Source organism: Streptomyces sp. TAA204 (assembly GCF_000424965.1).
This window is the reverse complement of record NZ_AUKW01000019.1, coordinates 57,672-113,515: the sequence shown is the minus strand read 5'-3', so window position 1 is coordinate 113,515 and position 55,844 is coordinate 57,672. Positions and strand designations below refer to the sequence as shown.

At 73.5% G+C, this 55,844-nt stretch carries 52 protein-coding genes and 2 pseudogenes (2 of these 54 cut by a window edge); 27 read left to right on the top strand and 27 right to left on the bottom strand.

The annotated features are described in order from the left end of the window. A protein-coding gene (locus H343_RS0120825; RefSeq protein WP_028432730.1) for a lysophospholipid acyltransferase family protein crosses the window boundary here: on the top strand, window positions 1-447 show its 3' portion. It extends 297 nt beyond the left edge of the window; only the last 447 of its 744 coding nucleotides appear in the window; the start codon falls outside the window, past its left edge; its stop codon occupies window positions 445-447. Between the two features lie 201 nt (window positions 448-648). Here the strand turns inward: H343_RS0120825 and H343_RS0120820 are convergent, their stop codons facing one another. The 7 genes from H343_RS0120820 to H343_RS0120790 form a co-directional block, all read right to left on the bottom strand. Beyond that, on the bottom strand, window positions 649-2,307 hold the full coding sequence (locus H343_RS0120820; protein ID WP_028432729.1) for an alpha/beta hydrolase: 1,659 nt from the start codon (window positions 2,305-2,307) through the stop codon (window positions 649-651). 114 nt (window positions 2,308-2,421) lie between these two features. After that, window positions 2,422-3,228: an urease accessory protein UreD gene (locus H343_RS0120815; RefSeq protein WP_037904498.1), complete on the bottom strand. Its 807-nt coding sequence runs from the start codon at window positions 3,226-3,228 to the stop codon at window positions 2,422-2,424. Continuing rightward, the gene (gene ureG / locus H343_RS0120810; RefSeq protein WP_028432727.1) at window positions 3,198-3,899 is read right to left on the bottom strand and encodes an urease accessory protein UreG; all 702 of its coding nucleotides are present in this window, start codon (window positions 3,897-3,899) and stop codon (window positions 3,198-3,200) included. The genes H343_RS0120815 and ureG overlap by 31 nt, the downstream gene beginning before the upstream one ends. A 24-nt stretch (window positions 3,900-3,923) precedes the next feature. Next, the gene (locus H343_RS0120805; RefSeq protein ID WP_028432726.1) at window positions 3,924-4,607 is read right to left on the bottom strand and encodes an urease accessory UreF family protein; all 684 of its coding nucleotides are present in this window, start codon (window positions 4,605-4,607) and stop codon (window positions 3,924-3,926) included. 31 nt (window positions 4,608-4,638) lie between these two features. Then, window positions 4,639-6,354: an urease subunit alpha gene (locus H343_RS0120800; RefSeq protein ID WP_028432725.1), complete on the bottom strand. Its 1,716-nt coding sequence runs from the start codon at window positions 6,352-6,354 to the stop codon at window positions 4,639-4,641. Further along, complete coding sequence (locus tag H343_RS0120795) at window positions 6,347-6,658, bottom strand: urease subunit beta (protein ID WP_028432724.1); 312 nt, start codon at window positions 6,656-6,658, stop codon at window positions 6,347-6,349. Before H343_RS0120795 ends, H343_RS0120800 begins: the two co-directional genes overlap by 8 nt. Before the next feature lie 70 nt (window positions 6,659-6,728). Then, window positions 6,729-7,031: an urease subunit gamma gene (locus H343_RS0120790; protein WP_028432723.1), complete on the bottom strand. Its 303-nt coding sequence runs from the start codon at window positions 7,029-7,031 to the stop codon at window positions 6,729-6,731. Between the two features lie 426 nt (window positions 7,032-7,457). Here H343_RS0120790 and H343_RS0120785 point away from each other — a divergent pair, with 426 nt between their 5' ends. After that, window positions 7,458-8,408, top strand: coding sequence for a M28 family peptidase (locus H343_RS0120785; RefSeq protein ID WP_486586989.1), 951 nt, complete (start codon window positions 7,458-7,460; stop codon window positions 8,406-8,408). A 60-nt stretch (window positions 8,409-8,468) separates the two neighbouring features. On the opposite strand, the gene H343_RS0120780 is transcribed toward H343_RS0120785, so the two are convergent. After that, window positions 8,469-8,777, bottom strand: a complete 309-nt coding sequence (locus H343_RS0120780) for a type II toxin-antitoxin system Phd/YefM family antitoxin (protein ID WP_028432721.1) — start codon at window positions 8,775-8,777, stop codon at window positions 8,469-8,471. Window positions 8,778-8,859: 82 nt separating this feature from the next. Between H343_RS0120780 and H343_RS0120775 the strand changes: the two genes are divergently transcribed. Together H343_RS0120775 and H343_RS0120770 are read left to right on the top strand one after the other, a co-directional pair. Continuing rightward, window positions 8,860-9,498, top strand: coding sequence for an ATP-dependent Clp protease proteolytic subunit (locus tag H343_RS0120775; RefSeq protein ID WP_028432720.1), 639 nt, complete (start codon window positions 8,860-8,862; stop codon window positions 9,496-9,498). A 6-nt stretch (window positions 9,499-9,504) separates the two neighbouring features. After that, complete coding sequence (locus H343_RS0120770; protein ID WP_028432719.1) at window positions 9,505-9,819, top strand: hypothetical protein; 315 nt, start codon at window positions 9,505-9,507, stop codon at window positions 9,817-9,819. A gap of 73 nt (window positions 9,820-9,892) precedes the next feature. On the opposite strand, the gene H343_RS31855 is transcribed toward H343_RS0120770, so the two are convergent. Then, window positions 9,893-11,122 (bottom strand): 8-amino-7-oxononanoate synthase, encoded by a 1,230-nt coding sequence (locus tag H343_RS31855; RefSeq protein ID WP_051265635.1) that lies wholly within the window; start codon window positions 11,120-11,122, stop codon window positions 9,893-9,895. 254 nt (window positions 11,123-11,376) lie between these two features. Between H343_RS31855 and bioB the strand changes: the two genes are divergently transcribed. The 4 genes from bioB (at window position 11,377) to H343_RS0120745 (ending at window position 15,278) form a co-directional block, all read left to right on the top strand. Next, a complete protein-coding gene (bioB, locus tag H343_RS31850; protein WP_078505957.1) occupies window positions 11,377-12,441 on the top strand; it encodes a biotin synthase BioB in 1,065 nt (354 codons plus the stop codon). Beyond that, the gene (locus H343_RS0120755; protein WP_028432718.1) at window positions 12,434-13,759 is read left to right on the top strand and encodes an adenosylmethionine--8-amino-7-oxononanoate transaminase; all 1,326 of its coding nucleotides are present in this window, start codon (window positions 12,434-12,436) and stop codon (window positions 13,757-13,759) included. Before bioB ends, H343_RS0120755 begins: the two co-directional genes overlap by 8 nt. A 5-nt stretch (window positions 13,760-13,764) precedes the next feature. Further along, a complete protein-coding gene (gene bioD, locus H343_RS0120750) occupies window positions 13,765-14,469 on the top strand; it encodes a dethiobiotin synthase (RefSeq protein ID WP_037904537.1) in 705 nt (234 codons plus the stop codon). Between the two features lie 107 nt (window positions 14,470-14,576). Next, window positions 14,577-15,278, top strand: a complete 702-nt coding sequence (locus H343_RS0120745) for a class I SAM-dependent methyltransferase (protein ID WP_051265633.1) — start codon at window positions 14,577-14,579, stop codon at window positions 15,276-15,278. Between the two features lie 60 nt (window positions 15,279-15,338). Here the strand turns inward: H343_RS0120745 and H343_RS0120740 are convergent, their stop codons facing one another. After that, window positions 15,339-15,710, bottom strand: a complete 372-nt coding sequence (locus H343_RS0120740; RefSeq protein WP_028432715.1) for a hypothetical protein — start codon at window positions 15,708-15,710, stop codon at window positions 15,339-15,341. Further along, entirely contained in the window at window positions 15,707-15,952 is a 246-nt protein-coding gene (locus H343_RS0120735; protein ID WP_028432714.1) for a toxin-antitoxin system antitoxin component, read from the bottom strand. The genes H343_RS0120740 and H343_RS0120735 overlap by 4 nt, the downstream gene beginning before the upstream one ends. A gap of 176 nt (window positions 15,953-16,128) precedes the next feature. Between H343_RS0120735 and H343_RS0120730 the strand changes: the two genes are divergently transcribed. From H343_RS0120730 to mug, 6 genes are all read left to right on the top strand, one after another. Next, a complete protein-coding gene (locus H343_RS0120730) occupies window positions 16,129-16,551 on the top strand; it encodes a GNAT family N-acetyltransferase (protein ID WP_028432713.1) in 423 nt (140 codons plus the stop codon). A 212-nt stretch (window positions 16,552-16,763) separates the two neighbouring features. After that, complete coding sequence (locus H343_RS0120725) at window positions 16,764-18,110, top strand: hemolysin family protein (RefSeq protein WP_028432712.1); 1,347 nt, start codon at window positions 16,764-16,766, stop codon at window positions 18,108-18,110. Further along, window positions 18,107-19,135, top strand: a complete 1,029-nt coding sequence (locus H343_RS0120720; protein WP_028432711.1) for a hemolysin family protein — start codon at window positions 18,107-18,109, stop codon at window positions 19,133-19,135. Before H343_RS0120725 ends, H343_RS0120720 begins: the two co-directional genes overlap by 4 nt. 43 nt (window positions 19,136-19,178) lie before the next feature. Beyond that, a complete protein-coding gene (locus H343_RS0120715; RefSeq protein WP_078505972.1) occupies window positions 19,179-20,036 on the top strand; it encodes an SGNH/GDSL hydrolase family protein in 858 nt (285 codons plus the stop codon). Between the two features lie 208 nt (window positions 20,037-20,244). Continuing rightward, window positions 20,245-21,675, top strand: coding sequence for an adenylosuccinate lyase (gene purB / locus H343_RS0120710; protein ID WP_028432709.1), 1,431 nt, complete (start codon window positions 20,245-20,247; stop codon window positions 21,673-21,675). Beyond that, window positions 21,672-22,244 carry a G/U mismatch-specific DNA glycosylase gene (gene mug / locus H343_RS0120705; RefSeq protein WP_078505956.1) on the top strand — a complete coding sequence of 191 codons (573 nt, stop codon included), beginning with the start codon at window positions 21,672-21,674 and terminating at the stop codon, window positions 22,242-22,244. Before purB ends, mug begins: the two co-directional genes overlap by 4 nt. A gap of 5 nt (window positions 22,245-22,249) precedes the next feature. On the opposite strand, the gene H343_RS0120700 is transcribed toward mug, so the two are convergent. Beyond that, on the bottom strand, window positions 22,250-22,693 hold the full coding sequence (locus H343_RS0120700; RefSeq protein ID WP_028432707.1) for a hypothetical protein: 444 nt from the start codon (window positions 22,691-22,693) through the stop codon (window positions 22,250-22,252). A gap of 222 nt (window positions 22,694-22,915) precedes the next feature. On the opposite strand from H343_RS0120700, the gene H343_RS0120695 reads away from it, so the two are divergent. Next, window positions 22,916-24,076 carry an ROK family protein gene (locus H343_RS0120695; RefSeq protein WP_028432706.1) on the top strand — a complete coding sequence of 387 codons (1,161 nt, stop codon included), beginning with the start codon at window positions 22,916-22,918 and terminating at the stop codon, window positions 24,074-24,076. Window positions 24,077-24,165: 89 nt separating this feature from the next. On the opposite strand, the pseudogene H343_RS31845 reads toward H343_RS0120695, so the two are convergent. Then, window positions 24,166-24,876 (bottom strand): annotated as a pseudogene (locus H343_RS31845) (GntR family transcriptional regulator); the annotation flags it as partial. A 201-nt stretch (window positions 24,877-25,077) separates the two neighbouring features. On the opposite strand from H343_RS31845, the gene H343_RS0120685 reads away from it, so the two are divergent. Then, on the top strand, window positions 25,078-25,833 hold the full coding sequence (locus H343_RS0120685; RefSeq protein ID WP_037904495.1) for an SDR family oxidoreductase: 756 nt from the start codon (window positions 25,078-25,080) through the stop codon (window positions 25,831-25,833). A 39-nt stretch (window positions 25,834-25,872) separates the two neighbouring features. Here the strand turns inward: H343_RS0120685 and H343_RS0120680 are convergent, their stop codons facing one another. Next, complete coding sequence (locus H343_RS0120680) at window positions 25,873-26,703, bottom strand: RNA polymerase sigma-70 factor (RefSeq protein ID WP_051265654.1); 831 nt, start codon at window positions 26,701-26,703, stop codon at window positions 25,873-25,875. Between the two features lie 232 nt (window positions 26,704-26,935). Between H343_RS0120680 and H343_RS0120675 the strand changes: the two genes are divergently transcribed. Continuing rightward, complete coding sequence (locus H343_RS0120675) at window positions 26,936-27,808, top strand: alpha/beta fold hydrolase (RefSeq protein ID WP_028432703.1); 873 nt, start codon at window positions 26,936-26,938, stop codon at window positions 27,806-27,808. 33 nt (window positions 27,809-27,841) lie between these two features. On the opposite strand, the gene H343_RS0120670 is transcribed toward H343_RS0120675, so the two are convergent. The 4 genes from H343_RS0120670 to H343_RS31840 form a co-directional block, all read right to left on the bottom strand. After that, complete coding sequence (locus H343_RS0120670) at window positions 27,842-28,873, bottom strand: glutathione S-transferase C-terminal domain-containing protein (protein ID WP_028432702.1); 1,032 nt, start codon at window positions 28,871-28,873, stop codon at window positions 27,842-27,844. Between the two features lie 133 nt (window positions 28,874-29,006). Further along, on the bottom strand, window positions 29,007-30,533 hold the full coding sequence (locus H343_RS0120665; RefSeq protein WP_028432701.1) for an amino acid permease: 1,527 nt from the start codon (window positions 30,531-30,533) through the stop codon (window positions 29,007-29,009). Between the two features lie 68 nt (window positions 30,534-30,601). Further along, window positions 30,602-31,621: a hypothetical protein gene (locus tag H343_RS0120660; RefSeq protein ID WP_028432700.1), complete on the bottom strand. Its 1,020-nt coding sequence runs from the start codon at window positions 31,619-31,621 to the stop codon at window positions 30,602-30,604. 430 nt (window positions 31,622-32,051) lie between these two features. Next, the gene (locus tag H343_RS31840; RefSeq protein WP_051265631.1) at window positions 32,052-35,249 is read right to left on the bottom strand and encodes a hypothetical protein; all 3,198 of its coding nucleotides are present in this window, start codon (window positions 35,247-35,249) and stop codon (window positions 32,052-32,054) included. A gap of 410 nt (window positions 35,250-35,659) precedes the next feature. Here H343_RS31840 and H343_RS0120650 point away from each other — a divergent pair, with 410 nt between their 5' ends. From H343_RS0120650 to H343_RS31830, 3 genes are all read left to right on the top strand, one after another. Further along, window positions 35,660-37,264: an alkaline phosphatase D family protein gene (locus H343_RS0120650; protein WP_051265629.1), complete on the top strand. Its 1,605-nt coding sequence runs from the start codon at window positions 35,660-35,662 to the stop codon at window positions 37,262-37,264. A 4-nt stretch (window positions 37,265-37,268) separates the two neighbouring features. Continuing rightward, entirely contained in the window at window positions 37,269-37,847 is a 579-nt protein-coding gene (locus H343_RS31835; protein ID WP_078505953.1) for a DUF1990 domain-containing protein, read from the top strand. Between the two features lie 256 nt (window positions 37,848-38,103). Next, window positions 38,104-39,303 (top strand): GNAT family N-acetyltransferase, encoded by a 1,200-nt coding sequence (locus H343_RS31830; RefSeq protein WP_486586988.1) that lies wholly within the window; start codon window positions 38,104-38,106, stop codon window positions 39,301-39,303. Here H343_RS31830 and H343_RS31825 read toward each other — a convergent pair. Then, the gene (locus tag H343_RS31825) at window positions 39,233-40,465 is read right to left on the bottom strand and encodes a PLP-dependent transferase (protein WP_037904493.1); all 1,233 of its coding nucleotides are present in this window, start codon (window positions 40,463-40,465) and stop codon (window positions 39,233-39,235) included. The genes H343_RS31830 and H343_RS31825 overlap by 71 nt on opposite strands. Window positions 40,466-40,525: 60 nt before the next feature. Between H343_RS31825 and H343_RS0120630 the strand changes: the two genes are divergently transcribed. Both H343_RS0120630 and H343_RS0120625 read left to right on the top strand, forming a co-directional pair. Continuing rightward, window positions 40,526-41,002, top strand: coding sequence for an Lrp/AsnC family transcriptional regulator (locus H343_RS0120630; RefSeq protein WP_028432698.1), 477 nt, complete (start codon window positions 40,526-40,528; stop codon window positions 41,000-41,002). 32 nt (window positions 41,003-41,034) lie between these two features. Beyond that, window positions 41,035-42,738, top strand: a complete 1,704-nt coding sequence (locus tag H343_RS0120625) for a DUF885 domain-containing protein (RefSeq protein WP_028432697.1) — start codon at window positions 41,035-41,037, stop codon at window positions 42,736-42,738. Window positions 42,739-42,805: 67 nt separating this feature from the next. On the opposite strand, the gene H343_RS0120620 is transcribed toward H343_RS0120625, so the two are convergent. From H343_RS0120620 to H343_RS0120600, 5 genes are all read right to left on the bottom strand, one after another. Then, on the bottom strand, window positions 42,806-45,949 hold the full coding sequence (locus tag H343_RS0120620) for an AAA family ATPase (protein ID WP_028432696.1): 3,144 nt from the start codon (window positions 45,947-45,949) through the stop codon (window positions 42,806-42,808). Beyond that, window positions 45,946-47,184: an exonuclease SbcCD subunit D gene (locus tag H343_RS31820; RefSeq protein ID WP_078505952.1), complete on the bottom strand. Its 1,239-nt coding sequence runs from the start codon at window positions 47,182-47,184 to the stop codon at window positions 45,946-45,948. Before H343_RS31820 ends, H343_RS0120620 begins: the two co-directional genes overlap by 4 nt. Before the next feature lie 245 nt (window positions 47,185-47,429). Beyond that, window positions 47,430-48,224 (bottom strand): SDR family oxidoreductase, encoded by a 795-nt coding sequence (locus H343_RS0120610; protein ID WP_028432695.1) that lies wholly within the window; start codon window positions 48,222-48,224, stop codon window positions 47,430-47,432. A 181-nt stretch (window positions 48,225-48,405) separates the two neighbouring features. Further along, entirely contained in the window at window positions 48,406-49,875 is a 1,470-nt protein-coding gene (locus H343_RS0120605) for an MFS transporter (RefSeq protein WP_051265652.1), read from the bottom strand. A 147-nt stretch (window positions 49,876-50,022) separates the two neighbouring features. After that, window positions 50,023-50,649 (bottom strand): YigZ family protein, encoded by a 627-nt coding sequence (locus tag H343_RS0120600; protein ID WP_028432693.1) that lies wholly within the window; start codon window positions 50,647-50,649, stop codon window positions 50,023-50,025. Window positions 50,650-50,729: 80 nt separating this feature from the next. Here H343_RS0120600 and H343_RS0120595 point away from each other — a divergent pair, with 80 nt between their 5' ends. Together H343_RS0120595 and H343_RS0120590 are read left to right on the top strand one after the other, a co-directional pair. Next, on the top strand, window positions 50,730-51,137 hold the full coding sequence (locus H343_RS0120595; RefSeq protein ID WP_028432692.1) for a CoA-binding protein: 408 nt from the start codon (window positions 50,730-50,732) through the stop codon (window positions 51,135-51,137). Window positions 51,138-51,231: 94 nt separating this feature from the next. Then, a complete protein-coding gene (locus H343_RS0120590) occupies window positions 51,232-51,669 on the top strand; it encodes a GNAT family N-acetyltransferase (protein WP_078505968.1) in 438 nt (145 codons plus the stop codon). 81 nt (window positions 51,670-51,750) lie between these two features. Here the strand turns inward: H343_RS0120590 and H343_RS0120585 are convergent, their stop codons facing one another. Continuing rightward, complete coding sequence (locus H343_RS0120585; protein WP_028432690.1) at window positions 51,751-52,302, bottom strand: YbaK/EbsC family protein; 552 nt, start codon at window positions 52,300-52,302, stop codon at window positions 51,751-51,753. A 41-nt stretch (window positions 52,303-52,343) separates the two neighbouring features. After that, a complete protein-coding gene (locus H343_RS0120580) occupies window positions 52,344-52,916 on the bottom strand; it encodes an XRE family transcriptional regulator (protein WP_028432689.1) in 573 nt (190 codons plus the stop codon). 98 nt (window positions 52,917-53,014) lie between these two features. Here H343_RS0120580 and H343_RS0120575 point away from each other — a divergent pair, with 98 nt between their 5' ends. Beyond that, window positions 53,015-53,887 (top strand): DMT family transporter, encoded by an 873-nt coding sequence (locus H343_RS0120575; protein WP_028432688.1) that lies wholly within the window; start codon window positions 53,015-53,017, stop codon window positions 53,885-53,887. A 34-nt stretch (window positions 53,888-53,921) separates the two neighbouring features. On the opposite strand, the gene H343_RS31815 is transcribed toward H343_RS0120575, so the two are convergent. Then, the gene (locus H343_RS31815; RefSeq protein ID WP_037904491.1) at window positions 53,922-54,698 is read right to left on the bottom strand and encodes an acyltransferase; all 777 of its coding nucleotides are present in this window, start codon (window positions 54,696-54,698) and stop codon (window positions 53,922-53,924) included. 82 nt (window positions 54,699-54,780) lie between these two features. On the opposite strand from H343_RS31815, the gene H343_RS0120565 reads away from it, so the two are divergent. After that, entirely contained in the window at window positions 54,781-55,320 is a 540-nt protein-coding gene (locus H343_RS0120565; protein WP_028432687.1) for a gamma carbonic anhydrase family protein, read from the top strand. A gap of 123 nt (window positions 55,321-55,443) precedes the next feature. After that, window positions 55,444-55,844: pseudogene (locus tag H343_RS31810) on the top strand (transposase) (it continues 366 nt past the right edge of the window).

The following is a 55,844-nucleotide window of genomic DNA, read 5'->3' as shown; positions in this document are numbered from 1 at the left end:
GCGATCGACGAGGGGCTGGGCGTGCTCCGCAAGGACGAACTGCTGGGCATCTACCCGGAAGGCACGCGCTCGCACGACGGACGGCTCTACAAGGGCCGGGTCGGGGTCGCGTCGATGGCGCTGCAGGGCAGGGTGAGGGTGATTCCCTGCGCGATGGTGGGGACGTTCGAACTGCAGCCGCCCGGGCGGAAGATGCCCAGGTTCGGCCGGGTGACGATCCGGTTCGGCGAGCCGCTGGACTTCTCGCGCTACGCCGGGATGGAGAGCGAGCGCACGGTGCTGCGGGCCGTCACCGACGAGATCATTCGCGAGATCATGCGGCTGTCCGGCCAGGAGTACGTCGACCTGTACGCACCCGAGGCGAAGGCCCAGCAGGCCAGGGAAGCCAAGGAGGCCAAGGAGCGCGGGCGTACGCGGGGCAGGCGCGAGGGCAGCAGCAAGACCTGAGCCGGCACAAGGGCCCGCGCACGGACGCCGGCCCGTGTGCGGGGCCCGTCCGCCGGCCCGTGTGCGGGGCCCGTCGCAACGGCCGGACGGGGCAGCGGACCGAGGGCCCGGACGCGCGCCGTGCGCCGCACACCGGCCACCGGAGACGAGCGGGGGACGGCCGGGATCCGGCCGTCCCCCGCCTGCTGCCGTATGTGCCCGTCAGCGGCGCACGGCGCGCGGAAGAGCGGGCAGCTCCGCGGACTTGGCCCCGGCCGTGCCGCCGGCCGCCGCCTGCCCCTCGGGCACCGGCGCGCTGTGCGGGCCGCACGTCGCGTCCTTCCCGCCGACCGTGCCCTTCAGTAGGTAGGCGTCGACGCGCTTGTTGATGCAGGGGTTCTCGACGTTGGTGATGCCGTGCGAGCCCGCGTCCCTCTCGGTGATCAGGCGGGAGCCCTTGAGCCGCTTGTGCAGCTCCACGGCGCCGCCGTAGGGGGTCGCCGCGTCGCGTTCGGCCTGCATGAGCAGGACCGGCGGCAGGCCCTTGCCCGGGGCGACCTCCAGTGCCTCCTGCTGCCTGACGGGCCAGGTGGCGCACGGGAGGTTCAGCCAGGCGTTGGACCAGGTCAGGAACGGGTGCTTCTCGTGCAGTTCCGTGTTGTCCCTGTCCCAGGTCCTCCAACTGGCGGGCCACTCGGCGTCGTTGCACTCGACGGCCGTGTAGACGGCGTTGCCGTTCTCGGAGTCCGCGTTTCCCGCGGTGTCGGACATGTCGGGTCCGGCGGCGTCGACGAGGGCCTTCTCGTCGCCCTTGAGGTGGGCGGACCACACGGCCGCGACCTCGGCCCACATCTGGTCGTAGTACGGGGCGTTCTGGAAGAAGCCGAGGAGCTCGGCCGGGCCGACGGCTCCGCCGAAGGGCTCCTTCTTCGCGGCGGCGCGCAGCTTGTCCCACTGCTTGTCGACCTCGGCCGCGGTGCCGCCGATGCCGTAGGTGTCGTCGTGTTCGGCGACCCACTCCGTCCAGTCCTCCCAGCGGGTCTGGAAGGCGACGTTCTGGTCCAGGTTGTTCCGGTACCAGATCTGGTCGCGGGCGGGATTGACCACGCTGTCGACGATCATGCGGCGCACGTGCGCGGGGAAGAGCGTGCTGTAGACGGAGCCGAGGTAGGTGCCGTAGGAGACCCCGAGGAAGTTCAGCTTCCTCTCACCCAGCGCGGCGCGGAGGACGTCCAGGTCGCGGGCAGTGTTGGGCGTCGTCATGTGCGGCAGGAGGCTGCCGCCGCGTTCCTTGCAGCCCTCGGCGTACTCCCTGGCCAGCTTGCGCTGGGCGCGCTTGTCCGCCTCGTCGCCGGGGACGGGGTCCGCCTTGGGTGCCTTGACGAACTCCTGCGGGTCCATGCAGGAGACGGGGGCGGAGTGTCCCACGCCCCGGGGGTCGAACCCGACGAAGTCGTAGGCCCTGGCCGTTGCTTTCCACAGCGGGCTCTCGCCGGTCACGCGCGCGGGGAAGCGCAGTCCGGAGCCGCCGGGGCCGCCGGGGTTGTAGAGCAGGGAGCCCTGGCGCTCCTTCTTGCTGCCGGTGCTCTTCGCGCGGTCGACGGCGATGTCGATGGTCTCGCCGCCGGGTTTCGCGTAGTCGACGGGGACGGTGACGAAGCCGCATTCGATCGGCTTCTCCAGGCCCCAGTCCTCGGGGCAGTCCTTCCAGCCGATGCCCTTCTCGGCGGCGCGCGCGGCGGCGCTCTTCACACCCCGGGCCTCCGCGCCGGCGGACGCGGCCCGCTCCTGGGCACCGCCGGCGAATGCGGTCGGGACCACTGTCAGCCCGGCGACGAGGGCGGCGGAGCCGGCGGCGAGGGTGGCTCTGCGTCTGTTCACGTGGGGGGCTCCCCTGGGGTGGCGGGGCGGCGGCGAGGGCAATTCATGTGTCTGCGGGTGGCTCGATCCTTCCGGCACCCGGCGGCCGGCGACAGTTGGAACTGATGATCCTTGTCAAGTCGTGAATCTACCGGCGTCGTCCAGCACCCGCCCGACGAGAAGGGCATCGGGGGCGACGGCGGTGACCAGCGCGGCGGGACCGGCCAGCGGTGTCACGGACGCGGTCGGGCACAGGGAGACCGCCTGTGCCGGCCGGTCCGTGAACTGCGGTCCCGCGACAAGCAGTTGCCCCACGGCACGGAATCCGCCGAGGACGGCCGCACTGTCCCAGCCCGGTGCGCCGCTCCCCTGGTCGAGCCGCTGGTCCAGCAGCGGCCGGCCGGCGTGGACGAGCGTGAGCCGGCTGGTCAGACGGCCGGGCTCCTCGCCCGTACGGCCGAGCACCAGCACGTCCCGGAAGACCAGACGGGCACGCGGCGCGAGGTCGATGCGGACGCTCTGGTGCAGGACGCTGCCCTGCGCGGAGATCAGCGGCTCGGGCAGCCAGCGCACGCGGGCGTCGTCACCGATGCTCAAGTGGAGGTCGTAGCGGGCGGGTTCGCCTCCCGGCCCGGGCAGGGCGAGGGTGGCGGCCGCGCTGTCCACGCACAGCCGGGCCCCGGGCTCCGCGCGTACGCGCAGGGCCAGCCGGTCCCCGCCCAGCGGTGCGCTCATGGCCCCGACGAGGGTGACCCGGGCCTCCGGTCCCTCGGAGCGGGTGCGCCGCAGAGCGAGAGGGCCCGCGCTGCTCAGCAGCGGAAGCCTCGTCGGGTCGCCCGGGGAGCCGGGAGCGGCGGCCGTGATGCGGGCGGTGGCCTCCACGCCCGTGGCCGTGCGTGGCGGGGCGGTGCTCACGCCGGGGCCGGTGCGGCCGTCCGCCATGCGGCGAGCCGGGCGCGCACCCATTCGGCGACGGGCGTGACGCCGTCCGGTGCGGCCATCGAGGTGAAGACGACGGGGAGGGTGCCGCGCTGTGCTTCGGCGTCCCGTGCCATCGCCTCCAGGTCGGAGCCCACATGGGGTGCCAGGTCGGTCTTGTTGACGACGAGCAGGTCGGAGGAGGTGATGCCGGGCCCGCCCTTGCGCGGGATGTCGTCGCCGCCCGCGACGTCGATGACGAAGATCTGCGCGTCGACGAGGCCCCTGGAGAAGGTGGCGGTGAGGTTGTCGCCGCCGGACTCGATGAGGACGAGTCCGAGCGGCCCCGCGCTCTCCTCCAGGTCCTCGACGGCCTCGAGGTTGGCGGAGATGTCGTCGCGGATCGCGGTGTGCGGGCAGGCGCCGGTCTCCACCGCGGTGATCCGATCGGCGGGCAGCACCGCTTCACGCAGCAGGTGGGCGGCGTCCTCGCTGGTGTAGATGTCGTTGGTGACCACGGCGAGCCGCACCGTCTCGCGCAGCGTGCGGCACAGCGCCGCGACGGTCGCGGTCTTGCCGGAGCCGACGGGGCCGCCCAGCCCGATGCGCAGGGCGCGCCGGGAGCCGTCGGGTCCGGGCCCGGGGGCCGCGCAGGTGTGCCGTTCGGGGTGGGCGGTGGCCTGGTCGAGGTGCATGGCTCTCCTGTGGTGGTGCGGGGGTCATGAGGCGCACAGCCGTACGGGCCGGGCCGCGTGGCTCTCGGCCCCGGTCTCCAGCAGCGGCGCCGAGGCGGCGGGCAGTTCACCGCTGTCCCCGGCCTCGGCCGCCTCGGCGGCCCGGCGGGCGACACCGTCCATGTCCGGGGTGAGCCGGGCGAGGAGGCCGGCCACGTCGTAGGGGTCGAGGCCGAGCAGCCGCACGGCGGCGGTGGCCGGTCCGGAGACGGACTCGTGCACGGCGGCGTGTGCGGCGTCCAGCGGGGTGAGCCCCGCCGCGCGGGCGAGGAGGCCGAGCACGACCGGCTGGTGGGCGCCGCGCGGACGGGCGGCGGCGAGGGCCTCCAGCTCGGGCGAGGGCCAGGTGGCGCGGGCGGCGCGCATGAGCTGGCGGCCCAGTTTCCTCGAGGTGCGCCGCAGGGCGAGCGAGGGGGTGCGGGCGTCGGCGGCGTCCTCGAGTTCGAGGGGGTCGTGAGAGCCGGCGGCCGCGGCGGCGAGGGCGGCGGTGACCAGCCCGGTGGTGTGCAGGCGTCCGTGGCAGAAGCGGGCGAGTGCGGCCGCGTCGGTGAGGCGGCCCGCCGCCACGGCCTCCTCGGCGCCGCCGGAGTGGGCGTGGCCTCCCGCGGGGAAGCGGCCGTCGGCGAGGACGAGCAGAGCCGTTCGGGTCGCGGGGCTGCTTGCGGGCATCCGGGCTCCTTCCACTCGTGGTCCGGTGGGGTCAGAAGAGGAAGTAGCGCTGGGCCATGGGGAGACGGGCGGCGGGGGCGGGTTCGACGGTCTCTCCGTCGACGGTGACGGTGAAGGTGTCGACGGTGACGTGCGGGAGTGCGTCGTTCTCGCGCATGTCGGCCTTGGTGACGGCCCGGGTGCCGCGGATGGCGGCGAACGTCTTGCCCAGGGCGAGCTCCTCGGCGAGGCCGGCGTCGAGCGCCGTTCCGGTCACGAAGTTCAGGGAGTTGGCTGCCGGAGCCCGGCCGAGGGCGCCGAACATCGGCCGGGGCAGGACGGGTTGGGGTGTGGGGACGGAGGCGTTGGCGTCGCCGAGCTGCGCGTGGGCGATCTGCCCGCCCTTGATGACCAGTTGGGGCTTCACGCCGAAGAACGCGGGCTCCCACAGCACCAGATCGGCCAGCTTCCCCGCTTCGACGGAGCCGATCTCGCCGTCCATGCCCTGCGCGACGGCGGGGTTGATGGTGTACTTCGCGACGTAGCGGCGGGCCCGGAGGTTGTCGGCGCGTGAGTCGCCGGGCAGTGCCCCTCGCCGCTCCTTCATCACGTGCGCGGTCTGCCAGGTGCGCAGCACCACTTCGCCCACGCGTCCCATGGCCTGCGCGTCGGAGGAGATGACGGAGATCGCCCCGAGGTCGTGCAGGACGTCCTCGGCGGCGATGGTGCTGGGCCGGATGCGGGACTCGGCGAAGGCGAGGTCCTCGGGTACGGACGGGTTGAGGTGGTGGCAGACCATCAGCATGTCGAGGTGCTCGTCGACGGTGTTGACGGTGTGCGGGCGGGTCGGATTGGTCGAGGAGGGAAGGACGTTGGGCTCGCCGACCACGGTGATGATGTCAGGCGCGTGCCCGCCTCCGGCGCCCTCGGTGTGGTAGGCGTGGATGCCGCGTCCGGCGACCGCGGCGAGTGTGTCGCCCACGAAACCCGCCTCGTTGAGCGTGTCGGTGTGCACGGCGAGCTGCGCGCCGGTCTGCTGGCACACGGTCAGGCACGCGTCGATGACGGCGGGCGTCGCGCCCCAGTCCTCGTGGATCTTGAATCCGGCCGCTCCCCCGCGCAGTTGGCTCATCATGGCCTCGTGGGAGACGGTGTTCCCCTTGCCCAGCAGGCCGACGTTGACGGGCATGCCGTCCATCGCCGCGAGCGTACGGGCGATGTGCCAGGGCCCCGGTGTGACGGTGGTCGCCTTCGTGCCCTCGGCCGGTCCGGTCCCGCCGCCGACGAGCGTGGTCACACCGGACGCCAGTGCCTCCTCGACGAGTTGGGGGCACACGAAGTGCACGTGCGTGTCGACGGCGCCCGCGGTGAGGATCTTGCCGTTGCCCGCGATGATCTCGGTCTCGGGTCCGATGACGAGAGCGGGGTGCACCCCGTCCATGGTGTCGGGGTTGCCTGCCTTGCCCAGCGCGGCGATCCGTCCGTCCCGCAGGCCGACGTCGGCCTTGAGGACGCCCCAGTGGTCGAGGACGAGCGCACCAGTGATCACCGTGTCGGGTGTGCCCTCGGCACGTGCGGCACGGGACTGGCCCATGGACTCCCGGATGACCTTGCCGCCGCCGAAGACGGCCTCGTCGCCGGCGCGGCCCGGTCCGCCGCACAGGTCCTCCTCGACCTCGACGAACAGGGCGGTGTCGGCCAGCCGCACCCGGTCCCCGGTGGTGGGACCGAACAGACCGGCGTACGCGGCGCGGGAGAGCTCAGTCATCCAGCGCACCGCCGGTCTCGCCGCGCAGCCCGGCGACGACGCGCCTGCCCCGCAGCGCTACGAGCGCGACCTGCACGGGGATGCCCGGCTCGAAGCGGACGGCCGTGCCTGCGGCGACGGACAGGCGCTTCCCGCGTGCGGCCGCACGGTCGAAGTCCAGGGCGGGGTTGGCCTCGGCGAAGTGGTAGTGGGAGCCGACCTGTACCGGACGGTCGCCGGTGTTGAGCACGGTCATCCGTGTGACCTCGGCGCCTTGGTTCAGCGGCACCGGGTCGCCGGCGTGGCGGATCTCTCCGGGGATCATCGGGGCGCTCCTGGTGGTACGTCGGCCGGGTGGCCGCCGCACGGGCGGCCGCCGGGCGGGGGCGGGCCCGTCAGGCGACGGGGTCGTGGACGGTGACCAGCTTGGTGCCGTCCGGGAAGGTGGCCTCGACCTGGACGTCGTGGAGCATCTCCGGCACGCCCTCCATGACGTCCTCCCGGGTGAGGACGCCGCGTCCGGACTCCATCAGTTCGGCCACGCTGCGGCCGTCACGGGCGCCTTCGAGGATGTGCGAGGTGATCAGGGCGACGGCCTCGGGGTGGTTGAGCAGCACCCCGCGTTCCCGCCGCTTCCCGGCCACGTCGGCCGCGACGTGGACGAGCAGCCGTTCCTGCTCGTGCGGGGTCAGGCGCATGGTGGCCCTCCACTTCTCCTCGCGCCGGGGCGGGCGGCCGCTTGCGGATGTGCGGCGGCGCCCGCCGGGTCTCACTCCCGCGCGTGGCGCGTCCGCCCGGTCCCGGCAGGCAGGTCAACGGAGAGTAGACGAGGTGCGTTTCGTCGGAGTTACATCGTCCGGCCCGCATCGCCGCCGGTGCGTGTGGTGCCCGCCCGGCGTGAGGTCACCGCGAGCGGCCTGGGCGTGCGCGGGCTGCCGCGGCGAAGAGGCGGCGTACGGGTCCGGCTGTGCGCCTCGCACCGCGCGGCGGGGCCTCACTCTCCGCATGGCGCAACACCCCGTCCGGTAAACGCTCTTGACGGCGCACCGCGCGCCCCGGACGATTCTCGTCATCTGACCGACCCGGCAGTAACTTCGAACCCCCCACACATCGGAGTCCCTGTGATCCGCAAAGACACCAAGCGCCGCACCCTCATCGCCGTCTCCACCGGTGCCGCCCTGACCGCCTCCCTGCTCGGGGCCACCGGCGCGCAGGCCGCGCTGGCAGAGCCCGCTGCCGCCGCGCCTGACATCCCGGTGACGGCCGTCCAGGAGGACCTGAAGGGACTCCAGTCCGTCGCCGAGGCCAACGGCGGCAGCCGCGCGCACGGCGAGCCGGGCTTCAAGGCATCGATCGACTACATCAAGGACAAGCTGGACGAGGCCGGGTTCGAGACCAGCGTCCAGGAGTTCGACGGCAGCGGCGAGACGGGCTACAACCTCGTCGCGGACTGGCCCGGCGGCTCCTCCGATGAGACGGTGATGGTCGGCTCGCACCTCGACTCGGTCGGCAGCGGTGCCGGGATCAACGACAACGGCTCGGGCTCCGCCGGCATCCTCCAGGTCGCGCTCGCCGTGGCCGAGGCCGACCTGCAGCCGGGCAAGCATCTGCGGTTCGCCTGGTGGGGCGCCGAGGAACTGGGCATGGTCGGCTCACGGCACTACGTCGACAGCCTGCCGGCCGGTGAGGTCGACAAGATCGGCACCTACCTCAACTTCGACATGATCGGCTCGCCCAACGCCGGCTACTTCGTCTACGAGGACGACGCGGCCGTCCAGGGCGTCTTCCAGGACTGGTTCGCCGAGAAGGGCATCGAGACGGAGAGCTCCTCCGAGATCAACGGGCGCAGCGACCATGCCTCGTTCGCGGCCGAAGGAGTCACCGTCGGCGGTACGTTCACCGGTGCCGGCGCCACGATGACCGAGGAGCAGGCCGCCAAGTGGGAGGGCCAGGCCGGCGAGGCGTACGACAGCTGCTACCACTCCGCGTGCGACGACGTCTCCAACGTCAATGAGAAAGCGCTCGACCTGAACACCGACGCCATCGCTCACGCCGTCTGGGAACTCAGCTCCTGATCACCCCTTCGGGGGACTTCTCCCCCGCCGCCCCGCGGCGGTGACTTCCCACCGCGGGACTCAGCTCTTCCGGCCCGGCCGCCCGTCACCGGCGGCCGGGCCGCCGTGCTGCGCGGCGATGCCGAAACGCCGGGGTTCACGTTCGCCGGGGGCGGACGGCGCGTCGCGCACCGTCGAGAGAGTGCTGATCACGCCCTCCTCGGCCGCCGCGTCGGCCTCCTGCAGTCTCTCCAGGTCAGCAGCCGAGACGAGCGCGGCCAGAGGCTTGCCGTGCCGGGTCACCACCACGCGCTCGCCGCCGTAGACCACGCGGTTGATCAAGTCGGCGAGAGCCGCGCGTGCTTGCGTCACCGGAATCTCGTAGGTCATGCCCCCAGCATAACGTCATGTACGTCCTGTACATTTTTACAGAGGGACGCCCAGTGAGACCACACAGTGGAGAGGTGACGTCATGCCCACCCGACCCGACGCCCGCTACGTACTGCCGGAACTGACCGAGCGCACCGGCAGCGGAACCCGGACGCTCGATCCGTACTCGAAGCTGCTGGACGAGCGCATCATCTTCCTGGGCACGCCGGTGGACGACACGGCCGCCAACGACGTCATGGCGCAGCTCATCCATCTGGAGGCCGCGGCCCCCGAGCAGGACATCTCCCTCTACATCAACTCCCCCGGCGGCTCGTTCACGGCGATGACCGCGATCTACGACACGATGCAGTACGTCAGTTGCGACATCGAGACGGTCTGCCTGGGCCAGGCCGCCTCCGCCGCCTCGGCACTGCTGGCTGCCGGGGCACCCGGCAAGCGGCTCGCGCTGCCGGGGGCGCGCATCCTCCTCCATCAGCCCTCACTCGCCGAGCCGGTGCGGGGCCAGGCCGACGACCTGGCGATCCAGGCACGGGAACTGCTGCGCACCCGGGAGCAGTTGGAGCAGCTCTACGCCCGGCACACGGGGCAGCCGCCGAGCACCGTCCGGACCGACCTGGAGCGCGAGAAGATCTTCGAAGCCGAGGCGGCGCTGGCCTACGGACTGATCGACCACCTCACGGCCGCCCGCAAGCCCGGCGGCGCCGGGCACACCGGGCGGTGAGGGGCGGTGCTTCCTCCCGAACTGCCGCCGCTGCCCGCGCTGACCAGCGCCGAGGGCGGGGTCGTCGACAGCTATCTGGAGGTGCTCGACCTGCTGGGCCGGATCAACCCGGCGCGGGCGGAGCACACCTACGGCGCGCTGCGAGCCGCACAGGCCCTCACCAACAGGGCGGCCGCGCTGCGGGACGCGCTGACGCTGATGCACGAGCGCGGAGAGAGCGAGCTGCACGGCACGACGCTGGCAACCGCCCTGCGGGTGCTGGACGGTGAGCGGCGCTCGGCCCTCGTCGGCCTTCCGCCATCCGGCGGGCCCGGGGGGTGAGCGGTGGCCGGGAGGCCGCGGGGACACGGTCGTTCACGGCCGCGGGCGGTCACGGGACGCGGGCGGCCGCAGCTCAGCGAAGAGCCCCCGGCGGTGCCGTACGGACGATCGCGGCGACCGCTCCGGCCAGCCGCTCGTCGCCGATGTCGGCGCGCGCCGTCAGGCGCAGCCGGGAGATGCCGTCCGGCACCGACGGCGGGCGGAAGCAGCCCACTTGCAGACCTTCGGCGCGGCAGTCCGCGGCCCAGCGCACGGCCTCGCCGGGTGAGGGCGCCCGTACGGAGACCACCGCGGCGTCGGGCCGCGCGGCGTGCAGCCCCGCCGCGCTGAGCCCGCTGTGCAGTGCGGTGGCCGCCCGGCGTACGCACCCGGCGCGCTCCGGCTCGCGGCGCAGCAGCCGCAGAGCGGCGAGCGCCGCTCCCGCGGCGGGGGGCGCGAGTCCGGTGTCGAAGATGAAGGTGCGGGCGGTGTCGATGAGATGGGCGATGACCCGGGCCGGTCCCAGGACCGCTCCGCCCTGGCTGCCCAGGGACTTGGAGAGCGTGACGGTGGCGACGGTGCCGGCACCGCCCGCGAGGCCGGCGGCGTGCACCGCGCCCCGCCCGCCGTCGCCGACGACACCCAGGCCGTGGGCGTCGTCGACGAGGAGCGCGGCACCGTGGGCGCGGCAGACCTCGGACAGCTCGGGCAGTGCGGCCGCGTCACCGTCGACGGAGAAGACGGAGTCGGTCACGGCGAGGGCCCGTCCGTCGTGGCCGTCCAGGGCCTTGCCGACGGCCTCGGGGTCCCGGTGCGGGACGACGGCGGTCTGCGCACGTGAGAGGCGGCAGCCGTCGATGAGGGAGGCGTGGTTTCCCGCGTCGGAAACGACGAGGGTGCCGGGGGCCGTCAGCGCGGTGAGGGCGGCCAGGTTGGCGGCGTAGCCGGAGGAGAGGACCAGCGCCGCCTCGAATCCGCAGAAGCCGGCGAGTTCCGCCTCCAGTTCGGCGTGGAGTTCGGTGGAGCCGGTGACCAGACGCGACCCGGTGGAGCCGGCGCCCCACCGGCGGGCGGCCTGCGCTGCGGCTTCGGTCACCTCGGGGTCGCGGGTGAGTCCGAGGTAGTCGTTGCCCGCCAGGTCCAGCAGCCCGGACGTGGCGGGCCGGTGCCGCAGCGTGCGGACGAGACCGGCGCGCTCCCGGGCGCCGCGGGCTTCCTCGAGCCAGCCGAAGGGGTCGTCGGCGGCGTGAGGGCCGGGCTCACGCGGGCCGTCCGGGGCGGAGCGGCGCGGGGAAGCGGAATGTGCCTGGGGCTCCTCGGGCATGGCGGACGTCCTCGACTTCAGCTGGGCCGGTGCTCGGCTCCGTGCTCGGCTTCACCACCGGGCGGGACGACCGGCGGGATGACCGGCGGCCTGCCGCGCCGGGCACGTGCCGCACTGCGCGCGTTCGTATGCAGTCCATAGACCGTAGTACCTCGCGCGCCGGGGCGCGGTGTGGCGATACACACACCTCCCGGGCGCGGTCTTGTGACGTTCTTCCTTGGCCCTGAGCGCGCGGATCAGCAAGGATCACCGTCATGGACCTGCTGAACACGCTGGTGGACAAAGGGCTTCGGCGCGAGCTGCCGACACGCGACGAGGCCCGTGCGGTGTTGGAGACCTCCGACGAGGACTTGCTCGATGTGGTGGCGGCAGCCGGGAAGGTGCGCCGCCACTGGTTCGGGCGGAGGGTGAAGCTGAACTATCTGGTCAACCTCAAGTCCGGGCTGTGCCCAGAGGACTGTTCGTACTGCTCCCAACGGCTGGGCTCGCAGGCGGAGATCCTCAAGTACACCTGGCTCAAGCCCGGCGAGGCGGCGTCCGCCGCGGCGGCGGGCCTCAAGGGCGGTGCGAAGCGGGTCTGCCTGGTCGCCAGCGGCCGCGGCCCCACCGACCGTGACGTCGAGCGCGTGACGAAGACGATCTCGGCCATCAAGGACGAGCACGAGGACGTGGAGGTGTGCGCCTGTCTGGGGCTGCTCTCCGACGGGCAGGCCCAGCGGCTGCAGGAGGCCGGCGCCGACGCCTACAACCACAACCTCAACACCTCCGAGGCGACCTACGGCGACATCTGCACCACCCACGACTACGCCGACCGGCAGGAGACCGTGCGGCAGGCCAAGTCGGCGGGCCTGTCGGCCTGTTCGGGCCTGATCGCGGGCATGGGCGAGAGCGACGGGGACCTGGTGGACGTCGCCTTCGCGCTGCGGGAACTCGACCCGGACTCGGTGCCGGTCAACTTCCTCATCCCCTTCGAGGGAACACCCCTGGCCGGCGAGTGGAACCTGACGCCCCAGCGTGCCCTGCGCATCCTTGCGATGGTGCGTTTCGTGTGCCCCGACGCGGAGGTGCGGCTGGCCGGCGGGCGCGAGGTCCACCTCCGCTCGCTGCAGCCCCTTGCTCTGCACCTGGCCAACTCGATCTTCCTCGGCGACTACCTCACCAGCGAGGGCCAGGCCGGGCAGGCCGACCTGGAGATGATCGCCGACGCGGGCTTCGAGGTGGAGGGGACGGACACCACGACACTGCCCGACCACCGCGGCGGCGACATGGTGGCCGTGCGGCGGCGGGGAACCGGCACCACCCTGCCGCCCAATGCCTGAGCCGGGCACCGGGAACGGGAGGGAGACGGGGCCGGAGGAGCTGCTGGAGCTGGACCGGCGGCACGTATGGCATCCGTACGGGCCCATGCCCGGCCGCAGCCGGCCGCTGCTCGTCGAGTCGGCGTCCGGTGTGCGGCTGCGGCTGGCCGAGGAGGTGTGCGGGCGGCGTGAGCTGGTGGACGGGATGTCCTCGTGGTGGTCGGCCGTGCACGGCTACGGCCACCCCGTGCTGGACGAGGCTGCGCGCGGCCAGCTGGACCGTATGAGCCATGTGATGTTCGGCGGGCTCACGCACGAGCCCGCCGTGCGGCTGGCCAAGCGGCTCGTGGACGTCACGCCGGCCGGGCTGGAGCACGTCTTCCTCGCCGACTCCGGTTCGGTCTCGGTCGAGGTCGCGGTCAAGATGTGCCTGCAGTACTGGCGTTCACGCGGGAGGCCGGCCAAGCAGCGGCTGCTGACCTGGCGCGGCGGCTACCACGGCGACACCTGGCACCCGATGTCGGTGTGCGACCCCGAGGGCGGCATGCACGAGCTGTGGTCGGGGGTGCTGCCGCGGCAGGTCTTCGCCGACGCGCCGCCCTCCGGGTTCGACGCACCGCCGGACGAGCGCTATCTGGCACATCTGCGGGAGACGGTCGCCCGGCACGCGGACGAACTGGCCGCCGTGGTCGTGGAACCGGTGGTGCAGGGCGCGGGCGGCATGCGCTTCCACTCCCCCGCCTACGTCCGGGCACTGCGTGAGGCGTGCGACGAACACGACGTGCTGCTGGTGCTGGACGAGATCGCCACCGGGTTCGGACGTACGGGCGCGCTGTTCGCCGCGGAACACGCCGGGATCACACCGGACGTGATGTGCCTGGGCAAGGCGCTGACCGGCGGCTACCTCACTCTCGCCGCGACGCTGTGCACGACGAAGGTGGCGGAGGGGATCTCGCGGGGCGAGGTGCCCGTCCTCGCGCACGGCCCCACGTTCATGGGCAACCCCCTCGCAGCCGCCGTCGCCGACGCCTCCCTGGGGCTGCTCCTGGACGGGGACTGGGCGGCGCGTGTGCGCCGCATCGAGGGCGGGCTGCGGGACGGGCTGGCGCAGGCCGGCCGGATTCCGGGCGTACGGGAGGTGCGGGTGCTCGGCGCGATCGGCGTCCTCCAGCTCGACCACGACGTGGACATGGACGCCGCCACGCGTGCCGCCGCCCGGGCGGGAGTGTGGCTGCGGCCGTTCCGCGACATGGTCTACGCGATGCCTCCGTATGTGACGGACGAGGAGGACGTGGCCCGGATCTGTGCGGCCATGTGCGCCGCGGCGGCGGAGGGCTGAGGCGGATGCGGGGAGTCGTGGCCGTCACCGGTACGGACACCGGCGTCGGCAAGACGGTGACCACGGCGGCGCTGGCCGTCTCGGCGCTGGCTCAGGGACGCTCGGTGGCCGTGCTCAAGCCCGCGCAGACCGGCGTCACGGGTGAGCAGAGCGGTGATGTGGCCGAGGTGCGCCGTCTGGCGGGCGACGCGGTCACCGGCCTCGAACTCGCCCGCTATCCCGAACCGCTGGCGCCCGAGACCGCGGCACGCCGGGCAGGACGTCCCGGGGTCCCGCCCGGCCGGATCGCCGAGGCGGCGCAGAAACTGGCCGCCCGGCACGACCTGGTGCTGATCGAGGGCGCCGGCGGACTGCTGGTGCGCTTCGACGCGAACGGGTCGACGCTCGCGGACGCGGCGCAGCTGCTGACCGCACCGGTGATCGTCGTCGCGGCGGCGGGACTGGGCACGCTCAACGCGACGGCCCTGACGGCGCAGGCGCTGCGCGCGCGTGGCCTGACGACGGCGGGTGTGGTGATCGGCAGCCTTCCCGCCGCACCCGGTCTGGCGGCGCGCTGCAATCTCGAGGACCTGCCCCGCGTCGCGGGCACCGCCCTGCTCGGCGCCCTGCCCGAGGGGGCGGGAGCTCTCGCTCCCGCCGACTTCCGCAGGAGGGCTCCGGGTTGGGTCTCGGCCCGGCTCGGCGGCAACTGGGCGCCCGCGGGTCGCTGAGGGGCGCGGGAACGGACCCCGGCCTTCGTGCCAGGGGGGACACATGAGCCGCCGGCGGGGCAGAATCGGTGTGTCCGTGCACGGAGTCCGAGGGAAGGACCCCCGTCATGCCGTCACCCGCCGCGGAACCCGGCCCCGAGCCCGGAGGCGCAGCCGGAGCCGGAGCCGGAGCAGAGACCGTGAGCCATCCGCTCTTCGCCCGCTTCTACACGCGGCTGAGCGAGTCCGCCGAGCAACGGGCGGGCGTGGGAGCGCACCGCGAGGAGCTGCTGGCCGGGCTCACGGGGCAGGTGGTCGAGGTCGGCGCCGGGAACGGGCTGAACTTCGCCCGCTACCCCTCGGGCGTCTCCCGGGTCGTGGCCGTCGAACCCGAGCCGCGTCTGCGCCGTTCGGCCGAGGCGGCGGCGGAGCGCGCCCGGGTGCCGGTGGAGGTGCTGCCCGGGAGCGCGCGGGCACTTCCGCTGCCCGACCGTTCGTGCGACGCGGCGGTGTGCTCGCTGGTGCTGTGCTCGCTGCCCGATGTTCCCGTTGCGCTGCTGGAGCTGCGCCGGGTGCTGCGGCCCGGCGGTGAGCTGCGCTTCTACGAGCACCAACGCGCGGAGGGGCGGCGGATGCTGAGGGTGCAGCGCGCCTTGGACCGCACCGTTTGGCCGCTGCTGTTCGGCGGCTGCCACACCAGCCGCGACCCGGTGCGGGAGATCGGCGCCGCCGGCTTCACCGGCATCTCCTTCCGGCGGCTGCTGGTGCCGGGGGAAGGGCCGGTGTTCCCCTCCTCCTTCCACGTGCTGGGCAGTGCGCGCTGTCCGTGAACAGCCGCCGCGGCCGGTCCGCTCCCGGACAGGGGCGGACCGGCGGGTGCCGTGCCTGCCTTACGGGGTCCAGGTGCGCAGTTCGCGGGAGATCGCTCTCACGTCCGCCGTACCGTCCTTGACCAGGCGGGCCAGGTCACGGATCTTCTCCGGCGAGGTGGTGACCTTCAGGCCGCTGGCGACGAGGTACCCGTAGGCGACCGCGGACGCGAACAGCGCGTTGCCGCGTTCCAGCGCGGGGACGTGCAGCAGCAGTTGCAGCAGGGCGGCGGCGCGGTCGTGCGGCTCCGCGTAGACGGGCCGCTCGAATATGGCCGCCTCGTGCCTGCTGACGGCGGCGACAAGGGCGCCGTAGTCGGTGACGAGCGGGTCGCCCGGGGCTTTCGCCTCGGCGACCATGAGAAGCCAGGCGAGATCGATGCGGACAGTCACGTACGCGGACGGCCCTCGCCTCCGCGTCGGCCGGTCTCCGGGAACTCCTCCGCGAAGACCGACTCGTAGCTCTTCATGAAGTCGGCGGCGGCCTCGACGAAGGTCTCGCCCACCTCACCCGCCTCACGCTCGACGAGTTCCTCGATGTAGCGGTTCACGCTCACCCCCCGGGCGAGGGCACGCTCCCGCGCCGTCTCCGCGGTCGCCTCGTCCACACGGACGTTCAGCTGAGTCTTGGCCACAGCACCATGCTAGCACTTGAGCGCTAGCATGCGCGAGGTGCCGGGGACGGGCAGCCTCTCCGCCGGCCGTCCGTGCCGCCGCGCCGCCGCGCCGCGGGAGCATCCCGTACGCAGGGCGCGGTCCGGATGGTGAAAACCGCTCGCCCGCCACGACGGCCCGGTGCTGGGCTGGCGCGATGGACGATCTCGCGATACGGGCGGCGACCGCCGCGGACACCGGACGCGTACTGCGGTTCTGGGCAGACGCGGCCGAAGGCACCAGCATCAGCGACGACAGCGGCGGCGTGACCGCGCTGATCGAACGCGACCCCGGGGCTCTGCTGCTGGCGGAGCGCGGCGGGCAGCTGGCAGGCACGGTCATCGCCGGCTTCGACGGGTGGCGCTGCCACCTCTACAGACTGGCCGTACATCCGCGGCAGCGCCGCCGGGGCGTGGCCACCGCGCTGCTGGACGCGGCGGAGGCGAGGTTCGCCGCGCTGGCGGGACGCAGGGCGGACGCCATGGTCCTCGACCGCAACGCCTCCGCGCACGGCGCCTGGAAGGCCGCGGGCTATGCCCCGCAGCCGCAGTGGAGCCGCTGGGTCAAACACCTGGCCTGAGCGCATACGGCCGCGCCGCCCGGGGAAGGCGGTGGCGGCCCGCCCGTCTACGATGAACAGCTCCCGCCACTCAGCCGCCCGGCCACCAGCCGCGCAGCTCCGACCGAAAGGTGTGAGAGTCCGCCCATGGGCGACCCTCCCAACAGCAGACCTGTCGGCGGCCCGTGCCGCCAGGCACCCGCCCCCGTCCCCCCGCATGCGGAGGCAGCCCGGTGACGGAGGTGCTCTTCCTCCTTGTGGCGCTGCTGCTGGCACTGGCCTGCGGCGCCTTCGTCGCTGCGGAGTTCTCGCTGACGACCGTCGAACGGGCCGATCTGGAACGGGCCGTGCAGCGCGGCGAGCGTGGCTCGCAGAGCGCGATGAAAGCCGTCAGGTCGCTGACGTTCCAGCTCTCGGGGGCGCAGCTCGGCATTACCGTCACCAACCTCGTCGTGGGCATGCTCGCCGAGCCGTCGATCGCCAAGCTGATCACCGGCCCCCTGGAGGCGGCGGGCGTGCCCGGTTCGGCGGCTCCCTCCGCCGCGCTGGTCCTCGGCACGGCCCTGTCGACCATGGTGCTGATGGTCGTCGGCGAGCTGGTGCCGAAGAACTGGGCCATCTCCCGCCCGCTGCCGATCGCCAAGGCGGTCGCCACGCCGCAGCGGGTCTTCAGCGCCGCCTTCCGGCCGCTGATCCGCCATCTGAACAACACCGCCAACCGCATCCTGCACCTGCTGGGTCTGGAGCCCACCGAGGAGCTGGCATCCGCCCGCTCCCCCAGGGAACTGGTGGCGCTGGCGCGGCACTCCGCCAAGGAGGGCGCGCTGGAGGCGGACACCGCCGACCTGTTCGTACGGACGCTGCACCTGGCGGAACTGACCGCGGAGAACGTGATGACCCCGCGGGTGCAGGTCACCTCCCTCGATGTGCAGGCCAACGCCGAGGACGTCGCCAACGCCACCCGTGCCACGGGGCTCTCGCGCTTCCCCGTCGTGCGCGGCGGCCTGGACACCGTCGTCGGCATCGTGCGGATCAAGGACGTGCTGGCGGTGCCGGCCGAGGAGCGTCCGCGCTACCCGGTCACCGACCTGATGGCCGAGCCGCTGCTGGTCCCCGAGTCGCTGACCGTGGACCGGCTGCTGGACCGGATGCCCGGCGGTGACCGCAGCATCGCGATCGTCATCGACGAGTACGGCGGCACGGCGGGCGTCGTCACACTCGAGGACATCATCGAGGAGGTCGTCGGCGAGGTACGCGACGAGCACGATCCGCAGGAGCCCCCGGACCTGGCCACCGCCGGCCAGGACCCGGAGGGGCGGCGGATCTTCGACGCCGACGGCCGCGCACGCACCGACCAGCTGGAGGCCATCGGGATGCGCGCGCCCGAGGGGCCGTACGAGACTCTCGCGGGCCTGGTCGCCACCGAACTCGGCCGGATTCCCGAACGCGGCGACGCCCTCGACGTCGCCGACTGGCACATCGAGGTCGTGGACGCGCGGGGGCGGCGCGCCGCGCGTGTCCAGCTGACCGCTCCGCCGGAGCGCGACGAGGAAGACGCCGAAGCGGAGGAGAAGCGATGACCGCGATCCAGCTCCTGATCGGGCTGCTGACGCTCGTGGCCAACTTCTTCTTCGTCGGGGCCGAGTTCGCACTGATCTCCGTACGGCGCGCCCAGATCGAGCCCCGCGCGGAGGAGGGCGACAGGCGTGCACGCAGCGTCCTGTGGGGGCTGGAGCACGTCTCGGCGCTGCTCGCGGCGGCGCAGCTGGGCATCACGCTCTCCACGCTGGTGCTCGGCGTGGTCGCCGAGCCCGCCATAGAGCATCTGCTGGAGCCGCTCTTCCACGCGGTGGGCCTGCCGGACGGCGCGGCGGGCATCATCTCCTTCGTCGTCGCGCTGACGGCGGCGACGTACGCCCACATGCTGCTGGGCGAGATGGTGCCCAAGAACATCGCCCTGGCCGAACCGGAACGCATGGCGCTGCTGCTCGGCCCGCCGCTGGTGGCTCTCTCACGCGCGCTGAAGCCGGTGATCTTCACGGTCAACGCCTTCGCCAACAGCCTGCTGAAGCTCATGCGGGTGGAGCCCAGGGACGAGGTGTCCTCGACCTTCTCCGACGACGAACTGGCCCAGATGGTCGCCGACTCCAGCGAGGCCGGGCTGCTGGACGACCGTTCCACGGAACGTCTGCGCGACGCGCTGGAGCTGGGCCGGCGCCCCGTCGGGGAGATCGCACGGCCCACGGAGCGGGTCGTCGCCGCCCGGCTGGGGGTGACGCCCGAGGAGCTGGAGCAGCTCTCGGCCAGTTCCGGCTACTCCCGCTTCCCGGTCGTGGACGGCAAGGGCCGGGCGCTGGGCTATCTGCACGTCAAGGACGCGCTGGACGCCATACCGCGCGACGCGGCCTTCCCGGCGACGGCGATGCGGCCCATCGCGCGGGTGTCCGCGTCGATGCCGCTGGACGACGTGCTGGGCGCGATGCGCTCCAGCCGCACCCATCTGGCGGCGGTGATGGGCGAGGACGGCCGTACCGGCGGGGTGGTGACCATGGAGGACGTGCTGCGTGAACTGGTGCACCAGAGCCCCACGGAGGAGGCCCGGTGAGCGGTGCAACGTCGCCCGGGGCAACCGGATACGATGGGTGGCCGTGAACAGGCCGACCGCTTCCCCGCACGCCCTGCCCGGTCCCCGGGCGGCACAGACGCCACAGACGGCCCCCGCCCCGCGCGTCCCCGCCGTCAGCAGCTACGTCGCTCTCGGCGACTCCTTCACCGAAGGCATGTCGGACCGCCTGCCGGACGGCACCTACCGCGGCTGGGCCGATCTGCTCGCCGCCCGGCTCGCCGCCGGCAGCGACGGCTTCCGCTACGCGAATCTCGCCGTACGCGGCAAGCTCATCTCCCAGATCGCCGCCGAACAGGTCGGTCCGGGCGCCGCGATGGGCGCCGACCTGGTGACGCTCGTCGGCGGGCTCAACGACACGCTGCGCCCCAAGTGCGACATGGGCAGGGTGTGCGGGCTGCTGGAGGAGTCCGTGGAGCGCCTCGCGCCCCACTGCGGCCGGCTTGTGCTGATGCGCAGCCCCGGCCGCCGCGGCCCCGTACTGGACCGCTACCGGGCGCGCATGGAGGCTCTGTTCGCGTTCATCGACGAGCTGGCCGCCCGTCACGGCGCCGACGTCGTCGACCTGTACTCCGACGGGACGCTGGCCGATCCGCGGCTGTGGTCCGACGACCGGCTGCATCTCAACGACGAGGGACACCGCAGGGTCGCGGAGGCCGTGTGGCAGCAGCTGGGCCATCCGCCCGCCTCCGACTGGCGCTCGCCGCTGCCCCCGCACGAGGCACCGTCCTGGCTCACCCGGCGCCGCGCGGACGCACGCTTCGCCCGCGAGCACCTGGTGCCCTGGATCGGACGGCGCCTGACGGGCCGTTCCAGCGGCGACGGACGTCCCCCCAAGCGGCCGGAGCTCACCTCGCTGGCCCGCGAGGGGGACTCCCCGTAGGGGCAGGCCGCCCGGTTTCCACGAAATCGCCACGCTCCCCGGCTCCTGTCCCTGGCTCGCGGCCGAGGCGGAGGCCGAGCGGTGCCCCTCTGCGCCCCGCGGCATCCCCCGTGAACGGACGCGGACGTCCGCCGGAGCGCTGACCTGGACCTTCGGGGCCACCATGGGCTGCGTGGACTGTCAGCGGCAGTCGGTAGGGTTGGGCGCTGTGACTGAGAAGCCCCGCATCCCGGACGTCCTCGCCTCCCGCTACGCCTCCGCGCCGCTGGCGCGCCTGTGGTCCCCCGAAGAGAAGGTGGTGCTGGAGCGCAGGCTGTGGCTCGCCGTGCTGAAGGCCCAGCGGGACCTTGGCGTCGACGTCCCCGAGCGGGCACTGGCCGACTACGAGCGGGTGCTGACCCGTGTCGACCTGTCCTCCGTCGCGAAGCGTGAGAAGGTCACACGGCACGATGTGAAGGCCCGTATCGAGGAGTTCAACGCCCTCGCGGGGCATGAGCACGTGCACAAGGGCATGACCTCCCGCGACCTGACGGAGAACGTCGAGCAGCTCCAGATCCGCCTCTCCCTGGAGGTGGCCCGCGACCGCACCGTCGCACTGCTGGCCCGGCTGGGCCGGCTCGCGGCGGAGCACGCCGAGCTGGTGATGGCGGGCCGCTCGCACAACGTGGCCGCGCAGGCCACCACCCTCGGCAAGCGCTTCGCCACGGCCGCAGACGAACTTCTGCTCGGATACGAGCGGTTGACGAACCTGCTGGACCGCTACCCGCTGCGCGGCATCAAGGGCCCCGTCGGCACCGCCCAGGACATGCTCGACCTGCTCGGCGGCGAGCAGGACAAGCTCGCCGAACTGGAGCGGAGAGTGGCCGGGCACCTGGGCTTCGCCCACGCCTTCACCTCCGTCGGGCAGGTCTACCCCCGCTCCCTGGACCACGACGCCGTCACCGCGCTGGTCCAGCTCGCGGCCGCGCCCTCGTCGCTGGCGAAGACGATCCGGCTCATGGCGGGCCAGGAGCTGGTCACCGAGGGATTCAAGGAGGGCCAGGTCGGCTCCTCCGCCATGCCGCACAAGATGAACACCCGCTCGTGCGAACGCGTCAACGGCCTGATGGTGGTCCTGCGCGGCTACGCGTCGATGACGGCCGAGCTGGCCGGCGACCAGTGGAACGAGGGCGACGTCTCCTGCTCCGTCGTGCGCCGCGTCGCCCTGCCCGACGCCTTCTTCGCCTTCGACGGGCTGATGGAGACGTTCCTGACGGTGCTGGAGGAGTTCGGTGCCTTCCCGGCCGTCGTGGAGCGTGAACTCGACCGCTATCTGCCCTTCCTGGCCACCACGAAGGTGCTGATGGCCTCGGTGCGCGCCGGCGTCGGCCGGGAGAGCGCCCACGAGGTGATCAAGGAGCACGCCGTCGCCTCCGCCCTGGCGCTGCGCGAGGGAGCCGGGCACAACCAGCTTCTGGAGCGGCTGGCCGCCGACGAGCGCATTCCGCTCGGACGGGAGGAGCTGGACGCCCTGATGGCCGACCGGCTCGCCTTCACCGGCGCGGCCTCGGCACAGGTGGGCGCCGTGCTCGCCCGTATCGAGGAGGTCACCGAGCGGCATCCCGGGGCCGCCGCGTACAGCCCGGGGGCGATCCTCTGACGCGGCGCGGCCCCCGCTTCAGCCGGGAGGAGCTGGAGGCAGCCCGCGGCAAGCGGGTTCCGGACGTCACGGCCGAGGGTCTGCGGGTGCTCTTCTGCGGCATCAACCCCGGCCTGGTCTCGGCGGCCACGGGGCATCACTTCGCCCGCCCCGGCAACCGCTTCTGGCCGGTGCTGCACGCCTCCGGGTTCACGCCGCGGCAGCTGCGTCCCGAGGAGGAGCGCGAGCTGCTCGCATACGGGCTGGGCATCACCAACGTCGTGGACCGGGCGAGCCCGCGGGCAGACGATCTGGATGCCGAGGAGTACCGGGAGGGCGGCAGACAGCTCATCGAAAAGGTGAAGGAGCTGCGCCCCGCATGGCTGGCGGTGGTCGGCGTCACCGCCTACCGGACCGCCTTCGGCGAGCCGAAGGCGCGGATCGGTCCGCAGGAGCGGAGGATCGGCGGGGCAAGGGTGTGGGTACTGCCCAACCCCAGTGGTCTCAACGCCCATTGGACGCCTGCGCAGATGGCCCAGGAGTACGGCAGGCTGCGCGAGGCGGCCGGGGACGGTCCGGGCGGCCCGTGACCGGTTCAGTGAGGGTCGTGGACGGTGACGGCGGCCACCAGCTGGAAGGGGAGCTCGGTGCTGAGCTGGGAGACGCCCAGGGCTGTCCACCTCTCCCCCGCTCGCCACAGCTCCACGCAGGGCACCCCGAAGCTCAGCTCCAGCCAGGGCTGTTGGCTCTCGCCGGCAGCGCCCGCGCTTCGTACGAGCGTGCTCCACAGGCTGAAGAGCTGCGGCTCGCCCCAGCGCACGGTCATCGCGGCGCTCAACGCCCGGCACTCGGCCTCCTGCTGCTCCCGCGCCGCGACCCTGGCCGTGCCGTCGTCGTCCCAGAACTCCTCGCTGGTGGCGAGTTCCCCCAGGTGGTAGCCGGGGCCGCTGAGCACGTGGGCGGTACGCGTGCGCCTCGCGGGGAAGGCTCGGGCACGTAAGAGATCGATCGTCGCGAGGTGCTGGGCGGTCCCGGTCATGCCTCAAGTGAACCGGACGGCACCGACACCCGAAGACGGCCCGAACTGAGCGGCCCGCCCACGGCCTTCACGCACTTCCGCGCACGATTCGCGCCGGAACAGGCAGCGAAGTCCCGGTCCGCTGCCGCGCCCTGGCTCCGCCTCCGCGGGCCAATCCTCTACTCGTGGTAACCGGAGGCAGGCGATACGATCCGTCTCCAGGGCACAGGCAGGGAGGCGGACTTGACGCGGCTCTCCGGCAGAGACCCTTCTCTGCTGCGACGGATCAACTCCACCGCCGTGCTGCGTGTGCTGCGTTCCGAGGTCGGCCGTCCTCCGCCGACCCTTTCGGACCTCTCCCAGGCCACCGAGCTCTCCCGTCCCACCGTGGAGGGCGTGGTCGAGGGCCTCATCGACGCGGGCCTTGCGGCAGAGGCAGCGGCGGAGGCGGGCGGCGCGGCGCAGGTGGCCCGCCGCGGCCGTCCGGCGCGGCGCTTCCGCTTCCGCGCCGAGGCGGGTCACGCACTCGGGGTCGAGATCGGCTCGCACCGTATCGCCGCCGTGCTGTGCGATCTGACGGGCCGGTTCACGGGTACGGTCGCCCACGACATCGGCGAGGAGGCGCCCGCCCGCGAGCGGCTGGCGACCGCGCACGCCGCCGTGGGGGAACTGCTCGGCACGAGCGGGGTGCCGCAGGAGTCGCTGCGGGCGGTCGGCGTGGGTACGCCGGGAATCGTGGAGGCCGACGGAACCGTGCGGCTCGGTACGGCGCTTCCCGGGTGGACGGGGCTGCCTCTGGGTGAACGGCTGCGGGAGAGCTTCCGCTGCCCCGTCCTCGTCGAGAACGACGCCAACGCGGGCGTGGTGGCCGAACGCTGGAAGGGCGCGGCGGCCGGCACCGACGACGCCGTGATGGTGCTGGTCGGCCTCAGCCCCGGCGCGGGCTCACTGATCGGGGGGCGGCTGCACCGCGGTTTCGGCGGGGCGGCCGGGGAGATCGGCGCACTGCACCTGCTGGGACGCGAGGCCACTCCCGAGCGGCTGCTGTCGACCACGGACGAGCCGCTGCCGCCGCTGGACGAGGCCGCCGTCGCCGAGGTCTTCGCGCAGGCACGCGCGGGCGACGACCGTGCCGAGCGCGCCGTGGAGCGCTTCGTGCAGCGGCTGGTGCACGACGTGGCGGCACTGGTGCTGGCCCTGGACCCGGAACTGGTGGTCGTCGGCGGATGGGCGTCCGGGCTGGATGACGTGCTGGAGCCGCTGCGGGGCGAGTTGGAGCGCTACTGCCTGCGGCCACCGCGCGTCGCCCTGTCGGTGCTGGGCGACGCGGCGGTGGCCACCGGTGCGTTGCGGCTGGCGCTCGATCAGGTCGACAGGGAGCTGTTCAGCGTGGACTTCGAGTGAGTACGCCGGCCGTGCGGACGCCGCAGCGCCGGGCCCTCGCCCGTACGGGGAGGGGACATGACCGGCGGCTGGACGGGCTGGACGGCCGGGTCCCCGAAGGTGAGCCGGCAGGTGTCCGCACGGTAGGTGGACTGCGCGACGGCGGCGGTGACGCCCTGCGCGACGAAGCGGGTGGTGACGACGAGGACGGGCGCGCCGGGGAGCCGGTCGAGCTGCCGCGCGTCCTCGGCGCGGGCGGAGCCGAGTTCCACCGTGCGCTCCAGGCCCTCGAGTTCGAGGCGGTGCAGTTCACGCAGGACGGCGCGGCCCCGGGCCGCGCCGTCGGCGGGCTCGGGCGGCAGGCCGGGCACCGATGCCCGCGGCACGTGGAGGAGTTCGGTGGCGACGGGCTGGCCGTGCGTCATCCGTGTGCGGCGTACGGCGTGGACCACGCTGTGGGCGCTCTCCCCCAGCATCTCCATGATGGGCGCGGGTGGTGAGATCTCCTCCCAGTCCCCGGTCTGCCAGGCGTCGTCGGGCGCGCCGGGCCAGGTGTGCTCGCCGGAGCCGACGTCGACGCCGAAGCGGGGCGGGGCCACCGTGGTGCCCACGCCGCGGCGGCGCTGCAACCGCCCTTCCAGCTCGAGCTGTTCCAGGGCCTGCCGCAGGGTGGCGCGGGCGACACCGAAACGGGCGGCCAGTTCACGCTCGTTCGGGAGGATCTCGCCGACGCTGAACTCGGAGTCCAGCGCGTCGGACAGCACCGTCTTCAGGTGCCAGTACTTCGGTTCCGGCACCGCATCAAGCTGAGTGCTCCCCACAGTGGCCTCCGCATCCGCCGCGTGCAGCCCCGCCGGTGCGGCCGGACTTTCTACGTGCTTGTTTCTTAAAGGTTGTTGCGTATGCCCGACCATAGGGCGGCTGCTCATCGCTGGTCAAGACCAATCAGACCCTCGCGGGGCCTGTCCGGCCCGCACACAAGGGTGCGATGATCGATCATCGCTCACGCTCTGGGAGGTCTCATGACGCCACAGCAGCCCGTCACCGTCGTCACCGGCGGCGGCCGGGGCATCGGCGCGGCCGTTACGCTGCGGCTGGCACGGGCCGGCCACCACATCGCGATCGGCTACGAGCGCGACCGCGACGCCGCCGAGGAGACGGCCGCCGCCGTGCGCGCCCAGGGTGTGCGCGCACTGGCCGTACAGCTCGACACCAGCGCCGAGGAAGAGGTCGACCACCTCTTCGAAGCGGTGCGCGCGGAGCTGGGGCCGGTGACGGGGCTGGTCAACAACGCCGCGGTGACCGGGCCCCTGGGACGCTTCACCGAGACTCCCACCTCCGTGATGCGCCGCGTGATCGACGTGAACGTCATGGGCGCGCTGCTGTGCGCACGCCGGGCCCTGCTGGAGATGTCGACAGCGCAGGGCGGCCAGGGCGGCTGCCTGGTCAACATCTCCTCCTGCGCGGCGACGCTCGGCGCCCCGGACGAGTACGTCCACTACGCGGCGTCCAAGGCGGCCCTCGACGCGATGACGGTCGGACTGGCCAAGGAGTTCGGGCCTCAGGGCGTGCGCGTCAACTCCGTACAGCCGGGCGCCGTGCTCACCGGCATGCACGAGGCGATGGGCGATGCGGACCGCCCCTGGAAGAAGGCGGCGGCGACCCCGCTGCGCCGCCCCGGAGAGCCCGAGGAGGTCGCGGGCGCGGTGGCGTGGCTGATGTCGCACGAGGCGTCCTTCACCACGGGTGCGGTGCTGCGCGTCTCCGGCGGGCTGTGAGGTGAACGCTGCCCGCGGGGCGGGTGGCGCCCGCGGTGGTCAGGAGAGGTGAGCCAGCTTGTCGGGGTTGGCCACGATGTAGACGCACTGGATGAGGCCGTCGGCGACATCGACCTGGAGGACGGCGCTGACCTTGCCGTCCGTGCGGGCGAGCGCGGCCGGGCCGCCGTTGAGCTCGGTGAAGGCGAACTCCCAGCCCGAGACGTTCTGCTGGGCGACGGCGGCCAGGAACCGGCCGACCTTGTCCGCGGTGGTGATCGTGCGCAGCGGCGCCTTGGCCTTTCCGCCGCCGTCGCCCACCAGCCGGGCGCCGGGGGCGAGCAGTTCCAGCAGCTCACCGAGGTCGCCCCGGGAGGCCGCGTCGAGGAAGCGCCGGGTGATCTCGCGCCGCTGCCCGGGATCGACGTCGAAGCGGGGACGGCGTTCCGCGACGTGCCTCCGGGCGCGTCCGGCCAGCTGCCGCACGGCGGAGTCGCTGCGGTCGAGGGCGGCGGCGATCTCCGCGTAGGGGAAGCCGAACGCCTCGCGCAGCACGAAGACGGCACGCTCCAGCGGTGAGAGGGACTCCAGCACCACCAGCAGCGCGAGAGAGACCGACTCGGCCAGCATCACCTGCTCCGACGCGTCCTCCGCCGGAGCGGAGCCCACGTCAGTGACCAGCGGCTCGGGCAGCCACGGCCCCACATACGTCTCACGCCGGGCCCGCGCCGCGCGCAGCCGGTCGATGGAGAGCCGGGTGGTGACACGCACGAGGAACGCCCTCGGCTCACGCACCGGCTCCCGGTCCGCCGACGCCCAGCGCAGCCACGCGTCCTGCACGACGTCCTCGGCGTCGGCGACCCGTCCGAGCATGCGGTAGGCGACGCCCATCAGGACGGGGCGGTGCTGCTCGAAGATGTCCGTGGCCTCGCCGGCGCCCCCGGCAGGGCACTCGGCGGCCCCCGCGGCTGCGGCGCTCTCGTCGGCGTTCACCCGTCCATGATGGCACCCGGCCCGTGGCGCGTCGGGGGGAGGCTTCCACGGAACGGGAGTTGCTGACATCTTGTCCAGGAACTCTCGTGCCGCCGCGTCAGCCGACCGCCGATCCCATCAGGAGTGGACCATGCCCGCCGTCGCCTCCCCGCACATGCCCGTTCCCGAGACCGAGTCCTTCGTGCGCGTCTCCCCTGAAGGGAAGCCCCCTTTCGAACTCGCCTACGAGCGGCGCGGCAGCGGCGAACCGGTCGTACTGCTGCACGGCATCGGCCACCACTGGCAGGCGTGGGAGCCGGTGCTGGGCATTCTCGCCGCCTCGCACGACGTGACCGCACTCGACCTGCCGGGCTTCGGCGCCTCCCCCCGGCTGCCGGACGGCGTCTCCTACGAGCTGGGCAGCGTCGTCCCCCTGCTGGGCGAGACGCTGCGCGAACTGGGCCTGGAGCGCCCGCACATCGTGGGCAACTCCCTGGGCGGGCTCCTCGCGCTGGAACTGGGGCTGCACGGATACGCGCGCTCGGTCACCGCCCTCTCCCCCGCCGGCTTCTGGACGCCCGCCGAGCGCCGCTGGGCCTACGCCCTGCTGTCGGGCATGCGCGCCGGCGCCAGGGGCATCCCGGACGGCGTGCTGCGGCGGCTGGCCCGCAGCGCTCCCGGCCGCGCCGCGCTCACCGGCACCATCTACGCACGCCCCGGGCGCCGTTCACCGGAGGCGATCATGGCCGAGACGCGCTCGATGCGCGGCGCCACCGCCTTCGCGCCGACGCTGAAGGCCGGGCGCAGCCGTGATGTCCTCTTCGAGAAGGACCTGACCGGCCTGCCCGTCACGATCGGCTGGGGCGAGAAGGACCGGCTGCTGCTGCCCCGCCAGGGCAGGCGGGCGCAGAGGAGCATCCCCGGCGCCCGCCATGTCTCCCTGCCCGGCTGCGGGCACGTGCCGATGAACGACGACCCGGCGCTGGTGGCCCGGCTCGTCCTGGAGACCGTACGGACGGCGTGATGCCCGCGCCGCGGGACGCGGGCGCAACCGCGCTCAGGGGCGGTGCCCCCGCGGCACCTCCTCCTGCCGGGGCACCGGCCCGGGGGGCGTGCCCTCACCGAAGGGACGGCCGCCCAGCTGCTCACGGTGGTGGGGGGACAGCCACCCGGACAGGTCGGGCCCGGCCGGCACGATGCCGGTCGGATTGATCCCCGTGTGCACCTGGTAGTAGTGCCGCTTGACGTGGTCGAAGTCGATCGTGTCGCCGAAACCGGGGGTCTGGTACAGGTCGCGTGCGTACGCCCACAGCACCGGGTCCTCGGCGAGCTTGTTCCGGTTGCACTTGAAGTGGCCGTGGTAGACGGCGTCGAAGCGCACCAGGGTGGTGAACAGGCGGATGTCGGCCTCGGTGATCGACTCCCCGACCAGGTAACGGCGCTCGCGCAGACGCCCGGAGAGCAGGTCCAGACGGCGGAAGACCTCGGCGTGGGCCTTCTCGTACTCGTCCTGGCCGGTCGCGAACCCTGCGCGGTAGACACCGTTGTTGAGATCGCGGTAGACGCCCTCCGCCACCTCGTCGATCTCCTCGCGCAGCGCCGGCGGATACAGGTCGGGGGCACCGGGCCTGTGCAGGCCGCTCCATTCCCCGGCCATGTCGAGAGTCATCTGATGGAAGTCGTTGGTGACCAGCCGGCCGCTGGGGACGTCCACGACGGCGGGGACGCTCACCCCGCCCGGGTAGCCCGTCTCCCGCGCGTCGTAGGCCTCGCTCAGGTACCGGATGCCCAGAACCGGGTCCCTGCCGCCGGGATCGAGGGTGAAGCGCCAGCTGCGTTCGTCCTGCAGCGGGTCGGTGACGGCGAGGGAGAGAGCGTCCTCCAGGCCCAGCAGGCGCCGGGAGATGGCGGCACGGTTCGCCCACGGGCACGCCCTGCTGATCACCAGCCGGTAGCGGCCCGCCTCCACCGGCCAGCCGTCCGCCCCGTCGGCGGTGATCCTGTCTGCGAAGTGGCTCCGGGACCGTTTGAAGGACTTCCTGCCGTACGCCTCGTTGCCCTCCGGGCCCGCCTTCTCCACGCGGCTCATCGTGCCCTTCCTTCCCTGATGTGCTCGGGTGCTTCACGCCCCAGCGGCCGGGGGCGTACAGCACAGTGTGCTCACACGGGACGCGCGGAGCACCGCCGGTCCGGATGCCCTATGGGCGGGAGCGTGAACAGGGTCAGACGATCTCGTCGCTCATCCCGGCCAGTTCGCGCTCCTCGCCGCCGCCGGGGGAGGTCGGGGTGGTGTACGAGCGCCGCCCCGCCACGGCCCACCACGCGGTGGCCAGGGCCAGCACGGCGAACAGGGCGACCGGCGCGTAGTTGAAGGAGTTCCCGTCCACGGGCGAGGACTGCGGCAGGCAGAAGAGCACCGTCACGAAGGCCACCCACGTCACCGCGACCCAGCCGACGGGCACGCCCCAGCGTCCCAGGTTCCACCTGCCCGGCCGGAAGCGGTCCTTGTGGCGCAGCCGCAGGAAGACGGGGATGGCGTAGGCGGGCGTGACGCCGATGACGGCGATGGCGGTGACCGCGCCGTAGGCCGCCTTGCTGAACAGCGCGGGAAGGACCAGGACGGCCGCGGCGCCGACGCTCAGCATCACGGCACGCGCGGGTGTGCCCGTACGGGCGCTGACGCGCCGCCACTGGGCGGAGAAGGGAAGCGCCCCGTCACGCGAGAAGGCGAAGACCATGCGGCTGGCGGCGGCGACCTCGGCGTTGCCGCAGAAGAGCTGCGCGATGATCACGATCAGCAGCAGCAGTTTCGCACCGGCCGGCCCCAGCGCGTCGAGGAAGACCTGCGCGGGAGGCACCCCGGTGGCGGTGTTCTGCGTGCCGGCGTAGTCCTGGATGGCGAAGGTGACGCCCGCCAGCAGGACGAAGCCCGCCGCCCAGGACCATCCGACCGCGTGGACGATGCCGCGTGCGGCGCTGACCTCCGCGTCGGTGGTCTCCTCCGACAGGTGGGCGCTGGCGTCGTAGCCGGTGAAGGTGTACTGCGCCAGCAGCAGCCCGATCATGACCACGTACAGGCTGCTCGACCAGCCGGTGTCGTTGACGAACTCGCCGAAGACGAACGAGGCCGAGCGGTGCTCGGTGGGGATGAGCGCGAGGGCGGTGACGATCACGGCGACACCCGCGAAGTGCCACCACACACTGACCGAGTTCAGGACGCTCACCAGCCGTACGCCGAAGAGGTTGAGCGTCGCGTGCAGCAGCAGGATGCACAGGAAGATCACCATCACGGTCCCCGGCGTGGGCTCGATGCCCCACTGCAGGTTCAGCAGCGCTCCGGTGAACATCGCCGCGCCGTAGTCGATCCCGGCCAGCGTCCCCAGCAGCCCGAGGAGGTTGAGCCACCCGGTGTACCAGCCCCAGCGGCGCCCGCCGAGCTGGTCGGCCATGTAGTACAGCGCGCCGGAGGTGGGGTAGGCGCTGGTGACCTCGGCCAGTCCGGCGGCGACGAACATCACCATCAGGCCGACCAGGACCCAGCCCCACATCATCACCGCGGGCCCGCCCGTCACGAGCCCGAACCCGTAGAGCGTCATGCAGCCCGACAGGACCGATATCACCGAGAAGCTGATGGCGAAGTTGCCGAACGGGCCCATGCGCCGCACGAGTACGGGGTGATAACCGAGGTCACGCAGCTTGGCGTCGTCATCGAGCCTGCCCGCGCGACGCGACCTGGCGGTGGGGAACACGGGAACCTCCGGGGTGTGGCGGGGAGCGGTCTCTCGTGGGGAGGGTTGTGCGGCAGGGCGGCGTACGGTCAGCCGCGCCAGGAGAGCGACTCGGCACGTGCCCGCAGGAAACCGCTGCGGGCCGCGTCGGGATGACCGGCCTCCTCGGCCACGTGCCGCCAGGGCTGCTGGGTGAAGTACGGACCCAGAGCGGTGAAGACCCGCGCGGCCTCCTCGGTCCGGTGGCCGGCCCACAGCGCGTGCGCGAGGTGGTTGAGGTCCATGACGGACTGCCCGGCCGGGTCGGTGAGGTCGAACCAGCCGGTCAGCGCGGTGAGGGCGTCGCGGGCGACGGGGCCGTGCGCCCACTGCCGGCGCAGCAGCGGGTCGTTGTGATCCTGCTCGGACTGGCGGCGGAACTGCTCGACGTAGGCGTACAGCGGCAGGGCCAGCAGCTCCGACCCGGCCGGTGCCCATGAGGAGACCCAGCGCACGAAGTCGACCGGGGAGGCGCGCGAGGCGAGGTGGCCCTCCGCGCGCGCGTGGAGGAAGTGCAGCATGCGGTGGTGGGCCTCGCGGTTGTACCGGTCGCGCTCGTACACGCGGTAGAGCAGGCCCCACGGGCCGGGCGGCAGCATGGGCTCCGCGGCGCGTTCCCGGTGCTCCCCGCGCTCCTGGCCCCGGTCGAGGCGGGCGAGTGCGAGCAGGCACACCCACGGCACCGGGTCGACGGGCATCTCCTCGGCGGCTCTCCGGCACTCCTGCCGCGCCAGGTCCTCCAGCTCAGCGGCTCTGCGGTGGTTCTCGCGGTGGGCACGTACGGCGCGCTCCACGTTCACCCGCGCCTGCATCATCCGCGCGTCGGGATCGCGGGGGTCCTCCCGCAGCCACGCCTCGACGACCTGCGATCCGGCGGCGACCACGGCGAGGACCTGTGAACGGGAGGTGCGCAGCCCCCAGTGGGTTCCGGTGCGTGCCAGCAGCGTGCGCGTCGCCACCCAGTGACCCGCCCTCAATTCCTCCAGGGCGCCGCGCAGTTCGGCGTCGAAGCCGGCCGGGCTGTAGACAGGGCGGATCTCGCGTCCGCCACCCCCCGTCGTTCTCCGCATCAGTCCTGCTCCGTCGCCGTCCGGCTGGAGGGCCGGCGCGGCCGGCCCGGCGGCGCCGGCAACGGAGGGTGCGGAGTCACAAGCGGTCCTCGGTGGCGGGAAGCGGGGACCGTCCCCGCGCACGTACCACCGGCGCGGGCCGGCGGGATCGCGCGACGGCGGGCCCCCGGAATTTCGACACCGAACCTAACTTCTCCCTGTCACCTCCCACCCGGCACAGGACGTAACGATCCCGTGTCGAAACCGGCCACTTGGCCGGTGGGGGACCCGGCGGGTTCAGCCGGGACTGAACGGCCCCGGGGGCAATGTGCCGCGCCGCGCCCCGTGTTGCCGCCTGCGGCGTGCCACGGGCGGGCTCCGGCGGCGCAACACGGGGCGCGGCGGGCGGGGTTGTGACGCCGCATGCCCTCCCGGTACGGCGGGTCGCTGCTCACCCGCGTGCGCGGGTGAGCAGCGACGCCGCTGCGGCGACGCGGTCCGCCGCGACATCCTCGGAGCCTTCCGTGCCGCTCCCCCCGCCCGCGGCGTCGGTGGCCGTACTCCCGGTGGCCGTGCTCCCAGTGGCCGTGCTCCCGGTCTTCAGGTTCCCGGTGTCCGGGCGCTCGGTGTCCGGGCCCGTGCTCGCGGCCGCGTCCGCGCGCACGTGCGGGTATGCCTCCAGCACACTGTGCGCCCTGCGCACCGCCGCCTCCCGGCGGCCGAGCTGCAACTCCAGTTCGGCGGCCATGAGTTCGGCGGCGGTACGCTCCTGAAGCCCGGCCTCGCCGCAGCCCCGGAAGACGGTGACGGCGCGCTCGGCGCAGACGACGGCCTCCTGGTACGCGGCACGGTTGACGGCATCCTGCTCGGGCCGCTTCCCGCTCCCGTCCGGCGGACCGTCGGTGGCCCGGAGCAGCAGCTCTGCCGTCTGCCGGTAGGTCAGGCCGAGTTCGAGCTGTGTCAGCAGCCTCCGGTCGCTGTCGTGGGCGGTCTGCAGCGTGCTCTCCAGCTCCTTCAGCGCCTCCGCCATCAGCTCGACCGCCTCGGTGGCGGCCTCCGCGGTGGGCGTCTCGGCTGCGGGGGTCTCGGCAGCGGCCGCGCCGGCCGGCGCCCCCGGTGCGGACCCGGCCCCGCCGTCCGCGGGGGCGAGCGCGATCCACGCACGCGAGCGAAGTGCCCGCACCAGCGCGGGGATCTCGCCGAGCGAGCGCCACAGCTGCCCGGCACGCTCGTACTCCTGCGCCGCCCGCTCCTCCAGCGACGCCTCCTTGAGCGCGTCGGCCGCCAGATGGGCCAGGACGGCGTGGTCCCGCTGGTCCTCCCAGGCCGAAGCGGTCCGCGCGGCCCGCAGGAACTCCTCCGCGGCTGCGGCGTACTCGCCCAGTTCGCACAGCGCCTGCCCGAGCCACCACCGGGCCTGGACCACGTCGCCTTCCGCGTGCCCGGCGGCCAGGTCCGGCAGGGCCGACTCCAGCACCGCGGCGGCCTCGCCGGGGCGGCCCAGTGCCAGTGCGGCGCCGCCCAGCCGCAGGCGCGCGTACGCGCCGAGCCCGGCGCTGTCGCCCGCGGCGTCGGCCCGGTGTGCCGCTTCGAGGAGGTGGCCGGTCTCCTCCTCGGCCAGGTCCTGCGCGGCGAAGGCGTCAGCGAGGGCGATGTGCAGCTCCGCGGCCTCCTCGGGCGGACGCAACGCGGCCCGCTGAGTGTCCTCCAGCGCCCGCTGCAGCAGTTCCGCCGCCTCCCCGGCCCGGCCGGCTGCCGGCATCAGCTGAGCCAGCAGGAGTTCGGGGCCGGTGGCCTGCCAGGGTCTGCCCGCCTCGTGGCAGAGCCGCGCCGCCTCGGCGTACATCTCGCCGGCTGCCGACGCGTCACCGAGCAGCTGGGCCAGCCGTCCGCGTGACTCGGTGGCGTCGGCGATCCGGGCGAGGACCACCGGGCGGGACCGGTCGGGGCCGGCGAGTGCGATCAGGTTCTCCAGTTCGGCGTCCAGTTCGGCAGCCGCACGGTGAGCGTCCGCGGCCTCGTCGAGCAGCAGGAAGCGCACACGGGTGCGGGAGAGCAGCACCGCCGTGGCCTCTTTGGTCCCCGCGCGGCCGGCGCGGTGCAGCGAGACCGCCTCCCTGCACAGAAGTTCGAGCTGGGCGAGGGCTTCCCCGGACTCCCCGGCGAACGCTGTGGCCAGGGCGGCGCGTGCCCGGCAGGCGAGCGCCTGGCCCAGATCCCCGGCGTCGGTGAAGATGCCCGCCGCCTCGGTGAAGCGGACGGCACCGGCTGCGGGGTCGGTGCGGGCCAGCCGCATGGCACGGTGGTCGAGGATCTCGGCCCTCTCGACGTCCGTCAGCGCGGTGCCGGTGCGCCGGACGGCCTCCTCCAGCCGCTGCCAGACGTCCATGGCCCGGGGATGGCCGTCCTCGCTGAGCCGGCGGGCCTCGGCGAGGAGTTCGCGCGGTTCCCCGCCGGGGCCGTCCGCACCCGCGCTGTGCGCGGCGGTCCCCTCCGCACGGGACGAGCCCTCCGCCGCCTGAGCCGCCGGCGGCGCGCCGCGCACTCCCAGCGGCAGCCGTTCCAGCAGGGGCCGGCCTCCCATGCGCGCGCGGGCCTCGTCGCTGACGGCGCTCGTGCCGTTGCGCTCGTCGAAGCGGGCGGCCAGGGCCAGGGTCTCGTCCGCGGCGTGTTCCAGCAGGGTCACCGCCGTCCACTCCCGGCCGGACGGGCCTGCCACCCGCCGCTGCCCGTGGCCCAGTTCGGTCAGCCGCCGCAGGAGCCGGGCGGCGCTGCCCGTCCACAGGAGGCAGCTGTGTGCATCTCCGCGGGGGTCCCACTGGCCGCTGTGCCGCTCCAGGATCTCCAGACCGCGCTGCTCGTTGCCCGTCAGCGCACAGAAGTCGACGTGGTCCGCCAGCGCGTGCCGCGTGGTCGTGCTCCGCGTCCCGCGCAGCAGACGGTATCCGCGCAGATGGTGCTCCCGGGCCTCCCGGTCCCGTCCGAGCCGGAGGAGCGGGAGCAGCGCGGACGCCGCCACACCGCCGGGCCCGCACGCGCAGGTGTAGGCACCCTCCAGCACGGGCCGCCACAGCCGCAGCGCCTCCTCGTCGTTCCCGCGCTGGACCTGCCACAGGCCCTGCCGGCGCAGTTCGCAGACGTGGCAGCCGCTCATTCCGTCCCGGGGGGCCGCCAGCCAGGCGGCGTAGGCGCGTTCGGCCCCCGGGATGTCGCCGATGCCCCGGGCGATGACGAACTCGCTCTGCCGCACCGCCCGTTCGGAGTGCCCTGCCAGCCGGTAGCGCAGCTCCATCTGCGCCTGCCACTGCCGCACGGACTCCAGCGGTATGTCCGGCACCGCCGTCACGCACCCGGCGATCCGGGTGAACAGCAGGTGGAGCCGGCGGGCGGCGGCCGCCCCGAAGTCACCGGGGTCCTCGTCCCACATCCGCAGCAGCCGCGCGAAGGGCCCGAAGAGCGCTCGCCGCCGGGAGCCGGCGTCGTAGGCGGCGGCGAGGCCGAGGAGCGCCTCGACGAGCAGGGCGCGGTCACCGGCCGCCCCGGCCCGGTCCAGGTGCTGTTCGGCCCGTGCGGCGCGGGCGTCCCCGTCCGGTTCCTCCTCGTTCTGCGCCAGCGCGGCCCGGATCTCCTCGGCGGTCGGGGACGTCATCTGCCCTCCTGGGGCTGGGTCGTTGCTGCCGCGGTCGTCGGGGTGGAAGGCCCGGGGACGTCACGGGGCGCAGGTCGCGCGGTGCGGCAGGCGGGCACGGCGGCGGGACGGCATGCGCGGTGCCGGAGAAGGGCGCGGGCGCCCGCCTCCCGACGGGAGCGCGGACGGCGGCGTGCGCGGCATCTGTCGGACAGTCATCACTCGTGATCCTAGAGCGGCCTGACGACGGCACACCACGCGGTTTGTCCGGAACCCTTTCCACCTCCGGGGCGTCGGTGTTCAGTGAGCCGGTGTCCCGTCACCGCGCCCACCGGGACGCCGCGTGCACCGTTCACCCGGCGGTGACACGTATCGTCCCGTCCGGTCCGCAACGTCCTGCTCCATCCGTCCGCGACCCAGGAGGCTCATCCATGGCGCACGAGGACCCGACCGACCCGATCACCCCTCCCGCCGGCCGCCGGCCGGGACGCCGCACGGTGCTGCGCCGCTCCCTGGCGGCCTCCGCCGCGCTCTCCCTGCCCGCTCTGTCCTGCGCTGCCCCCGCCCAGGCCCTGCGCGGACGCCCGCGAGCGAAGTGGGGCGTGCAGGCGGGTGACGTGACGACGTCGTCGGGGCTGGTGTGGGTGCGCGCGGACCGCCGGGCCCGGATGCTGGTGGAGACCTCGGCGACCGAGTCGTTCCGCGACGCGCGCCGCTGGCAGGGCCCGGTGGTCGGCCCGGACACCGACTTCACCGGGATGACGCCGGTGCGCGGGCTTCCCGCCGGCCGGCAGGTGCACTACCGCGTCACACTGACGGACCCCGACGACCCGCGGCGCAGCAGCGAGGCCGTGCACGGCACCTTCCGCACCGCCCCGGACAGCCGGCGCCAGGGGGTGCGCTTCCTGTGGTCGGGCGACCTGGCGGGGCAGGGCTGGGGCATCAACCCCGACCGGGGCGGCTTCCCCATCTTCGAGGACATGCGGCGCCTGGACGCGGACTTCTTCCTCAACAGCGGCGACACCATCTACGCGGACGGGCCCATCGAGGAGAAGGTCGAACTGCCGGACGGCGGCGTGTGGCGCAACATCACCACCGAGGAGAAGTCCAAGGTCGCCGAGACGCTGGAGGAGTTCCGCGGCAATTTCCGCTACAACCGGCTCGACGAGAACCTGCGCCGCTTCCAGGCGGAGGTGCCCACCATCGCGCAGTGGGACGACCACGAGGTCCTCAACAACTGGTACCCGGGCGAGATCCTGGACGACGAGCGCTACACGGTGAAGGACGTCGACACTCTCGCTGCCCGCTCGCTGCGGGCCTTCGGCGAGTACCACCCGCTGACGACGCTCCCGCCGAAGGACGAGGACGGACGCGTCTACCGGGTCGTCCACCACGGCCCGCTGCTGGACGTCTTCGTGCTCGACATGCGCACCCACCGCAACGCCAACTCCTCCGGCATGCAGGAGGACGACCGGCAGGGCATCCTCGGGGCGCGCCAGCTGGCGTGGCTCAAGCGGGAGTTGTCGCGCTCGCGGGCGGTGTGGAAGGTCATCGCCTCCGACATGCCGCTGGGTCTTCTCGTCCCGGACGGGGACAGCGCCGTCGAGGGCGTCGCCCAGGGCGATCCCGGGGCGCCGCTGGGCCGGGAGCTCCAGGTGGCCGAAGTGCTGCGGCACATCAAGCACCGGCGCGTCACCGGGACGGTGTGGTTCACCACGGACGTGCACTACACGTGCGCGCAGCACTACGAGCCCTCACGGGCGGCGTTCAAGGACTTCGAGCCGTTCTGGGAGTTCGTCTCCGGCCCGCTGAACGCCGGCGGTTTCCCCGCGCTGGAACTGGACGGCACTTTCGGGCCCCGGCAGTCGTTCATCAAGGCGCCGGCCGAGGCCAATGTCCCGCCGAGCCGGGGCGGTCAGTTCTTCGGCCAGGTCGACATCGACGGCGAAAGCGGCGAGATGACCGTGCGGTTGCGCGAGGAGGGCGGCGAGGTGCTCCACACCGAGGTGCTGCAGCCGGGCCGGGTGGGCCAGTGAGGCCATGCCGTCGGCACCGCTGAACTATCCGGGCGTGGGAGCGACGCAGCAGGACGCCGCCCACTGGCCCGCGGGCTTCCGCAGGCTGAGCGTGCGCACCCTGCTGGGCCGCGGCGCGGAAGACTTCGCGGCGGCTGCCGGTGCCGTCGCCGACTGGCGCCTGCACCGCGCCGCGGGCGTGCGCATCGAGACGGACGCGCAGCGGGCCACTCCCGGAGCGGATGTCGTGGTCGGGCTGGGCATCGGTGCCCTGCGGCTGCGCGCCCCGTGCCGGGTGGTGTGGGCCGTGGCCGGGAAGCGGCGCTCGGGGTGGGCGTACGGGACGCTGCCGGGGCACCCTGTGCGCGGCGAGGAGGCGTTCGTGGTCATCCGGGACGAACAGGACACGGTGTGGCTGGACGTCCTCGCCTTCAGCAGACCCGCCGGCCGGCCCGCGGCGGCGGCCGGGCCGCTGCTGCCCGTCTTCCAGCACTGGTACGCGCGCCGGTGCGGGCGGGCCCTGCGGCGGCTCGTACTCGATGCGCGAAGTGATGGAGGAGGAAGGAGACATGGGCACGCAGGACGAGGACAAACAGGGCGCTAAGCAGCCAGAAGCATCCTTAACCCGCCGGTCACAGAGCGTTTTTGATCAGGCAATGGCAGTGGGTGAGAGTGATCGCATGACTGACATGTCACAGAACGAGCGGGCTTCACACTCGGGCTTTCTGCGCCTGATCAAGGGCGGTGTGCACGGCGGCTGGAGCCGAATCCAGCGGCGTCTGGCACCCGGCCCGCCCACGGAGCAAACGGACGCGGGGGCCGACGTGCCGCCGGTGGCCGGGGCGACGTCGCTGTGGCTGATGCGCACCACGGTGCGGGAGGAACCGGGGGCTCTCGCCGAGCTGTGCACGGCGCTGGCGCGGGAGCGGATCGACATCGTCTCGCTGCAGACCCTTCCCCTCGGCCTGAGGCCCGGGGAGGGTACGGCTGCGGGCACGCAGGACGGGCGGGTGTCCCCGGCCGCTGCTCCCGGCGGGGCCGGTCCACTGCCCGATGAACCCGCTTCCGCCGAGGCGACCGTGGACGAGTTCGTGCTGCGCGCACCGCACGAACTGGAGGCCGCCGACCTGGCGGAGCTGGTCGGCGGCGCCGGCGGGCACGACACCTGGATCGAGCGCGCCGACGAGCACGCCCTGGTCGACATCCCCACCCGCGTCCTGCGGCTGGCGACCCGCACCGCACTCGACACCGCCGAGCTGCCGCTCGCACTGCGCCAGCTGCTGGGCCGTTGCACCATCCGCTCGGTTCCGCCCGTCTCCCCCTCCGGCCGTGCGGCGGCACCGGAGTTCCAGGACGTCCCTCCCGAGGGGATGTGGGAGGAGACCGTGCTGCGGCTGCCGGACCCGGCAGGGGGCGTCCTGGTCGTCGAGCGTCCCCATCTGCCCTTCACCCCGTCCGAGTTCGCCCGCGCCCGTGCGCTGGTGGATCTGGACAGGCACCTGGGCGCGGGGTCGCGGGTGCCTCGCTCCCCCGCCACTCTCGCGCTGCCCGAGGGGCCCTCGATCACCGTCCGGCGGGCCGACACCAGGGACACTCAGGCCGCGCTGCGGATGCACGAGCGCTGCTCCCCCCGGACGCTGGCGCAGCGCTACCACGGACCCGTCGCCGACGCCGACCGCTACCTCGGCCACCTTCTCTCCCCCCGCTTCGGGCGGAGCCTCGCCGTGGAGACGGCCTCGCAGAAGCTGGTGGCGCTGGGCCACCTGCTCTGGGACGGCGACGAGACGGAGGTGGCGCTCCTCGTCGAGGACGCGTGGCAGCACCGCGGCATCGGCGGCGAACTCCTGCGCCGTCTGGCCCGCTCGGCCCACGACGCGGGCGCCCGCAGCATCTACGCCGTCACGCAGGCCTCGAACTCCACCATGGTCGCGGCGATGCGCTCTCTCTCGATGCCGCTGGACTACCAGGTCGAGGAGGGCACGCTGGTCATCACCGCGCAGCTGACGTCAGCGGGCGCTCCGGCTCCGAGCGGGTTCCCCGCTCCCGCCGACCGACGCTGAGCGCGAGTGCCGCGTCCAGGTCCTCCCACAGGTCCCCGGCGTCCTCCAGGCCGACCGACATGCGCAGCAGCTTTGCGCTGATGCCGCCGCTGCGCCGGTCGTCCTCGGGGACGATCCGGTGGCTGATCGACGCCGGATGCTGGATGAGGGTGTCGACGCTGCCGAGACTGACCGCCGGGGTGATCAGCCGCACCCCGCCGGTCACCGCGTGCGGGTCGCCCTCCACCTCGAAGGCGACCATGGCGCCGCCCAGCCGCGGGTAGTGGACCCGGCTGACGCGCTCGTCGGCCGCCAGGCGGCGGGCGAGTTCCGCCGCGGTCGCCGACTGCGCCCGCACCCGTACGGGCAGCGTCGACAGCCCGCGCAGCAGCAGATAGCCCGCGAGGGGATGCAGCACTCCGCCGGTCGCGAAGCGCACCTGCCGCAGGCTGCGCGCGAACTCCTCGTCGCAGGCGACGACTCCGCCCAGGACGTCACCGTGCCCGCCCAGGTACTTGGTGGCGCTGTGCAGCACGAGGCGTGCGCCCAGCCCGGCGGGCCGCTGGAGCACCGGTGTGGCGAAGGTGTTGTCCACGAGAAGCGGCACCGATCCGCACGCCCGGGCGAGAGCGGCCAGGTCGACTTCGGCCAGGGTGGGGTTGGCGGGGCTCTCGACCATGACGAGTCCGGTCTCCGGGCGGATCGCCTCGGCGACTCCGGCGGGATCGGTCCAGGTGACCTCGGTGCCCAGCAGCCCGCTCTGGAACAGGTGGTCGCTGCACCCGTAGAGGGGGCGTACGGCGACGATGTGACGCAGGCCGGCCGAGGCGCGTACGAGCACCGTCGCTGTCAGCGCGGCCATTCCGCTGGCGAAGGCCACCGCCGCCTGGGTGCCTTCGAGACGGGCGAGGGCGTCCTCGAAGCGTGCGACGGTCGGGTTGTCCAGACGCGCGTAGACGGGCGGGCCCTCCACGCGGGCGCCCGTGGCGGCGAATTCGTCGATCCGGGCGGCCTCGGCACGGGTGTCGCGTGCGGGATAGGTCGTGGACAGGTCCAGCGGCGCGGCGTGCAGTCCGAGGGCGGTCAGATCGTCCCGTCCGGCGTGCACGGCCTCGGTCGCCAGGGACCGGGCAGCACCCCGCGCCGGGGAGGGCCCCTGCTGCGCTGTCTGCGTGTTCTCCATGCCCCGAAGTCTGAACAACCACCGGGCTGACGGGGCAACCTGCCGTGCTACGTTCGCCGCATGAGCGAATCCGTCGCGCTTGATCCGGTGGATCTGGAGATCCTGCGACTGCTCCAGAACGACGCCCGGATGACGTACCGCGATCTTTCGGCCGCCGTCGGTGTCGCACCCTCCACGTGTCTGGACCGGGTCGCGCGTCTGCGCCGCAGCGGCGTGATCCTCGGACAGGAACTGCGGCTGGACGCGGCCAGGCTGGGCCGTCCGCTGGAGGCGCTGCTGTCGGTGCAGGTACGGCCGCACCGGCGGGAGCTGGTCGGTCCGTTCGTGGAACGCGTCCGCGCGCTGCCCGAGTCACGCGCCGTCTTCCATCTGGCCGGCCCTGAGGACTACTTGGTGCACGTCGCCGTCACAGGCACCGCCGACCTCCAGCGGCTGGTGCTGGACGAGTTCACCTCACGCAGGGAGGTCGCGCGGGTCGAGACGCGGCTGATCTTCCAGCGCTGGGAGTGCGGACCGCTGATGCCGCCCTGTGGATGACGCCGGGCCCCCGCGCATACCAGGATGTACGCATGTCCGATGCGATGAACCCAACCCCCCTGCCGCGACAGGTCGCCGACGCCTACGTCGACGACCTCGTCCAACTCGACCCCATCACCGGCACGTACCTCGGCGTGCCCGAGAGCCACAGCCGCCTGCCCGACTTCTCCCCCTCGGGGCAGGAAGCCCTCGCCGAACTGAGCCGTACGACACTGCGGCAGCTCGCGGAGGCCGAGCAGCGTCCCGGCGCCGACAGCGACGCGGAGAGGCGCTGCGCACGGCTGCTGCGCGAGCGGCTCACCGCGGAACTGGCCGTGCACGAGGCGGAGGAGGGTCTGCGCGCGGTCAGCAACCTGCACTCCCCCGTGCACTCGGTCCGCGGTGTCTTCACCGTCATGCCCTCCGAGACGCTGGAGGACTGGACGGCGGTGGCGCAGCGCCTGCGCGCCGTGCCCGACGCGCTGGAAGGCTACCGTGCGTCGCTGGAGGCCGGTCTGGCCAAGGGCCTGCACGCCGGGCCGCGCCAGGTCGGTACCGTCCTCGGGCAGCTGACCGAGTGGATCGGCGAGGGCGAGGACGGCGACGGGAAGGGCTGGTTCGCGGCGTTCGCCGCCGAAGGCCCGCAGGCACTGCGCGAGGTGCTCGACGGGGACGCGGCGAGCGCCACCGCTGCCGTGGCGTCGCTGCGCGACTGGCTGCGCGAGGTGTACGCGCCGGCCGTGGAGGGCGCAGCGGAGATCGTCGGCCGTGACCGGTACGCGCTGTGGTCGCGCTTCTGGAACGGCACCGACCTCGACCTCGACGAGGCGTACGCCTACGGCTGGTCCGAATTCCACCGCCTGCTTGCCGAGATGCGCACCGAGGCGGAGAAGGTCCTCCCCGGCGCCTCGACGCCCTGGGAGGCGCTGCGCCGTCTCGACACGGAGGGTGAGGCGATCGAGGGCGTCGAGGAGGTGCGCGACTGGCTCCAGGGGCTGATGGACGAGGCCATCGAGAAGCTGGACGGCACGCACTTCGAACTGGCCGAGCCGGTCAAGCGGGTCGAGTCGCGCATCGCTCCCGCGGGCAGTGCGGCTGCGCCGTACTACACGCAGCCCTCGCTGGACTTCTCCCGTCCCGGCCGCACCTGGCTGCCGACGATGGGCGAGACCCGCTTCCCGGTCTACGACCTCGTCTCGACCTGGTACCACGAGGGCGTGCCGGGACACCACCTGCAGCTCGCGCAGTGGGTGCACTGTGCGAGCGAACTCTCCCGCTACCAGACGACGGTCGGCATGGTCAGCGCCAACGCAGAGGGCTGGGCGCTGTATGCCGAGCGGCTCATGGACGAGCTGGGCTTCCTGGTCAACGCCGAGCAGCGGCTGGGGTATCTGGACGCGCAGATGATGCGCGCGGCGCGGGTCATCGTGGACATCGGCATGCATCTGGAGCTGCAGATCCCCGACGACTCGCCCTTCCACCCCGGAGAGCGGTGGACGCCGCAGCTGGCGCAGGAGTTCTTCGGCATGCACAGCGGACGTCCGGCGGAGTTCGTGGAGAGCGAACTCGTGCGCTACCTGGGCATGCCCGGGCAGGCCATCGGATACAAGCTGGGCGAACGAGCCTGGCTGACCGGGCGGGAGGCGGCGCGCACGGCTCGCGGTGACGCGTTCGACCCCAAGCAGTGGCACATGGCGGCGCTGTCGCTGGGGTCGCTGGGACTGGACGACCTCGTGGCGGAGCTCTCGGCGCTCTGACGGGAGGCAGGCCGCGGGCCGAGGGGCCGGCATCCGATGATGCCGGCCCCTCGGCCCGCGCCGTGCGTCACCCCGCGGCCGGGGCCGAGCGGTGACGCAGCGTCGAGCCGTGCCGCGACTTGAGGACCTCCAACTGGGCGGGGATGCGCTGCCGCAGGTCCGCGACGTGGCTCACGATGCCCACGCAGCGGTCCCGCTCCCGCAGGGAGTCCAGGACATCGAGGATCTCGTCCAGCGTCTGTTCGTCCAGACTTCCGAAGCCCTCGTCGATGAAGAGCGTCTCCAGCCGTGTGCCGCCCGCCTCGTCCGTGACGACGTCGGCCAGGCCCAGTGCCAGGGCCAGGGAGGCGGAGAAGGTCTCGCCTCCGGAGAGGGTCGCGGTGTCGCGCTCGGCTCCCGTCCAGGCGTCCACGACATGCAGGCCCAGGCCCGAACGTCCGCGTCCGCCGGCGCGTTCGTCGGAGTGGACGAGCGTGTAGCGGCCCGCGGACATCCTGGCGAGCCGGGCGCCGGCCGCCGCCGCGACCTGCTCCAGCCGGGCCGCGAGCACGTAGGACTCCAGGCGCATCCGCCGTTCGTTCTCCGCGGAGGTGCCAGCGGCCAGCCCCGCCAGCCGCGCCAGCCGTTCGTAGCCCTCGCGCAGCGGTGCGAGGCCGCGAGCGTCGGCGACGGCCCGCGCGGTGAGCCGGTCCAGCTCCTCGCAGCGCGTGCGAGCGGTCTCCTGGGCCGCGGAGGTCTCCCGCAGCACCCGGGTGGCCTCCTCGGTCGCGCGCCGGGCGGCTTCCGGGTCGGCGGGCGGGAGGGCCGCCGCGGCCTTCAGCTCCGGGTCCTCCAGCGCGGCGGAGACCGCCGCGCTCTGTGCGCGCCACTCCTCCAACCGTTCCCGCAGGGCGCGTTGCTCGCCGTCGTCGAGTACGGCCGCTGCCGCGGCCTCGGCGCTGCCGAAGCCGGCGCGGGCGGCGGCAGCGGCGAGCTGGGTCCCGGCCTCCTCGGCCCGCTGGCCGGCGGCGTGGGCACGGCGGGCACTCTCGGCTGCCTCGGACAGCGCAGCGGCACGGCGCTGAAGCCTCGTGGCACGCTCCGTCACGCTGGAGCACTCCCCGCGTGCCTGCCTCAGCTCCTCGTCGAGGGAGGTCTGTTCACGCTGGAGTGCCTCGCGGTGGGAGGTGCGGGCCGCTGCCCGGCGCTCGGCGGCCTGCTGTTGCGCGACACGCTCGGCGTGCTCCCGCTCGGCCCGGCCGAGGGCCTCGCGGGCGGCGTGCGCGTCCGACGCCTCCGCGTGGGCCGCGGCGTGAGCCTCTTCGCACTCGGCGACGGCTGCGGCAAGCGCGTCCGTCTCCTCGTCCCGGGACTCGGCGCGGGCCGCGGCCAGTTCCTCCCGCACCCCGCGTGCGGCACTGCCGGCCTCCTCACGGTCCGCGTCGGCCGCGCGGTACGCGGCGAGAGCCGCGTCCTCGGCGGACTGGTCGACCTGACCCGCGGACGTACGGGCCGGGTCGGGGTGCTCGGTGGCTCCGCAGACCCCGCAGGGCTCGCCTTCGCGCAGGTCGGCGGCGAGTTCGGCGGCGATGCCGCGCAGCCGCCGGTCCTTGAGGGCGAGCCACTCCTCCTGCGCGGCACCTGCCGCTTCGCGGGCGTGCAGGAGCGCGGCTTCGGCCTCCTCGGCCCGGCGGGCGAGTTCGTCGCGGCGGCGCGCGGCAGCCAGGCGCTGCCGGGCCGGTTCCAGCCGTCCCGCCAGTTGTTCGGCACGGGTCGCGGCCTCCTGCGCGGCGTCCAGACGGCTCTGGTGCGCGGGGCGGGCCCTCTCCCACCCGGCCAGCCACTCGCCGGCGTCGCGCAGGACCTCCTCGTCCCTGCGCGACTCGCGCTCCAGCGTGTCCAGTTCGGTGCCGATGGCGACGCGGCGCTGCTCCGCACGGCGGGCGGCCTCCAGTGAGCCCAGCTCCTCGCGTGCCTCGCCCGCCAGCCGCGCGAGGCGGTCCGCGGACGTCCCGCGAAGCTGCTCCGGGAGCCGGCCCCGGCTGCTGCCCTCGGCTGCTGCCGCCTCCTCCTGCGCGGCGGCGGCCGACTCGTGCAGGGCGACGGCAGGGGCGACTCCCGCGGCGGCCTGCGCACGTTCCAGCCGTTCCCGGGCCCGCTCTCGCTCACCGGAGAGGGCCGCCAGTTCGCTCGCGCGCTCCTCGGCGTCGGCGAACCGGCGCTGCCGCCCGGCGGTTTCGCGTACCCGGTCGAGCCGCGCCGTGCAGGTGGTGTGCCGTTCCTCTGCCGCGCGGACGGCGAGCTGGGCGATGTCCAGGCGTTCGCGGGCGCTCGTACGGGCCAGAGCCGCCCACTCCAGCACGGCGGCGGCCAGCCCTGGATCGCCGGGGGCCGGGCCCTCCTCGTCGCCGCTGCCGCCCCCCTGCGGGCGCGGCTTTCGGCGTGCGGTGCCCGCGCGCTGGTCCGGGAGCGCCCCGCGGGCGTCCGGCGGGAGGGCGTCACCGCCGTGCCCCGCGGCGCCGGGAAGCGGCAGGTCCTCCAGTCCGTCGCCGCCCGTGCCGAGAGCCTGCCTCATCCGGTGCAGGAGGCGCAGCAGCGCTTCGTCACCGGAACGCACCTCGTCCTGGGCGCTTCTGCGCATGCGGGCCAACTGCTCCTCGGCGCCGGCGAAGCGGCCGGTGTCGAAGAGCCTGCCGAGCAGCTTGGCCCGGTCCTCGGCGCCGGCGCGCAGGAAGCGCGCGAAGTCCCCCTGGGGCAGCAGCGCCACCTGGCAGAACTGGTCGCGGTTCATGCCGGTGAGCTGGGCGATCTCCTCGCCGATCTCCTGGTGCGACCGGCTCAGCGCCCGCCACTCACCCGTCCGGGCGTCGAACTCCTTCAGCCAGGACTGGGCTCTCTCCCGTGTGGTGCCGCTGCCGCGCAGCTTGGGGCGGCTCTGCTCCGGCCGCCGGGTGATCTCCAGCCGGCGGCCGCCGACGGTGAGGTCCAGTCCGACCTCGGTGAGCGTGCCGGGCGCCGCGTGGTCGCTGCGCAGCGTGCCCCCCGGCTGCTGACGGGCTCCGGGGACACCGCCGTAGAGGGCGAAGCAGACGGCGTCCAGCACGGAGGTCTTGCCCGCGCCGGTCGGCCCGTGCAGCAGGAAGAGGCCGGCGGCGGAGAGTTCGTCGAAGTCGACGTGCGCCGTGGAGGCGAACGGCCCGAAGGCGGTCAGAGTCAGCCGGTGCAGCCTCATCCGGCGGCCTCCGCGGCCGTGGCCCGGCCGGAGTCCCCGCGCTCCGGCGTGGTCCGGGAGTGCTCCTGCTGCCCGCCGGTCTCCTCCCGGGCCTCCTGGAGGCGGGCCGCCTCCAGGGCCTCGCCCAGGATGTGACGCTCCCTTCCGTCGGGGGCCCGGCCGGTGCGGACGTGGCCCACGAAGTCCTCGGCGATCTGCTGGTCCGTCCGGCCGCGCAGCCGGCTCGCGTACGAGGCGTGGTCGTCGCCCTCCTCACGCTCGGGTGCGAAGACGAGGCTGACGATGTGGGGGAACCGTGAGGCGAGCGTGGCCATCGCACCGTGCGGGCGGGCGGCGTCGGTGAGGGTGGCCTCGACCCACGCCTCCTCGTGCCGGGCGTGTACTGGTTCCTCCATCAGCTCTTCCAGTGTGCCGCGCAGCCGGGCCAGCGGCCTGGGCACGGGGCAGTCCACGCGCCGCGCGGCCAGCTCCCCCCGAGCGCCGAGGTCGATGAGCCACATGGATTTGCGGTGTGCCGCCTCGGAGAAGGAGTAGGCCAGCGGCGAACCCGAGTAGCGCACGCGCTCGGTGATGGTCTGGCAGCCGTGCAGATGACCGAGCGCCGCGTAGTCCGCGCCGTCGAAGACCGAGGCCGGGACGGAGGAGACGCCGCCGACGGTGATGTCCCGTTCGCTCTCGGAGCTCTCACCCCCGTGCACGAAGGCGTGCGCGAGCACGACGGAGCGGGTGCCGCGGCCGCGGGCCGCCAGATCGCCCCGTACCCGCTCCATCGCGGCCCGCAGCACAGCGGTGTGGCCGCCCTCCTCGGCGCCCAGCGCCGTGCGCACGAGCGTGGGCTCCAGGTAGGGCAGCCCGTAGCAGGCGACGTCGCCGTGCTCGTCGGAGAGGAGCACCGGCGTGCCGCAGCCCTGGGGGTCGGTGCGCAGATGGATGCCCGCCTGCCGCATCAGCCCGGAGCCGACGCCCAGGCGCCGTGCGGAGTCGTGGTTCCCGGAGATCATGACGGTGGGCACACCGAGCTGTGCGAGCCGGTGCAGGGCCGTGTCGAACAGTTCCACGGCGGCCAGCGGTGGCACCGCCCGGTCGTAGACGTCCCCGGCGACGAGCACGGCGTCCACGCTCTCCTCCTCGACGGTGGCGAGGAGGCGGTCGAGAAAGTCGCGCTGGGCATCGAGGAGGCTGACGCGGTGAAAGCTGCGCCCAAGATGCCAGTCCGACGTGTGCAGCAATCTCACAGCTGTGCTCCCACCCGCACGTGTACTCCCCCGGCCTGACTCGGCTTCGGATCGATCACCCATGGTCTACCAGCCGGCACTGACAACGCGCGCCGGAGGCCGGTGCCGGCGGCGGATGCACACAGCGCCGCGGTACGCGCACACGGCCGGGCGCTCAATCCCCCGCGCTCCGGCAGCGGTTGATCCGGGGCCGGAACTGACCGGGTGTCACCGGGGAGACGGGGGCGCTCCGGAGCGGCGGTCGCTCACTGCCCGGCGGGGCGCAGCCTGAGACCCTGCATTCCGCCGTCGACGGCGAGCGCCGTTCCGGTCGTCGCGCCGGACATCGGACCCGCCAGGTAGCACACGGCCGCCGCCACCTCCTCCGCCGAGACGAGCCGGCCGTTGGGCTGCCGCGCCTCCAGTGCGGCACGTTCAGCGGCCGGGTCGGGTGCGGCCTCCAGCAGCCGCGCGATCCACGGGGTGTCCACGGTGCCGGGGTTGACGCAGTTGACGCGGATGCCCTCGCGGACGTGGTCGGCGGCCATCGCCCTGGTCAGGGCGAGGACGGCTCCCTTGCTTGCCGAGTACAGGGCACGCCGGGGCAGTCCCGCCGTGGCGGCCACCGAGCAGGTGGAGACGATCGCGGCACCGTCGGGGTGTGCCGCGGCGCCACGGCGCAGCAGCGGCAGGGCGGCGGCGCTGACGCGGGCCGTGCCGGTGACGTTGACGTCCAGGACGCGGCGCCACTCCTCGTCGTCGTTGTCCTCCACGGTGCCCTGGGCCCCGATGCCGGCGTTGTTGACCAGCACGTCGAGGCGGGAGAAGCGTTCCCCGAGTGCGGCGAGGGCCCGGGTGACGGAGGCGCGGTCGGTCACGTCGCAGGTCTCGCCGTACAGCCCCTCGGGGAGCGCGTCGGCACGCAGGTCCAGGACGCACACCCGCGCCCCGCGGCGGGCCAGTTCGCGGGCGACGGCGAGCCCGATGCCGGAGGCGCCTCCCGTGACCGCGGCGGTACGTCCGCTGAACTCGCTTCCGGTGGGTGCCTCTTGCTCCGCCATTCCTGCTCCGCCGTCCTTCGTGTGCGTGCTCGCGCCGTCCCGGCGGCCCGGCGCCTTCCCTTACCCGCCGCGCCGCCCCCGGTGCCGGGCCGTCCGTGCCCGCCGCCGCGTGCGGTGAGCTGAGGAAAGCGTAGGGGGTGGGCCGGTGAGGCGGACGAACGCCGTGCGGTCCGACCGCCGTTCAGCCGCCCGCGTCCGGAGGGCCGCCGACCGTTCTGCCCGGCACCAGGTCGCTGGGGCGTCCGCGCCGGTAGAGCAGCACGGTGATGACCAGTCCGGTGGCGAAGAACCCCGCGGCCCAGCGGTAGGCGGTGGCGTAACTGTGCACCGCTGCCTGCGCGACGAGGTCCGGCGTGCGCCGGTGCCCGTGCACGTAACCCTCCGCGGCAGCCGCGGCGACGGTGTTGAACAGCGCGGTCCCCACGGAACCGCCCACCTGCTGCATCGTGTTGACGGTCGCCGAGGCGACACCCTGGTCCCCGCGGGCCACGCCCAGGGTGGCAAGACTGATCGCGGACGGCATGACCAGGCCCAGTCCCACGCCCATGATCAGCAGCGGCGGCAGCACATGAGCCACGTACCCGCTGTCCACGCCGAGGGCGGTGAGCCACATCAGTCCCGCGGCTGCGAGCCCCATTCCCGTGGGCACCACCGGCTTCGGGCCCAGACGCGGGATGAGGATGTTGGTGGAAAGCTGCGCGGTCACCATCAGCGCGCCCACCATCGGCAGGAAGGCCAGCCCCGTGGTGACGGGCGTGTAGCCGAGCGTGCGCTGAAGGTAGTACGTCAGGAAGAGGAAGACGCCGAACATGCCCGCCCCGGCGATGAACACGCTGATGAAGGACGCGGCACGGTTGCGGTCCCGCACCACGCGCAGCGGCAGGAGCGGATGGGCTGTGCGCAGCTCCCGCAGGACGAAGCAGGTCAGCAGCACGCCGCTCAGGGCCAGCGACACCCAGCACCGCCAGTCGCCCCAGCTGTCCGTGTCGGCCGCGGAGAAGCCGTGCACGAGGCAGAACAGTCCGCCCGCGACCAGGGCCGTGCCCGGCAGGTCCAGCCGGGGACGCTCGGTCGGCCTGTGCGCGGGCAGGAAGGCGAAACCGGCGACGACCGCGAGGACGGCGATGACCACGTTGACGTAGAGCGTCCAGCGCCAGTCCAGGTACTCGGTGAGCACACCGCCGAGCAGCAGCCCGATGGCGCCTCCCGAGCCCGCGAGGGCGCCGAAGACCCCGAACGCCCGTGAACGCTCGCGCGGTTCGGTGAAGGTGGTCGTCAGCAGGGACAGCGCGGCGGGGGCGAGCAGCGCGCCGAACATGCCCTGCAGGGCGCGTGCGCTCACCAGGGCCGTGAAGCTGCCGGCCGCTCCGCCCAGCCCGGAGGCGACGCCGAAGCCGATGAGCCCCGTCACGAACGTCCTGCGGCGGCCGAGGAGGTCGGCCAGGCGCCCGCCGAGCAGCAGCAGGCTGCCGAAGGCCAGCGAGTAGGCGGTGATGACCCACTGGCGGCCGGCGTTGGAGAAGCCGAGGTCGCGCTGCGCCGAGGGCAGGGCGATGTTCACGATCGTCGCGTCGAGGACCACCATGAGCTGCGCGAGTCCGATGACGGCCAGCGCCAGCCAGCGGTGGGGGGTGGCCTGGCTGGGGGGCATCGCACGGACCTCCGGCTCCACGGCGGTACGGCGCCGCCGCCCCGGGACGCGGGAGGGGAGCCGGGGCGCGCACATATCGTAATTGTTCGTGTCCGTTACGGTATGTCCGGCGGTCGCGGGGCGCAAAAGGTGACCGCGGGGCTGGTCTCAGGGGCTGCCGTAGGTCTCCTCGCCGAGCACGAGGTCGGCCGTGCCGGCGGTGCTGTCGGCGAGCCATCGGCGGAATTCCTCCACCTGTGCACCGGGCACTCCCACCTCGATCGTCACCCGGTCCCCGTAGGTCACACCGCGCACGGCACGGCCGCTGCTGCGCAGGTCGTTCTCCAGCCTTCCCGCGCGTATGTGGTCCGTGGTGACGGTGACGGTGCGGCAGCGCTGCCGCACCCGGGTGCCCACGGCGTCCAGGGCCTCGCCGACCGCGCCGCCGTAGGCCCGTATCAGCCCGCCCGCGCCCAGCTTGGTGCCGCCGAAGTACCGGGTGACGACGGCGACGGCGAAGCGGATCTCCCGGCGGGCGAGCATCTGGAGCATCGGCGCCCCGGCCGTGCCGCCCGGTTCGCCGTCGTCGCTCGCCTTCTGCACGGCGCCGTCGGCACCGATGACGTACGCCCAGCAGTGGTGACTGGCTCCCGGGTGCGCGGCGCGGACCCGCGCGACGAACGCCCGCGCCTCCTCCTCGGTGGCCGCGGGCGCAAGGGCGCACAGGAAGCGCGAGCGGCTGACCTCCGTCTCGTGCACAACCTCACCGGCGACGGTCACGTACTGCTCCTGCATACGGGCCACCCTACGCAGCACCGGCAGACCGACCGCGCCCGGCGGGAATGGGCAGGTGGGTCCGCCCCGTTGCACGGGGCATGTACGCAGACGAGAAGACGGTGCGGGAGATTCTCACCCGGTCCGGCGACACATGGGCCGTGGTCGGGCTGTCGGGCAACACCGGGCGCGCGGCGTACGGCGTCGCCGCCGTCCTCAAGCGCTTCGGCAAACGCGTGGTGCCGGTGCATCCCAAGGCCGAGACGGTGCACGGCGAGCAGGGTTACGCGAGCCTCGCGGACATCCCCTTCCCCGTGGACGTGGTCGACGTCTTCGTCAACTCCGACCTGGCCGGAGCGGTCGCGGACGAGGCCGTGGAGATCGGCGCGAAGGCGGTCTGGTTCCAGCTGGGCGTGATCGACGAGAGCGCGTACGAGCGCACACGCGAGGCCGGACTCCGGATGGTCATGGACCGCTGCCCCGCGATCGAGATCCCGAAGCTGGGCTGAGCCTGTGCGAGGCGAGAGCGTGGCGCGGAGCGGGAACGCAGTTCGCAGGGCGCGCCCGGAGGACGCCGCCGAACTCGTGCGGCTGCGCCGCCTGATGTTCGCAGCGATGCACGGCGGCGACGAGCCGGGGCCGTGGGAGCGGGACGCGGAGGCGGCGGCCCGCCGCATGCTGGCCGGTGAACCCCGCGCGGGAGAGCCGCGGCTGGGCGCGTTCGTGGTGGACGGGGTCGCGGACGGACGGGGCCCGCACCCGCTCGCGGCCTGCGCGTTGGGCACCGTGGAGGAGCGGCTGCCCGCGCCGCGGCATCCCGCCGGACGCTTCGGGTTCGTCTTCGGCGTCTGCACCGACGCGCGGCACCGTGGGCGCGGCCTGGCGCGGGCGACGACCGAGGCACTGCTGGAGTGGTTCGCCGGGCAGGGCGTGACGCGTGTCGACCTGCACGCGACCGCCGAGGCCGAACCCCTCTACCGCGCCCTGGGGTTCGGCGAGCACTCTCTCGCGCTCTCCCTCGACCTCTCCCGTCGCGGCTGACCCGGCAGGCCGGCGGGCAGGGGCGAGGCCGCGCTCCCCGGAAGGACGCCGCAGCCCCGGGCAGCCGGCCGCGCAGAGCCGTCAGATCCCCAGGCCCTCCAGCACGACCGCGCCCGGCAGGCCGGCCAGCGCCTTCCCGGGCACGATGAGCTTGCCGCGGCGGCGCCCGCTGCCGATGAGCGTCCACGGCAGGTCCGTGACAGCGGCGTCCACCAGGACGGGCCAGCCCTCCGGGAGCCCGATCGGGGTGATGCCGCCGTACTCCATGCCCGTCTCCGCGACCGCGGTGTCCATGGGCGCGAACGACGCCTTGCGCGCCTGGAGCTGACGGCGCACCGCCCCGTTGACGTCGACGCGGGTACGGGAGAGCACCACGCAGGCGGCCAGGGCCCGTTCACCGCCGCGCTTCGCGGCGATCACGACGCAGTTCGCGGACGTCTCGGCCAGATCGGCGCCGTAGGTCTCGACGAAGACGGCCGTGTCGGCCTTCTCCGGATCGGTGTCGACGTAGAGGAGCTGCTCGGCCGGTACGGGGCCCGTCCACGCCCGTACGGCGTCGGCGGCGGGCCCGGTGAAGGACGCGGCCCCCGCGGCGGGAGCGGCCGAGCCGAAGTTTCCGACGGGTGCGTGCATGCGGCGCAGAATAGCGCCCTCCCCCGCCGCGGCCGGCGGCTTCAGCGGGGCGCGGGCACGGAGACGGCCATGGTCATCTCGACGGGGTCGCCGTCGTCGTTGCGGAAGCCGTGCGGCACGCTCGACTCGAAGGAGGCGGAGGTTCCGGCGGGAACGCGGTGATCGCCTCCCCCGACACTCAGGGTGAGTACGCCCGCGGTGACATGCAGCAGTTCGGTGGTTCCGGCCGGATGGGGGTCGGAGTGGCTGCCCTCACCCGGCATCAGCCGCCACGACCACAGCTCCAGCGGGCCCGGCGCCTCGGCGCCCGCCAGCAGGGTGCTGTGGCTGCCGGCGTCCGTGGACCACAGCCGTACGGCCTGGTCCGCCCCCACCAGCCGCACCTGCGGCTCCTGGTCGAAGTCGAGCAGTGTGGTGATGCTCAGGCCCAGGGCGTCGGCCACCTTCACCACGGTCCCCACGCTGGGGTTGGTGCGGGCCTGCTCGATCTGGATGAGCATCCCCCGGCTGACTCCCGCCCGGGCAGCCAGGGCGTCGAGGGTGAAGCCTCTCTCCTGGCGCCGGTGCTTGAGGTTGCGGGCGAGGGACTGCGTGAGGTGGTCGAGGTCCGTCACGTGGCGTCCGTTCAATATTTTGGTCGACAGAGTTCAGTTCGCTAAACTACGGTGAGCTGGACTTCCGTGTTCACGTCACTGTACTGCGAGGTGTCTCCATGACCGCTGCCCTGGCCCTGGTCACCAGCCTGATGTGGGGCCTGGCCGACTTCGGGGGCGGGCTGCTGACCCGCCGCATGCCTGCGCTGACGGTCGTCGTCGTGTCCCAGACACTGGCGGGAGCGGTGCTCGGCGCCGTCGTGATCGCCACCGGCGGCTGGAGCGCATGGGGCGGACACCTGTGGTTCGCGGCGGCCGCGGGGATCGTGGGCCCTGTCGCCATGCTGACCTTCTACAAGGCACTCTCCCAGGGGCCGATGGGCGTGGTCTCGCCGCTGGCCTCGCTCGCCGTGGTGGTACCGGTGGGTGCCGGGCTGGCGCTGGGAGACAGGCCCGGGTGGCTGCAGGCGGCCGGCATCACCGTCGCCGTCGCGGGTGTCGTACTGGCGGGCGGGCCCGAACTGCGCGGTGCACCGGTGCAACGGCAGACCATCGCCCTCACCCTCGTCTCCGCCCTGGGCTTCGGCACGGTGATGGCCCTGATCGAGCACGCCTCCACCGGCACCATGGCAGGGCTCTTCCTCGCGCTGTTCGTGCAGCGCGTGTGCAACATCGCGGTCGGCGGGGCGGCGCTGTACGTACAGGTGCGCCGGGGCGTCCCGGCGCTGCCCGGGCAGGCCGGCGTCCTGCGTGCCCTCCTCCCGGCGCTTCCCGCGCTGGCCTTCGTCGGCCTGGCGGACGTCGCCGCGAACGGCACCTACATGGCCGCGACCCGGTACGGGCCGGTGACCACCGCGGCCGTCCTCGCCTCCCTCTACCCGGTCGTCACCGCGCTCGCGGCGCGCGGCGTACTGAGGGAGAAGCTGCGGGCGGTGCAGGCGGCCGGCGCGGGGCTGGCGCTGTGCGGCACGGTGCTGCTGGCCACGGCCTGACGCGCACCGCCCGCACCACCTCGCACCGCTCGGCCTACTCCCCCTCCGCCGCGGCCAGTTCGGCCACCGCCAGCAGCTCCTCGGAGGTGATCCCTTCGGGCACCGGCACGGGCGGCGGCGTACGCAGCGGCGGCTGCCAGCCCCGCTCGCCGTCCCAGCGGCGCACGATCCGCGCGGGGGCGCCGGCGACCACGGCGTGGTCGGGCACCTCTCCCCGTACGACGGCACCCGCCGCGACCACCGCGTTCCGGCCCAGGCGGGCGCCGGGCAGGATCACCGCCCCGGCTCCCAGCCAGCTTCCGCCGCCGATCTCCACCCCGGCGCTGCGCGGCCACTGCTTGCCGACGGGTTCGTCCGGGTCGTCGTAGGAGTGGTTGGTGGAGGTGATGTAGACGTACGGGCCGCAGTAGACGTCGTCGCCCAGGCTGACCGCTCCGCGCCCGTCGGCGACGATGTGGCTGCCGCGGCCCAGGACGACGCCGTTGCCCAGCGTGAGGACGGGGTCGGGACGGCCCAGGTCGAGGCCCGGCAGCATTCCCGCGGTCAGCGTGACCTCCTGGCCTATCAGGCAGTCCTCCCCCAGCGCGATCCAGCGCGTGCCGAAGACCGTCCCCTGCGGAAAGGCCAGCCGGGTCCCGGTGCCGATGCGGTGGAAGGTGTACGGGCCGGGGCGGCCCGCAGTGACCGCACCGGCCTGCTGCACGCGGCGCCAGACAGCGTGCAGCGCGCGGGAGGCCAGGGCCGCGGAAGCGTTCCGTATGGAGGGCACGCCGTCACCGTAGCGGGACGGGGGAGGGCGGGAGCGGGACATACCCCTGTGATCTTCACCCCACGCATCGCATACGGTTCGAGGAGAGGCCGGTGGAGATCCGGCCGGGAAGAGAGCGGAGACGATGGCGCAGCAGCGAGCGGTGATCGCGGGTGTGGGGGACAGGAAGCCCGTGATCGACGAGGGGGCGTACACGGCACCGACCTCCGTGGTGGTCGGTGAGGTGACCATGGGCGCCGCCTCCAGCGCCTGGTACGGGGCGGTGCTGCGCGCGGACTGCGACACCATCACGGTCGGGGCGGGCTCCAACATCCAGGACAACTGCACGGTGCACGCCGACCCCGGCTTCCCCGCTCACGTGGGTGAGGGCGTCTCGGTGGGGCACAACGCCGTCCTGCACGGCTGCACGGTCGAGGACGACGTGCTGGTCGGCATGAGCGCGACGGTGCTCAACGGCGCCCGTATCGGCGCGGGTTCCCTCATCGCCGCGCACGCGCTCGTACCGCAGGGCATGCAGGTACCGCCGGGATCGCTGGTCGCCGGGGTGCCCGCGAAGATCAAGCGGGAGCTGACGGAAGAGGAGCGCGAGGGAATCAAGGCGAACGCCGCGATGTACCAGCACCTCGCCCGTACGCACCGCGAGGAGTTGGCGCCGGTGTCCTGAGGGGTGGCGCGTCGGGCCGGGACCGCGGTGCCGCCGTGCGGTGTCCGGGCGCTCGCCGAGTCGCGCCCGGTCGCGCCTAAAGGCTGTCCAGTAACGGCCGGTCACGGCTGAGATGATCTTGATGTGGCTGGCGTGATCACGGCGTCGGTGCCATCCTGGATACGCCCATTCTCCGGGCTGAGCCCGCGCGGCTTCGGCAAGTTGGTGACCGCTGTACGTCGCAAGACCGCGAGCGGAGTTCGACGAGGGCGACCGTGGGGGCTGCCGCTCGAAGATCGCATACTGCTGGTCATTGCGTACTGGCGCACGAACTTGACGCTGCGCCAGCCAGCTCCGCTGTTCGGCATCTCCAAGTCCGCAGCCGACCGGGTCATCGACCACCTCGGGCCGCTGCTCGCGCTCCAGCCACGCAAGCGGTTTCGCAAGGACACTGTGCTCATCGTGGACGGCACCCTGGTGCCACCCGTGACCGCTCGGTGGCCGAGCAGTCGAAGAACTATCGCTACTCCACTGCCCATCAGGTC

Bases quoted from the DNA above. Each gene is read 5' to 3' on its own strand.
- H343_RS0120815 (WP_037904498.1), bottom strand. From the start codon at position 3,228: ATGGCGGACGGCCGCACCGGCCCCGGCGTGAGCACCGCCCCGCCACGC.
- ureG (WP_028432727.1), bottom strand. From the start codon at position 3,899: ATGCACCTCGACCAGGCCACCGCCCACCCCGAACGGCACACCTGCGCG.
- H343_RS0120805 (WP_028432726.1), bottom strand. From the start codon at position 4,607: ATGCCCGCAAGCAGCCCCGCGACCCGAACGGCTCTGCTCGTCCTCGCC.
- H343_RS0120800 (WP_028432725.1), bottom strand. From the start codon at position 6,354: ATGACTGAGCTCTCCCGCGCCGCGTACGCCGGTCTGTTCGGTCCCACC.
- H343_RS0120795 (WP_028432724.1), bottom strand. From the start codon at position 6,658: ATGATCCCCGGAGAGATCCGCCACGCCGGCGACCCGGTGCCGCTGAAC.
- H343_RS0120790 (WP_028432723.1), bottom strand. From the start codon at position 7,031: ATGCGCCTGACCCCGCACGAGCAGGAACGGCTGCTCGTCCACGTCGCG.
- H343_RS0120780 (WP_028432721.1), bottom strand. From the start codon at position 8,777: ATGACCTACGAGATTCCGGTGACGCAAGCACGCGCGGCTCTCGCCGAC.
- H343_RS0120775 (WP_028432720.1), top strand. From the start codon at position 8,860: ATGCCCACCCGACCCGACGCCCGCTACGTACTGCCGGAACTGACCGAG.
- H343_RS31855 (WP_051265635.1), bottom strand. From the start codon at position 11,122: ATGCCCGAGGAGCCCCAGGCACATTCCGCTTCCCCGCGCCGCTCCGCC.
- bioB (WP_078505957.1), top strand. From the start codon at position 11,377: ATGGACCTGCTGAACACGCTGGTGGACAAAGGGCTTCGGCGCGAGCTG.
- H343_RS0120755 (WP_028432718.1), top strand. From the start codon at position 12,434: ATGCCTGAGCCGGGCACCGGGAACGGGAGGGAGACGGGGCCGGAGGAG.
- bioD (WP_037904537.1), top strand. From the start codon at position 13,765: ATGCGGGGAGTCGTGGCCGTCACCGGTACGGACACCGGCGTCGGCAAG.
- H343_RS0120745 (WP_051265633.1), top strand. From the start codon at position 14,577: ATGCCGTCACCCGCCGCGGAACCCGGCCCCGAGCCCGGAGGCGCAGCC.
- H343_RS0120730 (WP_028432713.1), top strand. From the start codon at position 16,129: ATGGACGATCTCGCGATACGGGCGGCGACCGCCGCGGACACCGGACGC.
- H343_RS0120720 (WP_028432711.1), top strand. From the start codon at position 18,107: ATGACCGCGATCCAGCTCCTGATCGGGCTGCTGACGCTCGTGGCCAAC.
- H343_RS0120700 (WP_028432707.1), bottom strand. From the start codon at position 22,693: ATGACCGGGACCGCCCAGCACCTCGCGACGATCGATCTCTTACGTGCC.
- H343_RS0120685 (WP_037904495.1), top strand. From the start codon at position 25,078: ATGACGCCACAGCAGCCCGTCACCGTCGTCACCGGCGGCGGCCGGGGC.
- H343_RS0120680 (WP_051265654.1), bottom strand. From the start codon at position 26,703: ATGGGCGTCGCCTACCGCATGCTCGGACGGGTCGCCGACGCCGAGGAC.
- H343_RS0120675 (WP_028432703.1), top strand. From the start codon at position 26,936: ATGCCCGCCGTCGCCTCCCCGCACATGCCCGTTCCCGAGACCGAGTCC.
- H343_RS0120670 (WP_028432702.1), bottom strand. From the start codon at position 28,873: ATGAGCCGCGTGGAGAAGGCGGGCCCGGAGGGCAACGAGGCGTACGGC.
- H343_RS0120660 (WP_028432700.1), bottom strand. From the start codon at position 31,621: ATGCGGAGAACGACGGGGGGTGGCGGACGCGAGATCCGCCCTGTCTAC.
- H343_RS31840 (WP_051265631.1), bottom strand. From the start codon at position 35,249: ATGACGTCCCCGACCGCCGAGGAGATCCGGGCCGCGCTGGCGCAGAAC.
- H343_RS0120650 (WP_051265629.1), top strand. From the start codon at position 35,660: ATGGCGCACGAGGACCCGACCGACCCGATCACCCCTCCCGCCGGCCGC.
- H343_RS31835 (WP_078505953.1), top strand. From the start codon at position 37,269: ATGCCGTCGGCACCGCTGAACTATCCGGGCGTGGGAGCGACGCAGCAG.
- H343_RS31830 (WP_486586988.1), top strand. From the start codon at position 38,104: ATGCGCACCACGGTGCGGGAGGAACCGGGGGCTCTCGCCGAGCTGTGC.
- H343_RS31825 (WP_037904493.1), bottom strand. From the start codon at position 40,465: ATGGAGAACACGCAGACAGCGCAGCAGGGGCCCTCCCCGGCGCGGGGT.
- H343_RS0120630 (WP_028432698.1), top strand. From the start codon at position 40,526: ATGAGCGAATCCGTCGCGCTTGATCCGGTGGATCTGGAGATCCTGCGA.
- H343_RS0120625 (WP_028432697.1), top strand. From the start codon at position 41,035: ATGTCCGATGCGATGAACCCAACCCCCCTGCCGCGACAGGTCGCCGAC.
- H343_RS0120620 (WP_028432696.1), bottom strand. From the start codon at position 45,949: ATGAGGCTGCACCGGCTGACTCTGACCGCCTTCGGGCCGTTCGCCTCC.
- H343_RS0120610 (WP_028432695.1), bottom strand. From the start codon at position 48,224: ATGGCGGAGCAAGAGGCACCCACCGGAAGCGAGTTCAGCGGACGTACC.
- H343_RS0120605 (WP_051265652.1), bottom strand. From the start codon at position 49,875: ATGCCCCCCAGCCAGGCCACCCCCCACCGCTGGCTGGCGCTGGCCGTC.
- H343_RS0120600 (WP_028432693.1), bottom strand. From the start codon at position 50,649: ATGCAGGAGCAGTACGTGACCGTCGCCGGTGAGGTTGTGCACGAGACG.
- H343_RS0120595 (WP_028432692.1), top strand. From the start codon at position 50,730: ATGTACGCAGACGAGAAGACGGTGCGGGAGATTCTCACCCGGTCCGGC.
- H343_RS0120590 (WP_078505968.1), top strand. From the start codon at position 51,232: ATGTTCGCAGCGATGCACGGCGGCGACGAGCCGGGGCCGTGGGAGCGG.
- H343_RS0120585 (WP_028432690.1), bottom strand. From the start codon at position 52,302: ATGCACGCACCCGTCGGAAACTTCGGCTCGGCCGCTCCCGCCGCGGGG.
- H343_RS0120575 (WP_028432688.1), top strand. From the start codon at position 53,015: ATGACCGCTGCCCTGGCCCTGGTCACCAGCCTGATGTGGGGCCTGGCC.
- H343_RS31815 (WP_037904491.1), bottom strand. From the start codon at position 54,698: ATGTCCCGCTCCCGCCCTCCCCCGTCCCGCTACGGTGACGGCGTGCCC.
- H343_RS0120565 (WP_028432687.1), top strand. From the start codon at position 54,781: ATGGCGCAGCAGCGAGCGGTGATCGCGGGTGTGGGGGACAGGAAGCCC.